Origin of the sequence: Halomonas sp. 3H (genome assembly GCF_024206005.1) — a bacterium.
Classification (GTDB): Bacteria; Pseudomonadota; Gammaproteobacteria; order Pseudomonadales; family Halomonadaceae; genus Halomonas; species Halomonas campaniensis.
Window position 1 is genome coordinate 1,571,160 of record NZ_CP100360.1, and the last position, 56,885, is coordinate 1,628,044.

49 protein-coding genes (2 of these 49 cut by a window edge) are annotated in these 56,885 nt (G+C 67.4%); 27 read left to right on the forward strand and 22 right to left on the reverse strand.

Going from position 1 to position 56,885, the window contains the following annotated elements; genetic code table 11:
* On the forward strand, nt 1-321 hold the end of the coding sequence (locus NFC98_RS07365; protein ID WP_254277440.1) for a TAXI family TRAP transporter solute-binding subunit. Its footprint begins 657 nt before the window's first position; 321 of the gene's 978 nt are visible here — the last part of the coding sequence; its start codon lies off the left edge, out of view; it ends in the stop codon at nt 319-321.
* Between the two features lie 91 nt (nt 322-412).
* The gene (locus NFC98_RS07370; protein WP_254277441.1) at nt 413-2,182 is read left to right on the forward strand and encodes a TRAP transporter fused permease subunit; all 1,770 of its coding nucleotides are present in this window, start codon (nt 413-415) and stop codon (nt 2,180-2,182) included.
* 24 nt (nt 2,183-2,206) lie between these two features.
* On the opposite strand, the gene NFC98_RS07375 is transcribed toward NFC98_RS07370, so the two are convergent.
* From NFC98_RS07375 to NFC98_RS07390, 4 genes are all read right to left on the reverse strand, one after another.
* Nucleotides 2,207-2,752 (reverse strand): hypothetical protein, encoded by a 546-nt coding sequence (locus NFC98_RS07375; RefSeq protein WP_254277442.1) that lies wholly within the window; start codon nt 2,750-2,752, stop codon nt 2,207-2,209.
* A 66-nt stretch (nt 2,753-2,818) separates the two neighbouring features.
* Complete coding sequence (locus NFC98_RS07380) at nt 2,819-4,027, reverse strand: efflux RND transporter periplasmic adaptor subunit (RefSeq protein WP_254277443.1); 1,209 nt, start codon at nt 4,025-4,027, stop codon at nt 2,819-2,821.
* A 559-nt stretch (nt 4,028-4,586) separates the two neighbouring features.
* Nucleotides 4,587-6,950: an ABC transporter permease gene (locus NFC98_RS07385; RefSeq protein ID WP_254277444.1), complete on the reverse strand. Its 2,364-nt coding sequence runs from the start codon at nt 6,948-6,950 to the stop codon at nt 4,587-4,589.
* A gap of 18 nt (nt 6,951-6,968) precedes the next feature.
* Nucleotides 6,969-7,700 (reverse strand): ABC transporter ATP-binding protein, encoded by a 732-nt coding sequence (locus NFC98_RS07390; RefSeq protein ID WP_254277445.1) that lies wholly within the window; start codon nt 7,698-7,700, stop codon nt 6,969-6,971.
* Between the two features lie 214 nt (nt 7,701-7,914).
* On the opposite strand from NFC98_RS07390, the gene gyrA reads away from it, so the two are divergent.
* The 7 genes from gyrA (at nt 7,915) to NFC98_RS07425 (ending at nt 19,775) form a co-directional block, all read left to right on the forward strand.
* Nucleotides 7,915-10,632 carry a DNA gyrase subunit A gene (gene gyrA, locus NFC98_RS07395; protein WP_254277446.1) on the forward strand — a complete coding sequence of 906 codons (2,718 nt, stop codon included), beginning with the start codon at nt 7,915-7,917 and terminating at the stop codon, nt 10,630-10,632.
* Between the two features lie 15 nt (nt 10,633-10,647).
* Nucleotides 10,648-11,751 (forward strand): 3-phosphoserine/phosphohydroxythreonine transaminase, encoded by a 1,104-nt coding sequence (gene serC, locus NFC98_RS07400; protein ID WP_254277447.1) that lies wholly within the window; start codon nt 10,648-10,650, stop codon nt 11,749-11,751.
* Between the two features lie 1,161 nt (nt 11,752-12,912).
* Entirely contained in the window at nt 12,913-14,004 is a 1,092-nt protein-coding gene (pheA, locus tag NFC98_RS07405) for a prephenate dehydratase (RefSeq protein ID WP_254277448.1), read from the forward strand.
* A gap of 15 nt (nt 14,005-14,019) precedes the next feature.
* The gene (locus NFC98_RS07410) at nt 14,020-16,356 is read left to right on the forward strand and encodes a bifunctional prephenate dehydrogenase/3-phosphoshikimate 1-carboxyvinyltransferase (protein ID WP_254277449.1); all 2,337 of its coding nucleotides are present in this window, start codon (nt 14,020-14,022) and stop codon (nt 16,354-16,356) included.
* On the forward strand, nt 16,353-17,051 hold the full coding sequence (gene cmk / locus NFC98_RS07415; protein ID WP_254277450.1) for a (d)CMP kinase: 699 nt from the start codon (nt 16,353-16,355) through the stop codon (nt 17,049-17,051). The genes NFC98_RS07410 and cmk overlap by 4 nt, the downstream gene beginning before the upstream one ends.
* Nucleotides 17,052-17,233: 182 nt before the next feature.
* Nucleotides 17,234-18,910 carry a 30S ribosomal protein S1 gene (rpsA, locus tag NFC98_RS07420; protein ID WP_183334073.1) on the forward strand — a complete coding sequence of 559 codons (1,677 nt, stop codon included), beginning with the start codon at nt 17,234-17,236 and terminating at the stop codon, nt 18,908-18,910.
* A 487-nt stretch (nt 18,911-19,397) separates the two neighbouring features.
* Entirely contained in the window at nt 19,398-19,775 is a 378-nt protein-coding gene (locus NFC98_RS07425) for a histone-like nucleoid-structuring protein, MvaT/MvaU family (RefSeq protein WP_254277451.1), read from the forward strand.
* 131 nt (nt 19,776-19,906) lie between these two features.
* Here the strand turns inward: NFC98_RS07425 and NFC98_RS07430 are convergent, their stop codons facing one another.
* On the reverse strand, nt 19,907-20,734 hold the full coding sequence (locus tag NFC98_RS07430; protein WP_254277452.1) for a helix-turn-helix transcriptional regulator: 828 nt from the start codon (nt 20,732-20,734) through the stop codon (nt 19,907-19,909).
* Nucleotides 20,735-21,118: 384 nt separating this feature from the next.
* Between NFC98_RS07430 and NFC98_RS07435 the strand changes: the two genes are divergently transcribed.
* Complete coding sequence (locus NFC98_RS07435) at nt 21,119-21,388, forward strand: hypothetical protein (RefSeq protein ID WP_254277453.1); 270 nt, start codon at nt 21,119-21,121, stop codon at nt 21,386-21,388.
* 6 nt (nt 21,389-21,394) lie between these two features.
* Here the strand turns inward: NFC98_RS07435 and NFC98_RS07440 are convergent, their stop codons facing one another.
* From NFC98_RS07440 to queC, 3 genes are read right to left on the reverse strand one after another with little or no spacing between them, the layout of a single operon-like run.
* Complete coding sequence (locus tag NFC98_RS07440) at nt 21,395-21,691, reverse strand: YkgJ family cysteine cluster protein (protein ID WP_254277454.1); 297 nt, start codon at nt 21,689-21,691, stop codon at nt 21,395-21,397.
* Nucleotides 21,688-22,533, reverse strand: coding sequence for a 6-carboxytetrahydropterin synthase (locus NFC98_RS07445; RefSeq protein WP_254277455.1), 846 nt, complete (start codon nt 22,531-22,533; stop codon nt 21,688-21,690). Before NFC98_RS07445 ends, NFC98_RS07440 begins: the two co-directional genes overlap by 4 nt.
* Complete coding sequence (gene queC / locus NFC98_RS07450; protein WP_254277456.1) at nt 22,530-23,231, reverse strand: 7-cyano-7-deazaguanine synthase QueC; 702 nt, start codon at nt 23,229-23,231, stop codon at nt 22,530-22,532. Before queC ends, NFC98_RS07445 begins: the two co-directional genes overlap by 4 nt.
* A 1,657-nt stretch (nt 23,232-24,888) precedes the next feature.
* On the opposite strand from queC, the gene yegQ reads away from it, so the two are divergent.
* The 3 genes from yegQ to NFC98_RS07465 all read left to right on the forward strand — a co-directional run bounded on the left by yegQ (nt 24,889) and on the right by NFC98_RS07465 (nt 27,934).
* Nucleotides 24,889-26,325 carry a tRNA 5-hydroxyuridine modification protein YegQ gene (gene yegQ / locus NFC98_RS07455; protein ID WP_254277457.1) on the forward strand — a complete coding sequence of 479 codons (1,437 nt, stop codon included), beginning with the start codon at nt 24,889-24,891 and terminating at the stop codon, nt 26,323-26,325.
* Between the two features lie 78 nt (nt 26,326-26,403).
* Complete coding sequence (locus NFC98_RS07460) at nt 26,404-27,003, forward strand: anti-virulence regulator CigR family protein (RefSeq protein ID WP_254277458.1); 600 nt, start codon at nt 26,404-26,406, stop codon at nt 27,001-27,003.
* 496 nt (nt 27,004-27,499) lie between these two features.
* Nucleotides 27,500-27,934, forward strand: a complete 435-nt coding sequence (locus NFC98_RS07465; RefSeq protein ID WP_254277805.1) for a transposase — start codon at nt 27,500-27,502, stop codon at nt 27,932-27,934.
* A 732-nt stretch (nt 27,935-28,666) separates the two neighbouring features.
* Here NFC98_RS07465 and NFC98_RS07470 read toward each other — a convergent pair.
* The 3 genes from NFC98_RS07470 to coaE form a co-directional block, all read right to left on the reverse strand.
* Nucleotides 28,667-29,554 carry a DNA replication terminus site-binding protein gene (locus tag NFC98_RS07470; RefSeq protein WP_254277459.1) on the reverse strand — a complete coding sequence of 296 codons (888 nt, stop codon included), beginning with the start codon at nt 29,552-29,554 and terminating at the stop codon, nt 28,667-28,669.
* Nucleotides 29,555-29,561: 7 nt separating this feature from the next.
* On the reverse strand, nt 29,562-29,792 hold the full coding sequence (yacG, locus tag NFC98_RS07475; protein WP_183334371.1) for a DNA gyrase inhibitor YacG: 231 nt from the start codon (nt 29,790-29,792) through the stop codon (nt 29,562-29,564).
* An 88-nt stretch (nt 29,793-29,880) separates the two neighbouring features.
* Nucleotides 29,881-30,492, reverse strand: a complete 612-nt coding sequence (gene coaE, locus NFC98_RS07480; protein ID WP_254277460.1) for a dephospho-CoA kinase — start codon at nt 30,490-30,492, stop codon at nt 29,881-29,883.
* A gap of 109 nt (nt 30,493-30,601) precedes the next feature.
* Here coaE and NFC98_RS07485 point away from each other — a divergent pair, with 109 nt between their 5' ends.
* Complete coding sequence (locus NFC98_RS07485) at nt 30,602-30,946, forward strand: four helix bundle protein (RefSeq protein ID WP_254277461.1); 345 nt, start codon at nt 30,602-30,604, stop codon at nt 30,944-30,946.
* 72 nt (nt 30,947-31,018) lie between these two features.
* Here NFC98_RS07485 and NFC98_RS07490 read toward each other — a convergent pair whose 3' ends face one another.
* The 3 genes from NFC98_RS07490 to pilB form a co-directional block, all read right to left on the reverse strand.
* Complete coding sequence (locus tag NFC98_RS07490) at nt 31,019-31,867, reverse strand: A24 family peptidase (RefSeq protein WP_254277806.1); 849 nt, start codon at nt 31,865-31,867, stop codon at nt 31,019-31,021.
* A gap of 283 nt (nt 31,868-32,150) precedes the next feature.
* Entirely contained in the window at nt 32,151-33,386 is a 1,236-nt protein-coding gene (locus tag NFC98_RS07495; RefSeq protein WP_254277462.1) for a type II secretion system F family protein, read from the reverse strand.
* 140 nt (nt 33,387-33,526) lie between these two features.
* The gene (pilB, locus tag NFC98_RS07500) at nt 33,527-35,308 is read right to left on the reverse strand and encodes a type IV-A pilus assembly ATPase PilB (RefSeq protein WP_254277807.1); all 1,782 of its coding nucleotides are present in this window, start codon (nt 35,306-35,308) and stop codon (nt 33,527-33,529) included.
* A 444-nt stretch (nt 35,309-35,752) separates the two neighbouring features.
* Here pilB and NFC98_RS07510 point away from each other — a divergent pair, with 444 nt between their 5' ends.
* From NFC98_RS07510 to NFC98_RS07520, 3 genes are all read left to right on the forward strand, one after another.
* Nucleotides 35,753-36,268 carry a pilin gene (locus NFC98_RS07510; RefSeq protein WP_367948961.1) on the forward strand — a complete coding sequence of 172 codons (516 nt, stop codon included), beginning with the start codon at nt 35,753-35,755 and terminating at the stop codon, nt 36,266-36,268.
* 246 nt (nt 36,269-36,514) lie between these two features.
* A complete protein-coding gene (gene mscL / locus NFC98_RS07515; RefSeq protein ID WP_254277463.1) occupies nt 36,515-36,946 on the forward strand; it encodes a large conductance mechanosensitive channel protein MscL in 432 nt (143 codons plus the stop codon).
* 92 nt (nt 36,947-37,038) lie between these two features.
* Nucleotides 37,039-37,584 (forward strand): YqhA family protein, encoded by a 546-nt coding sequence (locus tag NFC98_RS07520; RefSeq protein ID WP_254277464.1) that lies wholly within the window; start codon nt 37,039-37,041, stop codon nt 37,582-37,584.
* Between the two features lie 215 nt (nt 37,585-37,799).
* On the opposite strand, the gene NFC98_RS07525 is transcribed toward NFC98_RS07520, so the two are convergent.
* From NFC98_RS07525 to NFC98_RS07535, 3 genes are all read right to left on the reverse strand, one after another.
* A complete protein-coding gene (locus NFC98_RS07525) occupies nt 37,800-39,329 on the reverse strand; it encodes an IS66 family transposase (protein WP_254275407.1) in 1,530 nt (509 codons plus the stop codon).
* An 80-nt stretch (nt 39,330-39,409) separates the two neighbouring features.
* The gene (gene tnpB / locus NFC98_RS07530) at nt 39,410-39,745 is read right to left on the reverse strand and encodes an IS66 family insertion sequence element accessory protein TnpB (RefSeq protein WP_254275406.1); all 336 of its coding nucleotides are present in this window, start codon (nt 39,743-39,745) and stop codon (nt 39,410-39,412) included.
* Nucleotides 39,742-40,110, reverse strand: coding sequence for a transposase (locus tag NFC98_RS07535; protein ID WP_254275405.1), 369 nt, complete (start codon nt 40,108-40,110; stop codon nt 39,742-39,744). Before NFC98_RS07535 ends, tnpB begins: the two co-directional genes overlap by 4 nt.
* 100 nt (nt 40,111-40,210) lie before the next feature.
* Between NFC98_RS07535 and NFC98_RS07540 the strand changes: the two genes are divergently transcribed.
* Nucleotides 40,211-41,641 (forward strand): MBL fold metallo-hydrolase RNA specificity domain-containing protein, encoded by a 1,431-nt coding sequence (locus NFC98_RS07540; protein WP_254277465.1) that lies wholly within the window; start codon nt 40,211-40,213, stop codon nt 41,639-41,641.
* A 727-nt stretch (nt 41,642-42,368) separates the two neighbouring features.
* On the opposite strand, the gene NFC98_RS07545 is transcribed toward NFC98_RS07540, so the two are convergent.
* The 5 genes from NFC98_RS07545 to NFC98_RS07565 form a co-directional block, all read right to left on the reverse strand.
* Nucleotides 42,369-42,581 carry a hypothetical protein gene (locus NFC98_RS07545; RefSeq protein WP_254277466.1) on the reverse strand — a complete coding sequence of 71 codons (213 nt, stop codon included), beginning with the start codon at nt 42,579-42,581 and terminating at the stop codon, nt 42,369-42,371.
* A gap of 135 nt (nt 42,582-42,716) precedes the next feature.
* Complete coding sequence (locus NFC98_RS07550) at nt 42,717-44,768, reverse strand: YjbH domain-containing protein (protein WP_254277467.1); 2,052 nt, start codon at nt 44,766-44,768, stop codon at nt 42,717-42,719.
* Nucleotides 44,769-44,902: 134 nt separating this feature from the next.
* On the reverse strand, nt 44,903-45,709 hold the full coding sequence (locus tag NFC98_RS07555; RefSeq protein ID WP_254277468.1) for a capsule biosynthesis GfcC family protein: 807 nt from the start codon (nt 45,707-45,709) through the stop codon (nt 44,903-44,905).
* Entirely contained in the window at nt 45,700-46,416 is a 717-nt protein-coding gene (locus tag NFC98_RS07560; protein WP_254277469.1) for a YjbF family lipoprotein, read from the reverse strand. The genes NFC98_RS07555 and NFC98_RS07560 overlap by 10 nt, the downstream gene beginning before the upstream one ends.
* A 13-nt stretch (nt 46,417-46,429) precedes the next feature.
* A complete protein-coding gene (locus tag NFC98_RS07565) occupies nt 46,430-46,846 on the reverse strand; it encodes a hypothetical protein (protein ID WP_254277470.1) in 417 nt (138 codons plus the stop codon).
* A gap of 431 nt (nt 46,847-47,277) precedes the next feature.
* Between NFC98_RS07565 and NFC98_RS07570 the strand changes: the two genes are divergently transcribed.
* The 9 genes from NFC98_RS07570 to pseG all read left to right on the forward strand — a co-directional run.
* Nucleotides 47,278-48,393: a polysaccharide export protein gene (locus NFC98_RS07570; RefSeq protein ID WP_254277471.1), complete on the forward strand. Its 1,116-nt coding sequence runs from the start codon at nt 47,278-47,280 to the stop codon at nt 48,391-48,393.
* A complete protein-coding gene (locus tag NFC98_RS07575) occupies nt 48,393-48,830 on the forward strand; it encodes a low molecular weight protein-tyrosine-phosphatase (RefSeq protein ID WP_254277472.1) in 438 nt (145 codons plus the stop codon). Before NFC98_RS07570 ends, NFC98_RS07575 begins: the two co-directional genes overlap by 1 nt.
* Before the next feature lie 194 nt (nt 48,831-49,024).
* Nucleotides 49,025-49,366 carry a four helix bundle protein gene (locus NFC98_RS07580; RefSeq protein WP_254277473.1) on the forward strand — a complete coding sequence of 114 codons (342 nt, stop codon included), beginning with the start codon at nt 49,025-49,027 and terminating at the stop codon, nt 49,364-49,366.
* 218 nt (nt 49,367-49,584) lie between these two features.
* Complete coding sequence (locus tag NFC98_RS07585; RefSeq protein WP_367948962.1) at nt 49,585-51,762, forward strand: polysaccharide biosynthesis tyrosine autokinase; 2,178 nt, start codon at nt 49,585-49,587, stop codon at nt 51,760-51,762.
* A 716-nt stretch (nt 51,763-52,478) separates the two neighbouring features.
* A complete protein-coding gene (locus tag NFC98_RS07590; RefSeq protein ID WP_254277475.1) occupies nt 52,479-53,771 on the forward strand; it encodes a lipopolysaccharide biosynthesis protein in 1,293 nt (430 codons plus the stop codon).
* Nucleotides 53,772-53,774: 3 nt separating this feature from the next.
* Nucleotides 53,775-54,773, forward strand: coding sequence for a UDP-N-acetylglucosamine 4,6-dehydratase (inverting) (pseB, locus tag NFC98_RS07595; protein WP_254277476.1), 999 nt, complete (start codon nt 53,775-53,777; stop codon nt 54,771-54,773).
* On the forward strand, nt 54,773-55,936 hold the full coding sequence (gene pseC, locus NFC98_RS07600; RefSeq protein WP_254277477.1) for a UDP-4-amino-4,6-dideoxy-N-acetyl-beta-L-altrosamine transaminase: 1,164 nt from the start codon (nt 54,773-54,775) through the stop codon (nt 55,934-55,936). Before pseB ends, pseC begins: the two co-directional genes overlap by 1 nt.
* A complete protein-coding gene (gene pseF, locus NFC98_RS07605; protein ID WP_254277478.1) occupies nt 55,933-56,664 on the forward strand; it encodes a pseudaminic acid cytidylyltransferase in 732 nt (243 codons plus the stop codon). Before pseC ends, pseF begins: the two co-directional genes overlap by 4 nt.
* Nucleotides 56,661-56,885: the 5' end (the start) of a UDP-2,4-diacetamido-2,4,6-trideoxy-beta-L-altropyranose hydrolase gene (gene pseG / locus NFC98_RS07610; RefSeq protein WP_254277479.1), read on the forward strand. The gene runs 1,446 nt beyond the window's last position; the window shows 225 of its 1,671 coding nt (coding positions 1-225); its start codon is at nt 56,661-56,663; its stop codon lies off the right edge, out of view. The genes pseF and pseG overlap by 4 nt, the downstream gene beginning before the upstream one ends.

Genomic DNA, 56,885 nt, shown 5'->3' on the forward strand with positions numbered 1-56,885 from the left:
GTCAGCCTGACCGACGAGCAGATCGAGCAGACAGGTGCCGCCCGCCAGACCATTCCGGCCGGGACCTATTCCGGCGTCGATCAGGACGTCGAGACCACCTCGCTGCCGGTCATCGCCTACACCACCACCGGCATGGATGACGACACCGCCTATACCCTGACCCGGACCTTCTGGGAGCGCCGCGAGGCGATGGCCGAGGAGACGCCCTGGTGGGGCGGCATCACCCACGACATGATCGGCAACATCGCCGGTACCCTGCACCCGGGTGCCGTGCGCTACTACGACGAGGCAGGCATCGAGATCCCCGATCACCTGCGCTGAGCCCGTCGCTGCCCCCGGCCGGGTCTCGCGCCCGGCCGGGTGATGGATCCCGGGCCGGCCAGGGGCCGGCCGCGTCGTCAAGGCACTCTCCATGCTGCAACCCGTTTCCCGCCTGCACCCGGTCTGGGTGGTGCTGGGCGCCGTCACCGTCATCTTCCATATCGGGCTGATCTTCTACGGGCTGACGCCGGCCCTGGTCAGCCGGCCCATCCACATGGCGCTGGCCCTGCCATGGATCCTGATCCTCGCCGCCCGCACCCCCTTCGAGCGCGCCAGCGGCTGGTTGCTGACGCTGCTGGGCGTGGCCGCCTGCGGCTATATCGCCCTCAACGAGTCGGTGCTGGCCAACCAGTACGGCTTCATCTACGGCCACCTGCAGATGGGGATCGGCGTCTTCCTGATCTTCCTGGCCCTGGAGGCGGCACGCCGGGCGATCGGCTGGCCGCTGCCGCTGGTGGCGCTGCTGGCACTGGCCTATGCGGTGTTCGGCGAGCATATCCCCGGGCAGTTCGGCCACCCCGGGCTGCCCATGCAGAGCTTCGTGGGTACCCTGACCATTGCCGAGGGCGGGCTCTGGGGCAAGCTGACCGGCGTCAGCGTCGGGGTAGTGGCGATCTTCGTGATCTTCGGTGCCATGCTCAATGCCGGCGAGGCGGGCCGAGGCTTCATGAACATGGCCAGCGCCTGTGCCGGTCGCCTGACCGGGGGGGCGGCCAAGGTGTCGGTGATCTCCTCGGCGCTGATGGGCTCGATCTCGGGGTCGGCCTCGGCCAACGTGGCCTCCACCGGCGCGATCACCATCCCGACCATGACACGGCTGGGCTACCCCCGGTCGCTGGCCGGTGGCGTGGAGGCGGTGGCCTCGTCGGGCGGACAGATCATGCCGCCGCTGATGGGCGCGGGGGCCTTCGTGATGGTCGAGCTCACCGGCACGCCCTATACCCAGATCATGGCAGCGGCACTGCTGCCGGCGATCCTCTATTTCGTGACCGTGTGGGTGGGGATCAACGCCTATGCCACCCGGCATGATCTGCGCCCCATGGCGGCAAGCGAGCAGCCCGCCGCCAGAGAGGTGCTGATCACCTCGCTGTTCTTTGCCGTGCCCTTCGTGATCCTGCTCGAACGGATCTTCCTCGGCGGCTATACGCCCCAGTACGCGGCCAGCATCGCAGTCTTCGCCGGCATGCTGCTGCTGTTCTTCGACGTGACGCTCACCTTTTCGCTGCGCGGCTTCGCCTCGCGCCTGGCCGAGGCGGTGGTCACGGCAGGGCGGCAGGTGGCGGTGATCGGGGCGATCATCATCTGCGCCTCGCTGGTGATCGGCGTGCTGTCGCTAACCGGCCTCGGGGTCAAGATCACCTCCGGTATCCTCTCGCTCTCCAACGAGATGCTGTGGCCGGCCCTGCTGCTCACCGCGCTGGCCTGCCTGGTGCTGGGCATGGAGGTGCCGACCACCGCCGCCTACGTGATCTGCGTCTCGGTGGCTGGCCCGGCCCTCACGGCCCTGGGGCTGGAGCCGCTGCTGGCCCACCTCTTCGTGTTCTGGTTCGCGCTGCTCTCGACCATCACGCCGCCGGTCTGCGGCGGGGTCTTCATCGCCGCGGGCATGGTCGGCGAGAACTGGTTGAAGGTGGCGATGAAGGCCATGGCGCTGGGCATCGGCCTCTACATCATCCCGCTGGCCATGGTGGCCAACCCCGACGTGATCCGGCTCGGCCACGACCCGGTCTGGGCGGTGTTCGATGCCGTGAAGATCGCGGTCGGTCTCACCGCCATCTCCTTCGGGGTGATCGCCCGTCGGGCCACCTGGCTGCGCGGGCTGCTGGTGGTCGTCGGCGCCCTGGTCATCTTCGCCCTCTGAGCCGCTGACCCGCGGCCTGGCGGCTCAGTAGACCCGGGGGTCGGTGGCCGGCAGCGGGGTAGGGCCAAACACCGCCCAGACATCCAGGGCGGGACCCAGGTCCTCCACCAGCCGCAGCCGGCCCGGGTGCGCGTCCAGCACCTCGAGGGCGCAGATGCCGGCCTCGAACTGGCCGGCCAGCAGGCCTTCCGCCACGGTGACGATGGAGGGCTGCTCGATCAGTTCGTCATAGCCGGAGAGGTCGGTGTAGTGGCGGGTGGCCGGCTGCAGGCCCAGGGTACGAGGGTGGGTCACCTCGGCCCGCGCCAGGACCGCCAGCGGCTTGCTGCCGGCAATGAAGGCGTCCACCGGGAACAGCCGGTGCATGTAGCGGCCGACGCACTCCCCGTGGGTGGGGTGGGCCGTGCACTGCAGGACGCGGTCCACGTCGCCGGCCAGCAGCGCCGCGAAGGCCTCCTCGAAGGTCGGCAGCAGCCGAATCTCGCCCCCGCCGGGGGCGTTGGCCTGCAGGTAGCGACCCGCCACCAGTTCGTGGTTGCTGCCCGCCGGGCCCAGGGTTGCGATGCGCATGGGGTGAGACTCCAGATGAGGGGGTCAACAGCATAACCCCCTTGTCGCTGACTGGCCCATGGCGAGTCACTCCTCCACCCGCACCCTCACGCCGTCGTCCACCCGCTCGCCGGGGTGGGTGATCACTGGGTCGCCCGCCGCCAGGCCGCCGAGCAGCTGGGTGGTCAACCCGCTGCGGCGGCCCGGCGTCACCGGCACCTGCCGGGCGCGGCCGTCGTCGATGGTGAAGACCGCCCAGTCGCCGTCGGCGCGGAACAGCGCGCTGGTGGGTAGCTGCAGCACCTCGTCGTCCTCCCAGACCCGGAACTCGGCGTCGACCCGGAAGCCGCTGCCCAGGCCCAGGGCGGCGGGGTCGGTGTCCTCGGCGAAGTCGATGATCACCGGTACCCGCTGCTCGTCGACCCCCAGCGCCGAGACGCGGGTGTAGCCGGCGGGCTCGATGCGGCGCACCTGGCCCGCCAGCGGCTCGCCGCCCCAGCCGGTGATGTGGACCGCCATGCCGGGCCGCACCCGTACCGCGTCCATGGAGAGCAGGTCTACCTGGATCTCCAGGTCGGCCAGGCTGCCCAGCTCCAGGATCGGCTCGCCGGCCGCCACGCTGCCCTCGCAGCAGCGATAGCGGGTCAGCACCGTGCCGGCGATGGGCGCGCGCACCTCCAGCTCGGGGTGCTCGATGTCGCCGCGCTGGCCGCTGGCTACCGCCAGCACCGCCCGGGCGCTCTCCACCTCAAAGCGGGCGGCCTCCACGCTGGAGGTGGCGGCGCTTTCGATGGCGCGCTGGCGGTCGCGCTGGCTCTGGCGCTGCTCCAGGTCGGCGGTGGAGACCAGGTTGCGCTGGTGCAGCTGGCGGTAGCGGTCGTACTCGGCGTCGGCGAAGCGCCGCTCGGCCCGGGCCGTCTCCAGGTTGGCCCGGGCCGCGCGCAGCCTCGCCTCGGCGGCCTGCAGGGCGTCCTCGGCCTGCTGGCGGGAGCGCGGGTCCAGGGCCGGGGCGGGGCTCGGCTCCAGGCGGAACAGCGTCTGGCCCTGCTCGACCTCGTCGCCGACCTCCAGCATTACCCGCTGCAGGTAGCCGGCGATGGGCACCGAGACGTTCCAGGTGTCGCGCAGGCGCGTGCGGCCTTCCTCGATGACCGACTCGACGAAGGGGCCGGCGGTGACCCGGGCCACGCTGACCGGCACCGGCGCCGGGCGCAGCGCCCAGGCCAGCAGGGCGAGCAGCGCCAGGGCCAGCAGGCCCCACAGCAGGCGTCGACTCCAGGGGTGGCGTGATGTCATGGGTGAATCTCCTTAGTGCCCAGTAGGGTCACCTTTCCGTCCCTCCGGCGATCTGTTGTAGGAGCTTTGCTTGCAAAGCGATAGTCGACATCGTCGGGGCGCCTGCCGGCGCCAATCGCGCTGCGAGCAGCGCTCCTACAGCCGCGACGCCGGACCGAGCGCTCCTACAAGCGCCGGGTAACGAATATCTGTAGGAGCTTTGCTTGCAAAGCGATAGCGACATCGTCGGGGCGCTTGCCGGCGCCAATCGCGCTGCGAGCAGCGCTCCTACAGCCGCGACGCCGGACCGAGCGCTCCTACAAGAGCCGGGTAATGAATATCTGTAGGAGCTTTGCTTGCAAAGCGATAGTCGACATCGTCGGGGCGCCGGCAGGCGCCTGCCGGCGCCAATCGCGCTGCGAGCAGCGCTCCTACAGCCGCGACGCCGGACCGAGCGCTCTTACAAGCGCCGGGTAACGAATATCTGTAGGAGCTTTGCTTGCAAAGCGATAGCCGACATTGCCGGCGCCAATCGCGCTGCAAGCAGCGCTCCTACAGCCGGTACGCCGGCTCGGCGTTCCTACTCCACCGCCTTCAAGACACGGATCTTGTCCAGGCGCCCGAGGCGGCGCACCACCAGCAGCCCCACCAGCAGCGAGGCGGCCAGCACCCCGCCGGCGGCGATGCCGAAGGCCTGGGGCGTCAGCACCAGCGGGATACGGAACAGGTCGCTGCTGAAGGCCTGGTTGAGCAGCCGCGCGAAGCCGATGCCGATGGCCCAGCCCAGCGGGATCGCCGCCAGGGTGAGCAGGGCGATCTCGCCGAGCAGGATGCGCGCCACCTCGGCGCGGGTGTAGCCCAGCACCTGCAGGGTGGCGAGCTCCCGGGCGCGCTCGGCGAAGGCGATCCGCGCATTGTTGTAGACCACCCCGAAGCTGATCGAGGAGGCGATGGCCACGAACACCAGGGCGAACACCAATATCGTCTCGTCCATGTAGTCGCGGATCCCGCGCTCGGCCTCGCGGAGCAGCCCGATCGAGGCGACCCCGGGCATCTCCCAGAGGGCCGCGTTGAGCGCCTCGGTGCGGTCGGGGTCGACCAGCAGCCAGGCCCCGCTGATCGCCGTGCCCTCGCGCATCAGCGCGTTGAGCCGCTCGCGGGTCAGGTAGGCGCCCACGCCCAGCGGCTCGTCCACCAGGGCGGTAAGCGGCAGCGTGACCCGGCGACGCTGGCCCTCCATGATCGCCACCTCCAGGGTGTCGCCCAGCCGCGCGCCCAGTTCGTCCGCCAGGTGGCGGGTGAGCATCACTCCCTCCTCAGGCAGGCGCTGCGGGCGCCCCGCGCCGTCCAGCACCTGGCGCAGCGCCGGCTCGGGCTCCATGCCCAGCAGGCTGGTGCGGTAGTGCCGGTGGCCGTGGACCAGGGTGACCGGCACGCGCCGCCAGGTCTCCACGGCCAGCACGCCGGGCTGGTGGCGCAGCTCCCCGGCGGCGCGCGCCGGCGTCGCCTCGGTGAAGGTCAGCTCCACGTCCATGCGCAGCACCTGGCGATACTGCTGGTCGATCATGGCATCCACGGCGTCGAGCTGGTAGGCGCCCATCATCAGCAGCCCGGCGGAGAGCGCGATGCCCGCCACCGAGAAGCCGGCCTTGGCCGGATGGCGGCTCAGGTGGCGCAGGATGATGCGCCCCTCGTGGCCGAACAGGGCGCCGGGCAGCAGGCGCTCCAGCCAGCTGCGCCGGAAGCGCGCCGGGGCCGGCGGGCGCATCGCCTCGGCGGGCGGGCGGCGGACGGCCTGCCACACGGCGTGCCAGGTGCCGACCAGGGCGGCCAGCAGCGCCACCGCCAGCGACAGGGCCAGCGCCCAGGCGGGCACCCGGAAGACCAGCGCCGGGAAGCGGAAGTACTCGCGGTAGAGGCCGGCCAGGCCGCCGGCGGCCCAGGCGCCCAGCGCCACCCCCAACGCCCAGCCGGACAGCACGATGGCACCGGCCATCAGGCCGTAGTGGCGGGCCAGCTCGCCGTCGGTATAGCCGAAGGCCTTGAGCACGGCGAGCGGCTCGCGCTGGGTCTGGATGATGCGCCCCATGACCACGTTGAGCAGGAAGGCCGAGACCGCCAGGAAGATGGTTGGCAGCACGGTGGCCTGGATGCGCTGCTGGTTGAGCTCCTCCTCGATGAAGCGGTGGGACTGCTGGTCGTGGCGGGTAGTGGCGCCGGTGCCGCCGTAGCGGGCCAGGGCCAGGTCCAGGGCATCGATCACCCGTTTCTCGTCGGCCCCCGCCTGCAGGGTGAGCGAGAGGTGATTGAAGGCGCCGCGCATGCCGTAGGCGCTGGCCAGGGCGCGCTCGTTCATCCAGATTACCGCGTAGCGGCGGTAGTCCGGCATCAGGTCGGTGGGCGCGGCCTGGTAGAGGAACTCGGGGCTCAGGGCGACGCCGGCCAGGCGCAGCGTGGTATAGCGGCCGTCGATGATCGCCTCCAGGGCGTCGCCGGGCGCCAGGTCGTGGGCCTCGGCGAAGGCGTCACTGACCACCACCTGGTCGTCCCGGCCGGGCTCGGGGAGACCCCCCGCCACCAGGTGCAGGCGGTTGAGGGTCGGCTGACGCCCGTCGGGGATCGACAGCATCATGCCGCGGATCGGGTCGGCGTAGCCGGGCAGCGCCAGGCGCACCGCGGCGCGGACCTGCGGCTCGACGAGGTTGACCCCCTCGATGGCCTGCAGCTGGTCGATCACGCCCAGGGGCGCACGCTTGACGTCGGCGAACACCTCGGCGAAGTGATGGCTGGCGTAGAAGCGATCCCGGGAGCCGGAGAGCGCCTCCAGGGTGGTCACCGCCAGGATCAGCGTCATCACGCCGCTGGCGATCACCACCGCGATGGCCAGCCCCTGGCCCTTGAGGCGCCAGAGGTCGCGGACGAGCTTGCGGTCGAGGGTCAGCATCGGGTCGCGTCCATGGCGTCACCAGCGCAGTTCATGGGCGGGGCGGCGCCGCGGGTTGACGTGGATCTCGTCGACCCGGCCGTCGCGCAGGACGATCACCCGGTCGGCCATCTCGCCGATCACCTCGTTGTGGGTGATGATCGCCACCGTGGTGCCGGTCTCGCGGTTGACCCGCTCCAGCACCTCCAGCACGCGGATGCCGGTGCGGAAGTCCAGGGCGCCGGTGGGCTCGTCGCAGAGCAGCACGTCGGGCTGCTTGGCCACCGCCCGGGCGATGGCCACCCGCTGCTGCTCGCCGCCGGAGAGCTGGGAGGGGAAGTGGTCCAGGCGCGCCTCGAGGCCGACCAGGGCCAGCGCCGCCTCGGGCGGCATGGGATCGCGGCTGATCTCGGTGACGATCGCCACGTTCTCCCGGGCGGTCAGGCTCGATATCAGGTTGTAGAACTGGAAGACGAAGCCCACGTGGTGGCGCCGGAAGCGGGTCAGCTCGCGCTGGCTGGCGTGGCTCAGGTCGTGATCGCGCCTCTCGGCGTCGACATAGTGCACCTCGCCCTCGGTGGGGCTGTCGAGCCCGCCGAGGATGTTGAGCAGCGTGGACTTGCCGGAGCCCGACGCCCCCAGCATCACCAGCAGCTCGCCGCGATGCAGCGCCAGGTCGACCCCCTGCAGCGCCGGGATGGTGACGTCGCCCATGCGGTAGAGCCGGGTCAGCCCGCGGGCGGCGAAGACCACCTCCTTGCCGTTCTCCATCTGCGGGCATCCCCTTCATCGCCGGTGCCCACAGTCTAGCCGTTCCCGGCCGCGACAGGGCGATGGCCGGCGGCGTCGATGCGCCAGGTCATTGCGCCTTTCGGGTGTCTGCCTTTGGCTCGCCCGGGGTGGTATGATGGCAGGCTGTTATGGCGCCCTCGGCGACCCCGGGGTGAGCGGCCAACCTGTTGCAGTGCAAAGGATTCGACGACCCATGGGTGACATCGCCAGAGAGATTCTGCCAGTCAACATCGAGGACGAGCTCAAGCAGTCGTACCTCGATTACGCGATGAGCGTGATCATCGGCCGAGCGCTGCCGGACGTGCGTGACGGTCTCAAGCCGGTTCACCGGCGCGTGCTGTTCGCCATGCACGAGCTGGGCAACGACTGGAACAAGCCCTACAAGAAGTCCGCCCGCGTGGTGGGCGATGTCATCGGTAAGTATCACCCCCACGGTGACAGCGCCGTCTACGACACCATCGTGCGCATGGCCCAGGACTTCTCCATGCGCCATGTGTTGGTGGATGGTCAGGGCAACTTCGGCTCCATCGACGGCGACAGCGCCGCCGCCATGCGTTACACCGAGGTGCGCATGGCCCGGCTGGCCCACGAGCTGCTCGCCGACCTGGAGAAGGACACCGTCGACTGGGTCGACAACTACGACGGCACCGAGCGCATCCCCGAGGTGCTGCCCACCAAGGTCCCCAACCTGCTGATCAACGGCTCGTCGGGGATCGCCGTCGGCATGGCGACCAACATCCCGCCCCACAACATGGGCGAGATCATCGACGCCTGCCTGGCGCTGATCGACGACTACACCCTCACCGTCGACGACCTGATGGAGCACGTGCCCGGCCCGGACTTCCCCACCGCCGGCATCATCAACGGCCGAGCCGGCATCCTCGAGGCCTACCGCACCGGCCGCGGGCGCATCTACGTGCGTGCCTGCCACACCATCGAGCATGACGACAAGTCCGGCCGCGACCACATCATCGTTACCGAGCTGCCCTACCAGGTGAACAAGGCGCGGCTGATCGAGAAGATCGCCGAGCTGGTCAAGGACAAGAAGATCGAGGGCATCGCCGAGCTGCGCGACGAGTCCGACAAGGACGGCCTGCGGGTGGTGATCGAGGTCAAGCGCGGCGAGTCCGGCGAGGTGGTGGTCAACAACCTCTTCGCCCAGACCCAGCTGCAGAGCGTCTTCGGCATCAACATGGTGGCCATCGAGGATGGCCAGCCGAAGATCATGAACCTCAAGGAGATCCTCGAGGCCTTCATCCGCCACCGCCGCGAGGTGGTCACCCGTCGTACCCTCTTCGAGCTGAAGAAGGCCCGCGAGCGCGGCCATATCCTCGAAGGCCTCACCGTCGCCATCTCCAACATCGACGAGGTGATCGAGCTGATCAAGGCCTCGCCGAACGCCGCCGAGGCCAAGGAGAAGCTGCTGGCCCGCACCTGGCCGCCGGGCCAGGTCACCGGCATGCTGGAGCGCGCCGGTGCCACCTCCTGCAAGCCCGAGGAACTGGAGGAGGGCTTCGGCCTCGACAACGTGGGCGCCTCCTACCGGCTTTCGCCGGCCCAGGCCCAGGCGATCCTCGAGCTGCGCCTGCACCGCCTGACGGGCCTTGAGACCGAGAAGCTCCTCGACGAGTACCTCGGCATCCTCGAGAAGATCGCCGAGCTGATGGCGATCCTGGCCTCCAGCGAGCGCCTGCTGGAGGTGATCCGCGAGGAGCTCACCGCCGTCCGCGACCAGTTCGGCGACCCGCGCCGCACCGAGATCCAGGCCAGCCACCTGGACCTGCGCCTCGAGGACCTGATCGCCGAGGAGGACATGGTGGTCACCGTGTCCCGCTCCGGCTACGCCAAGACCCAGCCGCTCTCCGACTACCAGGCCCAGCGCCGCGGCGGTCGCGGCAAGTCGGCCACGGCCATGAAGGACGAGGACGTCATCGAGCACCTGCTGGTGGCCTCGACCCACGATACCGTGCTGCTGTTCTCCAATCGCGGCAAGGTCTACTGGCTCAAGGTCTACGAGATGCCCAACGCCAGCCGCGGCTCCCGGGGCAAGCCGCTGGTCAACATGCTGCCGCTGGAGGAGGGCGAGGCGATCAACGCCATCCTGCCGGTGCGCGACTACGACCCCGAGCACTACATCTTCTTCGCCACCGCCAAGGGCACGGTGAAGCGCACCAGCCTGGAGCAGTTCTCGCGGCCGCGCAGCGTGGGCCTGATCGCCATCGACCTCGAGGAGGACGACCGCCTGGTGGGCGCCGCCATCACCTCGGGCAGCGATCACGTGATGCTGCTCTCCTCCAACGGCAAGGCGATCCGCTTCGAGGAGGGCAACGTACGCGCCATGGGCCGCACCGCCCGCGGCGTGCGCGGCATGCGCTTGCTGGACGGCGCCGAGGTGATCAGCCTGATCATCCCCCAGAGCCAGCTGATCGACGCCGAGGCCGACGTTGAAAATGGGGCGGAGAGCGAGGCCGAGGCCGAGGAGGGCGTCACGGTCGAGAACGGCAATGGCGGCCAGATCTACATCCTCACCGCCTCCGAGAACGGCTACGGCAAGCGCAGCCGGCTGGAGGAGTTCCCGCTGCGCGGCCGCGGCGGCCAGGGCGTCATCGCCATGCAGACCAGCGAGCGCAACGGGTCGCTGGTCGCCGCCATGCAGGTCTACTCCGCCGACGAGATGATGCTGATCACCGACCGCGGCACCCTGGTGCGGACCCGCGTGGAGGAGGTCTCCATCACCTCGCGCAACACCCAGGGCGTGATGCTGATCCGTCTGGGCAACGACGAGAAGCTGGTCAAGACCGTGCGCATCGACGAGCCGGGCGACGCTTCGCCGGAAGAGGTGTCGGAAGCTGATGCCGAGCTCGACGCGGACGAGGGAAATGACGCCGCCGGGCCGGATGCCGAGGATTAAGGGAATACAACGCCGATGACACGCCACTACAACTTCTGCGCCGGACCGGCTGCGCTGCCCACCACCGTGCTGGAGCGGGCCCGCGATGAGCTGCTGGACTATCAGGGCCGCGGCCTCTCGGTGATGGAGATGAGCCACCGCGCCCCCGAGTATGTCGCCATCGCCGAGAAGGCCGAGGCCGACCTGCGCGAGCTGCTGGCCATCCCGGCCAACTACCAGGTGCTCTTCACCCAGGGCGGGGCCACCCAGCAGTTCGCCGCGGTGCCCTACAACCTGCTGGGCGCCGGTGGCCGGGCCAACTTCCTGACCACCGGGATCTGGGGCAAGAAGGCCCTGGCCGAGGCCCGCCACCTGTTCGGCGATGCCCACGTGGCCGCCTCCAGCGAGGCCAACGGCCACCACGCGGTGCCGCGCCAGGAGGACATCGTGCTCTCCGACGATGCCGCCTACCTGCACTACACCGCCAACGAGACCATCGGCGGCCTGGAGTTCGACTACATCCCCGAGGTGCGCCGCCTGGACGGCTCCGAGGCGCCGCTGGTCTGCGACATGTCCTCCAGCATCCTCTCCGGGCCGCTGGACGTGTCGAGGTTCGGCGTCATCTACGCCGGCGCCCAGAAGAACATCGGTCCTGCGGGCCTGGTGGTGGTGATCGTGCGCGACGACCTGCTCGACCGCGCCCGCGCCGACATGCCCTCGCTGTTCGGCTACCAGGCCCTGGCGGAGGCCGGCTCCATGATCAACACCCCGGCGACCTACAGCTGGTACCTGGCCGGCCTGGTGTTCGAGTGGCTCAAGGATGACGTCGGCGGCCTGGCCGCCATGGACGCCATCAACGCCCGCAAGGCGCGCAAGCTCTATGCCGCCATCGACGAGAGCGCCCTCTACTCGAACCCCATCGACCTGCGCAACCGCTCGCGGATGAACGTGCCCTTCGTGCTGGCGGACGAGCGCCTGGACAAGCCGTTCCTGGCCGAGGCCGAGGCGGCGGGGCTGTTGAACCTCAAGGGGCACCGCAGCGTCGGCGGTATGCGCGCGAGCCTCTACAACGCCGTGCCGGAAGCCGCCGTGGATGCGCTGATCGCCTTCATGGCCGATTTCGAGAAGCGAAAGGCGTAGGCAGGGCAGGCTGGTGCTGGTGAGAGCCAGGCATTTCTGTGGATTTCCACCTGGACAGGCGACAACTGGTGGGAGCCAGACATACCGGTGGATTCCACCGAGGCAGGCGATAACTGGTGGGAGCCCGATTTATCGGGCGATGCGGTGTTCCGGCGATTGGCTTAGTTAGCGACGGATGGTTTTGCCAACGAGGCAGGCGAGGACTGGTAGGAGCCCGATTTATCGGGCGATTGATGGAGTTGGCAGCGGATGGTTTCGGTTACCAATGGTGCCAACACCGCCGGGCGGCTTCGCCGCCAATCGCCCGGGGGATCCGGGCTCCCACCAGAACCCGAACCACCTGTGGCCTGCTTCTGGCCACCGGATAGGCGACAACTGGTAGGAGCCCGATTTATCGGTGGTCCGACATTTCGGCGATTGATGGAGTTGGCAGCGGATGGTTTCGGTTACCAATGGTGCCAACACCGCCGGGCGGCTTCGCCGCCAATCGCCCGGGGGACCCGGGCTCCCACCAGAACCCGAGCCACCTGTGGCCTGCTTCAGGCCACCGGATAGGCGACAACTGGTAGGAGCCCGATTTATCGGGCGATTGATGGAGTTGGCAGCGGATGGTTTCGGTTACCAATGGTACCAACACCGCCGGGCGGCTTCGCCGCCAATCGCCCGGGGGATCCGGGCTCCCACCAGAACCCGAACCACCTGTGGCCTGCTTCTGGCCACCGGATAGGCGACAACTGGTAGGAGCCCGATTTATCGGGCGATTGAGGGAGTTGGCAGCGGATGGTTTTGGTTACCAATGGTACCAACACCGCCGGGCGGATTCGCCGCCAATCGCCCGGGGGACCCGGGCTCCCACCAGAACCCGAACCACCTGTGGCCTGCTTCTGGCCACCGGATAGGCGACAACTGGTAGGAGCCCGATTTATCGGGCGATTGATGGAGATGGCAGCGGATGGTTTTGGTTACCAATGGTACCAACACCGCCGGGCGGCTTCGCCGCCAATCGCCCGGGGGACCCGGGCTCCCACCAGAACCCGAGCCACCTGTGGCCTGCTTCAGGCCACCGAGACAGGCTGCTACCGGTTGAAGCTCCATGTGTCGGTGATATGACATGTCGTCGACAGGATTTTCAGGATTCATCATGAACCTCAGGGGACAAGCATGAGTGATACCCCCATCGATCTGGACGCGCTCCGGCAGCGCATCGACGCGCTGGACAGCGACATCCTGCGCCTGATCAACGAGCGGGCGGCTGCCGCGCAGCAGGTGGCTCAGGTCAAGACCGCCGAGGACCCCAAGGCGGTCTTCTACCGTCCCGAGCGCGAGGCCCAGGTGCTGCGTCGGATCATGGCGCTGAACAAGGGCCCGCTGGACAGCGAGGAGGTCGCCCGGCTGTTCCGCGAGATCATGTCCGCCTGCCTGGCGCTGGAGCAGCCCATCAAGGTCGCCTACCTGGGGCCGGAGGGCACCTTCACCCAGCAGGCCGCCATCAAGCACTTCGGCGAGAGCGCCATCAGCCTGCCCATGGCGGCCATCGACGAGGTGTTCCGCGAGGTGGAGGCGGGTGCCGTCAACTACGGCGTGGTGCCGGTAGAGAACTCTACCGAGGGGGTGATCAACCACACCCTGGACTCCTTCATGGACTCCGGCCTGCGCATCTGCGGCGAGGTGGTGCTGCGCATCCACCACCACCTGCTGGTGGCCGAGACCACCCGCCAGGACAAGGTCTCGCGCATCTACTCCCACCCGCAGTCCTTCGCCCAGTGTCGCAAGTGGCTCGACGCCCATTTCCCCCACGCCGAGCGGGTGCCGGTGTCGTCCAACGCCGAGGCGGCGCGCCTGGTCAAGACCGAGTGGCACAGCGCCGCCATCGCCGGCGACATGGCCGCCAAGCTCTACGCCCTGACCCGCCTGGCCGAGAAGATCGAGGATCGCCCGGACAACTCCACGCGCTTCCTGATCATCGGCCACCAGGACGTGCCCATGTCCGGCGAGGACAAGACCTCCATCGTGGTGGCCATGCGCAACCAGCCCGGCGCCCTGCATGACCTGCTGGAGCCCTTCCATCGCCACCAGATCGACATGACGCGCCTGGAGACCCGGCCGTCGCGCAGTGGCGTGTGGAACTACGTCTTCTTCATCGACTTCAAGGGGCACCGCGACGAGCCCCGCGTGGCCGCGGTGCTGGAGGAGGTGCGCCTGCGCGCCGCCGAGGTGAAGGTGCTGGGCTCCTACCCGATCGGCGTGCTCTGAGACATGGTGTCAACGGTGCAACCATCGGTCGATGAAGACCGCATCCTGATCGTCGGCCTGGGGCTGATCGGCGGCTCCCTGGCTGCGGTGCTGCGTTCCGCCGGCTTCGGGACGGCTCAAGAGGGCGCCGCCGGCTTTCGGGGCGCCGCCGGCGGTTCCGGGCCGGCCAAGGAGATCGTAGCCTGCGACCCCAACCCTGACGAGATCGCCCGCGGCATCGAGATGGGGCTGATCGACGGCGGCGACACCCGCCTCGAGGCGGTCATCGACGGCGCCACCCTGGTGGTGTTGGCGGTGCCGGTGCTGGCCATGGAGTCGGTGATGACGGCGCTTGCCGGGGTGATCCACCGTGCCGCTCCCGGGGTGGTGATCACCGACGTGGGCAGCACCAAGGCGGCCATCCGTGACGTGGCCCGCCGGGCCTTCGGACGGGTGCCGCCCCACCTGGTGCTCGGCCACCCCATCGCCGGCTCCGAGAAGAGCGGCGTGGCGGCGGCCAACCCCGCGCTCTACGCCAATCACAAGGTGATCCTCACCCCGGAGCCCGACACCGACCCGGTGGCGCTCGCCCGGGTGCGCGCGCTCTGGGCGGCCTGCGGCGCCGAGGTGCTGGAGATGGACGTGGTGCGCCACGACCAGGTGCTGGCACGCACCAGCCACCTGCCGCACCTGCTGGCCTTCTCGCTGGTGGACACCCTGGCCCGCCAGGACGAGCGGCTGGAGATCTTCCGCTACGCCGCCGGCGGCTTTCGCGACTTCACCCGCATCGCCGGCAGCGACCCGGTGATGTGGCGCGACATCTTCATCGCCAACCGCGACGCCGTGCTGGCCTCCCTCGACGACTTCGAGGCCGGCGTGGGCCGGCTGCGGCGCGCCGTGGAGCGCGGCGACGGCGATGCCATGCTGGCCATCTTCGACCGGGCCAGCCATGCGCGACTCTACTTCGAATCCCTGCTGAACCAGACCAGCTATCAGGCGGAATACCAGATGCAACAACACGGCAAGCTGCGCTACCGGGTCACGCCCGGCGGCGGTGTGACCGGGCGCATCCGCGTGCCCGGCGACAAGTCCATCTCCCATCGCTCCATCATGCTCGGCGCCCTGGCCGAGGGGGTCACCGAGGTGAAGGGCTTCCTGGAAGGGGAGGACAGCCTGGCGACCCTGCAGGCCTTCCGCGAGATGGGCGTGGCCATCGAGGGGCCCCACCAGGGCCGCGTCACCGTCCACGGCGTCGGCATGCACGGCCTCAAGGCGCCCTCCGGGCCGCTCTACGTGGGCAATGCCGGCACCGCCATGCGCCTGTTCGCCGGGCTGCTGGCCGGCCAGGCCTTCGACACCGAGCTCACCGGCGACGCCTCCCTGACCAAGCGTCCCATGGGGCGGGTGGCTGATCCGCTGCGCCTGATGGGCGCCGAGATCGACACCGCCGAGGGCGGCCGGCCGCCGCTGCGCATCCACGGCAGGCGCGCGCTTACGGGCATCACCTACGACATGCCCATGGCCAGCGCCCAGGTGAAGTCCTGCCTGCTGCTCGCCGGGCTCTACGCCGAGGGCGAGACCCGGGTGCGTGAGCCGGCGCCGACCCGCGACCATACCGAGCGCATGCTGGCGGGCTTCGGCTATGAGGTGCATCGCGAAGGCGACACCTGCTGGCTCTCCGGTGGCGGCAAGCTCACCGCCGCGCCCATCGACGTGCCCTCGGACATCTCGTCCGCCACCTTCTTCCTGGTGGCCGCGGCAATCACTCCGGGTTCGGACCTGGTGCTGGAGCACGTCGGCATCAATCCGACCCGCATCGGCGTGATCAACATCCTCACGCTGATGGGTGCCGACCTGCGGCTCACCAACGAGCATGAGGTGGGCGGCGAGCCGGTGGCCGACCTGCACATCCGCTACGCGCCGCTGAAGGGCATCGACATCCCGGTGGAGCAGGTGCCCCTGGCCATCGACGAGTTCCCGGCGCTGTTCATCGCCGCCGCCAATGCCGAGGGCGTGACCCGGCTTCGCGGGGCCGAGGAGCTTCGCGTCAAGGAGTCCGACCGCCTGCAGGCCATGGCCGACGGCCTGACGACACTCGGCGTCGAACACACCCTGCTGCCGGACGGCATCGATATCGTCGGCGGCAGCCCGGAGGGCGCAAACTCTTCGTCTCCAAACTATGGCGGCGGGCGCATCGACAGCCTGGGCGACCACCGCATCGCCATGTCGTTCGCCATCGCCGCACTGCGCGCCGGCGGCGAGATCGTCATCGATGACTGCGCCAACGTCGCCACCTCCTTCCCCGGCTTCATCGACCTGGCGCGCAAGGTCGGCCTGACGCTCGACGAGGAGCGGGTCGAGGAGGGTGCATGAGCGAGGCAGTGAACAACGCCCCGGTGCTGACCCTCGACGGCCCCGGCGGCGCCGGCAAGGGCACCATCAGCCGCCTGGTCGCCGAGCGGCTGGGCTGGCACCTGCTGGACAGCGGTGCCCTCTATCGCCTGACGGCCCTGGCCGCCGGCAAGCACGGCGTGGCGCTGGACGACGAGGTGGGCCTGGCCCGCGTCGCGGCGACCCTCGACGTGGTGTTCGTGGCCGAGAATGAGGCCACCACGGTGCTGCTGGAGGGCGATGACGCCACCACCGCCATCCGCACCGAGCAGGTGGGCGATGCCGCCTCACGGGTGGCGGCGCTGCCGGCGGTGCGCCAGGCGCTGCTCCAGCGTCAGCGCGACTTCCGCAAGGCTCCCGGCCTGGTGGCCGACGGCCGCGACATGGGCACGGTGGTGTTCACCGACGCCCCGCTGAAGATCTTCCTCACCGCGAGCGCCGAGGAACGGGCGCGGCGGCGCCACCTTCAGTTGCGGGAGGCCGGGGTGGATGCTAGTCTATCGAGTCTTCTAAAGGAGATTCAGGCGCGTGATGCCCGCGACATGCAGCGCAGCGTGGCACCGCTCAAGCCGGCCGATGACGCCATAACGCTTGATACCACGCGCCTGACGATACCGGAAGTGGTGGATCGGCTGACGGAGCTTCTGACCGAACGGGGTCTGGCCTCCGCCACCTGACACTCCCTTGCGGGGCCTCCGGCAGTATGTGATGACGTGGTTCGGCACCTTGAATTTCTGCGAGCCGAGCCAGGTCGAACCAGCGCCAACATCTCCGGGGGATGGTAAATAAGGCCCGCACTCGCTGGTGGTGCGGAGGAAGCGGCCCTGCCGCACTTTAACGTTGATCACGTAGGAACATCATGAGCGAAAGCTTTGCTGAACTGTTTGAACAGTCTCTCCAGGACATCAACATGGAGCCGGGCGCCATCGTCCAGGCTACCGTCGTCGACATCGAGGGTGACTGGGTCACCGTCAATGCCGGCCTGAAGTCCGAAGGTCAGATCCCCTCGTCGCAGTTCCGCGACGACAACGGCGAGCTGACCATCGCCATCGGCGACGAGGTCCACGTCGCTCTGGAAGCCGTCGAGGACGGTTTCGGCGAGACCCGCCTGTCCCGCGAGAAGGCCAAGCGTGCCGAAGCGTGGAAGGTGCTGGAAGCGGCCTTCGAGAAGGACGAGATCGTCAAGGGCGTGATCAACGGCAAGGTCAAGGGCGGCTTCACCGTCGACGTCGACTCCATCCGTGCCTTCCTCCCGGGTTCCCTGGTCGACGTGCGTCCGGTTCGCGACACCGCGCACCTCGAGAACAAGGAACTCGACTTCAAGGTCATCAAGCTCGACCCGAAGCGCAACAACGTGGTCGTCTCCCGCCGTGCCGTCCTCGAAGCCGAGAACAGCGCCGAGCGTGAGGCCCTGCTCGCCACCCTGCAGGAAGGCCAGCAGATCATCGGTATCGTCAAGAACCTGACCGACTACGGCGCCTTCGTCGACCTGGGCGGCGTCGACGGCCTGCTGCACATCACCGACATGGCCTGGAAGCGCATCAAGCATCCGAGCGAGATCGTGGCCGTGGGCGACGAGATCACCGTCAAGGTGCTCAAGTTCGACCGCGAGCGCAACCGTGTCTCCCTGGGCCTGAAGCAGCTGGGCGAGGATCCCTGGGTCAACATCAAGGATCGCTACCCGGAAGGCACCAAGGTGCATGCCGTCGTCACCAACCTCACCGACTACGGCTGCTTCGCCGAGCTGGAAGAGGGTGTCGAGGGCCTGGTCCACGTCTCCGAGATGGATTGGACCAACAAGAACATCCACCCCTCCAAGGTGGTTCAGGTCGGCGACGACGTGGACGTCATGGTGCTGGACATCGACGAGGAGCGTCGTCGTATCTCCCTGGGCATCAAGCAGTGCACCGCCAACCCGTGGGAAACCTTCAGCGCCCAGTACAACAAGGGCGACCGCGTGTCCGGTACCATCAAGTCGATCACCGACTTCGGTATCTTCATCGGTCTGGAAGGCGGTATCGACGGCCTGGTGCACCTGTCCGACATCTCCTGGACCGACACCGGCGAGGACGCCGTGCGTGGCTTCAAGAAGGGCGATGAGGCCGAGGCCGTGATCCTCTCCATCGATCCGGAGCGCGAGCGCATCTCCCTGGGTATCAAGCAGCTGGATACCGATCCGGTCGCCGAGTACCTGGCCGTCAACGACAAGGGCACCATCGTCACCGGCCGCGTGGTCGAGGTCGATGCCAAGCAGGCCCAGGTCGAGCTGGCCACCGATGTCGTCGCCGTGCTGAAGGCGTCCGAGATCAGCGCCGACCGCGTCGAGGACGCCCGCAACGTCCTGAACGAAGGTGACAGCGTCGAGGCCCGCATCATCGGCGTCGATCGCAAGAACCGCCAGATCGCCCTGTCCATCAAGGCCAAGGACCAGGACGAGACCCGTCAGAACCTCAAGAAGCTGCGTGAAGAAGCGCCCGAGAGCGGTGGCCCGACCACCATCGGCGACCTCATCAAGCAGCAGATGGGTCAGGACTGATCGGGAAGCCATTTCCCGACGGACCACGGACCGCCGCCCCTCGGGGCGGCGGTCTTGTTTTTGGGGGCGGTGTTTTGTTCCAGTTTCGTAGGAGCGCTCGGTCCGGCGTTCCGGCTTGCAGCGCGATTCATGGCGCGGTTGATCGCTTTGCAAGCAAAGCTCCTACAAGGGCAGACAGGTGACCGGGTTTCGTTGGTGCGATGGTGGCTCGGTCGATCGCTTTGCAAGCAAAGTTTTGTTCCGGTTTGGTAGGAGCGCTGCTTGCAGCGCGATTGGCCCCCAATAACTGCTGGCAATCGCTCTGCAACAAAACCCGCTGCAATAACGCCTTCGATATTAAATAAAAACTCAGCCTCCCAATAAAAACCCCTCCTCCACTTGCCAACGATTAATGCCTTGGCCACACTGTTGCGAACAATGTCATAAACAGCGCATAATGCACGTCCCGTTGTGATTTCCAACTTGCCATCCATAAGGAAGAGAATCGATGTCCCTGCTCAGCGAATACATGCAGATGGAACAGCAGCTCAAGGATCTCCAGGCCAATCTCGACAAGCTGCAGAACGACAAGCGTCTGCAGTCTGAACTCGAGTTCAAGGCCAAGCTCGAGTCGCTGATGAAGGAGTTCGACAAGAGCGCCGCGGATGTTATCTCGCTGCTCGATCCGAAGCCCGCCGCGTCCGCCCCGAAGGCCGCTTCTGCCGCCGCCGGTGGCCGCCGCAAGCGCAAGCTGAAGATCTACAAGAACCCCAACACCGGTGAAGTCGTGGAGACTCGCGGTGGCAACCAGAAGACCCTCAAGTCGTGGAAGGAAGAGTACGGCAACGACACCGTCGAGTCCTGGCTGGTGCGCGTCGAGGAGTGATCGACGCGGGCGTCTGACGTTCAGACGATCTGCTGTAAAGAGCGGCGGCGCCCATCGGGCGCCGCCGCACTGTTAATGGGGTTAGGTAGGTTATTTGGGGCCTTGTTAGTTATTCGGGGTAAGGCAACCCGTCAGGCATCGGGCGCGTCAGGCGGAGGCAGCAGCGGAAGCTGCAGTTCCAGGCCTTCCGGGCGGTGCAGCAGGCGCAGCGCCTCGCCGCTGTAGTGCTCCCCGAGGGACGGCAGCACCTCGCCGAGCACCGTTTCCAGGGTCGTGTCGAGCGCGTCGACGTCCTCCATCCCCACGCAGGCGCAGCGCTCCACCGGCAGCGTGACCAGGCGCAGGGAGGGCGGCATGGCCATGGCATCGGCCTGGCATGGCTCCACCAGCACGCCGATGTCCAGGCGCGGCACCCGGCTCACGCGGGAAGCGTCGTGGAGCAGGGCGATGGCCGTGGTGTCGTCGCCGATGGGATTCGGCAGGCCCTCATCGCCGTCAAGCTGCGCCGGCCAGGTCTCCGGCGCGGCCATGGCCTCATGGGGCTCGTAGCGGCGGGTGACCAGCGCCGTGCGCCGGGGCAGGCGTTCGACGCGCACGGCGAGGTCGGGAGGGGTGGTGCCACGACGCCGGCGCCGGCCGGGTCGGTGGCTCTGGCGGTAGTCGCGGGGCGTCTGGCGAAAGCGGCGCTGGAAGGCGCGGCTGAAGGCGGAGTGGTTGCGGTAGCCGCACTGCTCGGCCACCGCGCGGATGCCCAGGGGCGTGTAGGCGAGCAGCCGGGCGGCCTTCTCCAGTCGCAGCGACTCCCGGTAGGCGCTCGGCGACATGCCGAAGCACTGGCGGAAGCGGCGCCGGATCTGGGAGCTGGAGTAGCCGAGTCGATCGGCCAGGTCCTCGAGGGTCCGGTCGCTCTCCAGGCTCTCCTGCAGCCAGATCTCCGCGCGCATCATCTCGTTGAACATCGACCGACCCCTTCCCTGCGTCATCCGTGCGAGCCGGGGCGAGACGCCGGGTTCCCTGTTCCCCGACGCGCCTGGCGGCTCGCTGTTGTTACTCCTGGGTAACAACGGTTATCCGTTCTCACTCTTTATGCGCGTCTTGAGGGTGCAAAGGCAAGTTTGGAATACATCAATGCGCGAACGGGCATAATAAGAGCCGCCGGCCCCGGCACCAGGCGGGTCGTGCCGGGGCGAAACCCTTCGCCGAAGGCGGTAATGGCGGTATACTCGGCGTCTCGAATATCCCGCATCCCGGCCCCTGCGTCGGCCGTTCTCCGAGGAGTGACCGCCTCGGCCGACCCTCTGAACTTCTGGTAGCGAATGAAACAGCAGACCCCGCGAAAACCGATGGATGAGCGCGAGAAGTTGCGCAAGTTCCGCGAACTCGACGATGCCTTTGCCGAGGCACTTCGTGAACTCGAGGACCCCGACAGCCAGCTCGAGATTCCCACCGGGCCCCCGGTGCGTCCCCTGGAAGAGCAGGAAGAAGATGACGAGGCGGCGCGTCAGCGGCGCTTCGAGGAGCGCCTCCGGGCGCTGATGACCGAGTACCACCAGCCCGCCGACAGCGTCCAGCACCTGCTGGAGACGCTGCGCGAGATGGGCCGCATCGCCTAGGTATTATCAGCCGGTGGCCAGCTCCAGCGCCGCGATACGTTCCAGCGCCTGCTGGCGGTTCTCCCCGCACAGCTCCGCATCGAAGGTAAAGCGCTCGCAGAGGGCGGGGCGGCGCGGGTCGCCGAACAGCCGGCAGAGGTTGTGCTCGTCCAGCTGCACGCAGCGCACCCCGGCGGGCTTGCCGTTTGGCATGCCGGGAATCGGCGAGTGGATCGAGGGGGCGATGCAGCAGGCGCCGCAGCCCGGCCGGCAGCCCGCGTTCCCGTCGACCTCCCCGGCAGGCGATCCCTTCCCGGCCGTCATGGCGTGGCCTGGGCGATGGCGCCCTTGTCGATCCCCTCGAACGCCTGCACCCGGGTGGCGCGCCCCGTCTCCCGGGCGATCTGCCGGGCCAGCCAGTCGGCGATCCCCGCTACCGTGGTGGGCGTGGGCAGCACGGCGCAGCGCTCCCGGGGCAGGCGCAGGAAGAACTGCCCCTGCTCCGCGCGGTAGCGGGTGGTCAGCAGCTGCTTCCAGGCCGGCTCGTCGTCGGCGATGATGTCGGCCTCGTCGACCAGGTAGCGATCCGCCAGCCAGTCGGCCCACTGCCGCTCCAGCCCCGGCACGCGATGCCCCAGCTGCCAGATATGCAGCCGCGAGCGGTGGCCATGGGCGATGCGCTGGCAGTTGCCGGCGTGGCGCCTCAGCCCGTGGCTGTAGGTGTAGGCGGCCCCGTCGATCTCCTCCTCCCGCAGGCGCAGGCGAATGTCGCTGACCCGCGGCGGCGGCCGGCGCATCAGCTCCGCCGCCAGGTGGTCGGCCAGGCGCTCGGCGCGGATCTCCCGCCAGGGCAGCAGGGTCAGCGCCTGGCGCGGCGCGCGCAGCTCCATGGCCCAGGGCAGGGTGGTACGCACGCAGAGCCCCTCGCGGCAGTCGTGAAGCTCCAGCCCCGGCGCGCGGGTGGGCACCAGCAGGGTGTGGTCGGCGCCGGCCTCCAGGCGCTGCTTGATCCACGGCGCCACCTCGCCGAAGTCGAACGGCATGCCGTCCTCGCCGAGCTCCCCGTCGAGCTCCACGTCCAGGTGCCAGCTGGCGCCGACCAGGCCGCGGGTCGGGCACCACCAGGAGGCCTCGAGCTGGGTCAGGCGGTGGAGGAAAAGCGTCATCGAATGCCCCCTTCGGCGTAGGCCATGGGGTCGACGGTGCCGTTGGCGGCGAAGGCCGCCAGCCGCTCGCGGCAGCTGCCGCAGCGCCCGCAGGCCAGCTCGCCTCCCTCATAGCAGGTCCAGGTGTCGGCGTAGTCGAGCCCCATGGCCAGGCCGTCGGCGAGGATCTCCGCCTTGCTGGCCCGCAGGTAGGGGGCGTGGATCGCCACCGCCTCGAAGTTGGCGATGCCGGCCACGGCGTTCATCGCCTCGACGAACGCCGGACGGCAGTCGGGGTAGAGCACGTGGTCGCCGCCGTGGGCGCCGTAGTCGACCCGGTCGGCGCCGATGTTCACGGCCTTGGCGATGGCCAGCGACAGCAGGATCATGTTGCGATTGGGCACCACGGTGGCGGCGAGGTTGTCCTCGGCGTAGTCGCCCTCGGGCAGCTCACGGCTGGCATCGGTCAGCGCGGAGTTGTCGATCAGCCCGTGGATGGCGCGGATGTCCACCACCTGGTGGGGCACGCCCAGCCCGCGGCAGACGCGTGCCGCCACCTCCAGCTCCCTGGCGTGGCGCTGGCCATAGTCGAAGGAGAGGGCGTGGACATCGAGCCCCTCGCGCAGGGCACGATGCAGCACGGTGTAGGAGTCCATGCCGCCGGAGTAGATCACCACGGTGGCGCGGCCGGCCGGCGCGGGGGAAGCAGAAAGGGTCATGGGTCAACTCTGGTCGGAGAGTTTGTCGGGCCGGTGGCGCGGCACTCCGGGGTCCGGTCCGGAAGTGCCGCATTTTACGGGACAAGAGGATGGAGTGCTAATGTGCCGGGCGATGGCGGTGTTGGCACTGTTGTGTTCCTGTTCAGCCCTTGGCAACTCATCTATCGCCGAAATGTCGGACCACCGATAAATCGGGCTCCCACCGGTAGGGGCTTGTCTCACTGGCCTGGAAGGGTAGGCAACCTGTCGGAGGCTGGTGGGAGCCCGGCTCTGCCGGGCGATTGAGGTGTTGCCAGCCTTTCAGAATGGCTCCAGCCTTGAGGGCTTTTGCTATCGCCGGAACACTGCATCGCCCGATAAATCGGGCTCCCACAGTATTAGCAAGACTCGGTGGTCTGGGAGAGCCACAGGTGGTTCGGCTTCTGGTGGGAGCCCGGCTCGGCCGGGCGATTGAGGTGTTGCCAGCCTTTCAGAATGGCTCCTGCCTTGAAGGCTTGTGCTATCGCCGGAACACTGCATCGCCCGATAAATCGGGCTCCCACCAGTATTAGCAAGACTCGGTGGTCTGAGAGAGCCACAGGTGGTTCGGATTCTGGTGGGAGCCCGGCTCTGCCGGGCGATTGGGGTGTTGCCAGCCTTTCAGAATGGCTCCGGCCTCGAAGGCTTTTGCAATCGCCGGAGCACTGCATCGCCCGATAAATCGGGCTCCCACCAGTATTAGCAAGACTCGGGGGTCTGGGAGGGCCACAGGTGGTTCGGCTTCTGGTGGGAGCCCGGCTCTGCCGGGCGTTTCAGAATGGCTCCGGCCTTGAAGGCTTGTGCTATCGCCGGAACACTGCATCGCCCGATAAATCGGGCTCCTACCAGTTGTCGCCTATCCAGTGGCCTGAAGCAGGCCACAGGTGGCTCGGGTTCTGGTGGGAGCCCGGGTCCCCCGGGCGATTGAGGAGTTGCCAGCCTTTCAGAATGGCTCCGGCCTTGAAGGCTTGTGCTATCGCCGGAACACCGCATCGCCCGATAAATCGGGCTCCCACCAGTATTAGCAAGACTCGGTGGTCTGGGAGGGCCACAGGTGGTTCGGATTCTGGTGGGAGCCCGGCTCTGCCGGGCGATTGAGGTGTTGCCAGCCTTTCAGAATGGCTCCAGCCTTGAAGGCTTGTGCTATCGCCGGAACACCGCATCGCCCGATAAATCGGGCTCCCACCAGTATTAGCAAGACTCGGTGGTCTGGGAGGGCCACAGGTGGTTCGGCTTCTGGTGGGAGCCCGGCTCTGCCGGGCGATTGAGGTGTTGCCAGCCTTTCAGAATGGCTCCGGCCTTGAAGGCTTGTGCTATCGCCGGAGCACTGCATCGCCCGATAAATCGGGCTCCCACCAGTAGGGGCCTGTCTCACTGGCCTGGAAGTGTAGGCAACCTGTCGGAGGCTGGTGGGAGCCCGGCTCTGCCGGGCGATTGGGGTGTTGCCAGCCTTTCAGAATGGCTCCGGCCTTGAAGGCTTGTGCTATCGCCGGAACACTGCATCGCCCGATAAATCGGGCTCCCACACGCTCGGCGCTCGGCGCTCGGCGCTCGGCGCTCGGCGCTCGGCGCTGCTATAATGTGCGCCCCTCATTCCCCGCGCCCTCTGGCGCCATCGTCCTGACAACGGTGACCTCCTATGCAAGCCCCCGAACTGCTCTCCCCCGCGGGAACGTTCAAGAACATGCGCTACGCCTTCGCCTACGGGGCGGATGCGGTCTATGCCGGCCAGCCGCGCTACTCGCTTCGCGTGCGCAACAACGACTTCAAGATCGACAACCTGCACAAGGGCATCGCCTACGCCCACGAGCGGGGCAAGCAGTTCTACGTGGCGTCGAACATCGCGCCCCACAACAGCAAGCTCAAGACCTACCTGCGCGACATGGAGCCGGTGATCGAGGCCGGGCCCGACGCGCTGATCATGTCCGACCCGGGCCTGATCATGATGATCCGCGAGCGCTGGCCGGACCAGGTGATCCACCTCTCGGTGCAGTCCAACGTGGTCAACTGGGCCGCGGCGCGGTTCTGGCAGCAGCAGGGCATCAGCCGCATCATCCTCTCTCGGGAGCTGTCGCTGGAGGAGATCGCCGAGATCCGCGCCCAGTGCCCGGACCTGGAGATCGAGACCTTCGTCCACGGCGCGCTCTGCATCGCCTACTCCGGGCGCTGCCTGCTCTCCGGCTACTTCAACCACCGCGACCCCAACCAGGGCACCTGCACCAACGCCTGCCGCTGGAAGTACAACACCGTGGCCGCCGCCCATGACGAGACCGGCGACCTGGTGCCGGCCAACTCCGCCCGTGCCCATGCCGGCAGCGGCATCTGGACGCCCGAGAGCGGCGGGCAGCCGGGTGGCCTGATCGCCTCCGGCGGCGGCAGCGCATCGGTAGCCATGGAGAGCACCGCCACCGCCGGCGGGGTGGAGGGCCAGGACGAGCTCTCCGCGCTGATCGAGGACCGCACCCGCCCCGGCGAGCTGATGCCGGTGTTCGAGGACGAGCACGGCACCTACATCATGAACTCCAAGGACCTGCGCGCCGTGCAGCACGTGCCGCGTCTCACCGAGATGGGCGTCACCTCGCTGAAGATCGAGGGGCGCACCAAGTCCCACTACTACGTGGCGCGCACCGCCCAGGTCTACCGCCGCGCCATCGACGACGCCGTGGCCGGCCGGCCCTTCGACATGCGTCTGATGGACGAGCTCGACAACCTGGCCAACCGCGGCTACACAGAGGGCTTCTACCGCCGCCATGTCCACGACGAGTACCAGAACTACGAGCAGGGCAACTCGGTGGGGGTGCACCAGCAGTTCGTCGGCGAGGTGATCGGTTACGACCCGGACCGCGGCGTGCTGGAGGTGGACGTCAAGAACCGCTTCGAGGTCGGTGACGGCATGGAGCTGATGCTGCCCGGCGGCAACCGCCGCTTCGTGCTCGAGCATATCGAGAACAAGCGCGGCGAGTCCGTCGGCGCTGCCCCGGGCTCCGGCCATGTGGTGCGCATTCCGGTGCCCGGCGAGGCCATCGCGCCCGAGCGCATCGAGTTCGCCCTGCTGATGCGGGACCTGTCGCGGTAGGCCGACAAGGTTTCCACACCGCCTGCACCATTGGGGACTAGGCTGATAGGCATCACCCCCATGGAACCGGAGGTTCACATGAGCAAGCGAATCGATCTGCGCCTGGCGATGGCTGCCTCCAGCCTGGCGCTGCTGCTGGCTGCCGGCCCCGCCCTGGCCCAGCCCGCCGACAATCCCGGCCGCGGCCAGGGTGCCTCCCAGGGCCAGGGGCAGGGCGAGCGCAAGGTGCCGCCGGGCCAGCAGAAGCAGGCTCAGGAGGAGCGCCAGCAGGGGCAGCAGGCCCAGCCCGGCCGTGGTGCCGACCGCGGCCGGGAGGAGGCCCGCGAACCCGAGACCTGGCGCGAGCGGGACCGGGAGAGCTGGCGCGAGCGCGAGCGTCGCGACGACGGCTATCGCAACGGCCCGCGCATCGACGAGCGGGAGCTGCGGCGGATCTTCGGCGAGCGCCGCGACTGGGTCCGCGAGGACGACCGGGCCGGCCTGCCGCCGGGCATCCGCATGAACCTGGAGCGCGGCAAGCCGCTGCCCCCGGGCATCGCCAAGCGCTTCGACGACCGCACGCTGCGCGACCTGCCGCGCTACGACGGCTACGAGTGGCGCCGCGTCGGCCCCGACGCCGTGCTGGTCGATATCGCCAACGACATCGTCTACGAGGTGCTCAGGGACGTGCTCTACTGAGGCCGTGCGGAGCCGGGTAAAGGCCCGGCTCCGCTGGCGGTTCGTCGCTTCGGTGATGGCGGTGTTGGAAATCCTCGAACGGGCTGCAGTGTTGCCGTCGCCGCTATTCGCCCGATAAATCGGGCTCCCACCAGTAGCCAGATACCTCAGGGGTAGCCATCATCGAAGGCATCGGACCCTCCAGCAATCGGGCTCCCACCAGTAAGGGCCTGCCTCGGCGGTCTGGAAAAAATGCCGATGGTGCGGAATCTGGTGGGAGCCCGGCTCCGCCGGGCGATGGCGGTGTTGGCAGCCTGCATGAAGAGCGCTGACCTTACCGCTGGTACCCATCGCCGAAATGTCGGACCACCGATAAATCGGGCTCCCACCAGTGAAATTCCACCGGGAGCGGCATGTCTCGGTGGCCCGGAAAAGTTGCCGATGGAGAGGCTCTGGCCCATGACGCCAGGCGACTCTCGACCTACCCTGAGGGCCAGGAGTCCTGGGTGCCTTGCCGATGAACCCGCCACGCAGCCATGCCCTGCGCAAGGGGCGACAGTCGCTTCCTGGCCACTGCTATCTGGTGACCATCGTCACCCGGAACAGGTTTCCCTGGTTTCGCGACCCGGCGATAGCCCGCATTGCCTGTCGCAACCTCTACGCCGATGTGGTGAGCCGGCACGGCGAGACCCTGGCCTATGTCGTCATGCCCGACCATCTGCACTGGCTGCTGCAACTGGAGGACGATCTGCAGGATGCGGTCAGGGTCTACAAGGCCAGGGTTTCCCTGATGGCGGGAGAGAAACTCTGGCAGCGGGGCTTTCATGATCACGGCATTCGCCGGGAAGAGGATTTGCGCCGGGTGGCCCGCTATCTGGTGGCCAACCCGTTGAGAGCCGGCCTGGTGGATGATATCCGGGACTATCCCTACTGGAATGCCGTCTGGCTTTGAACGATGAAGCGTGAGGTAGCGGCACGCCTGTGTTGTTCCCGGCCTTGCGGAGACTGGGGGGAGCCCGGCTCCGCCGGGCGATTGGCGGTGTTGGAAGGCTATCTTGTTACCGCCGAGCCAGGTTGTTTCTGCTATCGCCGGAACACTGCATCGCCCGATAAATCGGGCTCCCACCAGTAGCCAGATACCTCAGTGGTAGCCATCATCGAAGGTATCGGACCCTCCAGCAATCGAGCTCCCACCAGTAAGGGCCTATCTCAGTGGTCTGGAAAAAATGCCGATGGTGCGGAATCTGGTGGGAGCCCGGCTCCGCCGGGCGATGGCGGTGTTGGCAGCCTGCATGAAGAGCGCTGACCTTACCGCTGGTACCCATCGCCCGATAAATCGGGCTCCCACCAGTAGCCAGATACCTCAGGGGTAGCCATCATCGAAGGCATCGGACCATCCAGCAATCGAGCTCCCACCAGTAGGGGCCTATCTCAGTGGTCTGGAAAAATGCCGATGGTGCGGAGACTGGTGGGAGCCCGGCTCCGCCGGGCGATGGGGGTGTTGGAAGGCTATCTTGTTACCGCCGAGCCAGGCTGTTTCTGCTATCGCCGGAACACTGCATCGCCCGATAAATCGGGCTCCCACCAGTGGCCAGATACCTCAGTGGTAGCCATCATCGAAGGTATCGGACCCTCCAGCAATCTAGCTTCCACCAGTAGAGGTCTGCCTCGGTGGTGACTTGCCTCACCGATACCGATACACCCGCAGGCTGGGCAGGAAGGGCTCGTCCTCGAGCTTCTCGTCGCGGCGGCGGGCGCGGGTGCGGGCGTCCGGCGGCGTGGGCGGCGGCAGGTTGTGGTCCGGCAGGCGGCCGTCGGGGGCGGGCACGAACAGCGGCAGCGCCACGTTCATGGCGCGGCGGGTGCGGCCGTCCTCCAGGGGCTCGCGATAGAAGAGGTTGGCACGCATCAGCGGCGCCTGGCGCTGTACCTGGGCGAGCGGTTCGCCGTCGGGGATGCCGGCCAGCCGCCGCAGCTGGATCCGCACATGGGCGGCATCGCTGTCGAGCTTCAGCAGTTTCTGCTCCGCCTCGCGCACCGTCAGCCGCTTGATGGAGCGCCCGCTGGTGTACCAGGCCAGGCGCACGCGGGCCACTGGCGCCTCGGCGACCGGGATGTGCCGCCAGCACTGCTTGAGGTGAAGCCGCGCCAGGCCCTGCCCGCGCAGGTGGTCGTGGAGCTCGGGGTGGCGGAAGGGCAGCACCGCCTTGGCTTCGGGGATCAGCGTTGGGGCGTCCTCGCGGATCCGGGCCAGCAGGGCGCCCAGCGCCGCCTTGGCGGCATTGGCCTCGGCAACGGCCTCCATCAGCGGTTCATTGGCGGCCACCAGGCCGATGTGGGCGCGGGTCGCCCGGCCGTCCTGGCCGTCCTGGTACCAGACGTCCAGCAGGGCGTGGCGCAGCCACTCGGCCGCCCGCTCGGCGCCGACCGGCTCCGGCTCGCCGAAGATCCAGCAGGCGGCAGGGTCCTGCCGGAAGGTCGTGGCCACCGCCTCACCGCGCTCCACCAGGGTGTCGAACGCGGCTTCCAGCTCGGCCAGCAGGCGGTATTCGGGGCGGGGCGGGTGGCTCAACGCGGGGTCACTCCGGTTCCTGGAAGCCACGCTCGGCGCGCAGGATCATCTCGTCGATCTCGGTCTCGTCCATGGCCGGCTCGCCGGCGATGCGGCGGGAGCCGTCGGCCCAGGCGCCCAGGTCGATCAGGCGGCAGCGCTCGCTGCAGAAGGGGCGGTAGGGGTTGTCCTCGCGCCACACGACCTTCTTGCGGCACTGGGGGCAGGCGACTTCCAGGGGGCGGTCGGATTGGCTCATGGGGCTCCTTGGAGGCGTTGTCGTTCGCGGGGAAGGGCCCATGGTAACCGGCCGCGGGCCGGAAGGGTAATGGCCCGGCGCCGCGGGCTCAGGCCGGCGAGTGGCCGGCCAGGGCACGGTACTGCCGATCCAGCTCGGTGACCCGCTGGCGCATCTCGGCCTCGCTGCTGTCGTTGTCCAGCACGTCATCGGCGCGGGCCAGCCGCTCGGCGCGGGGCATCTGGGCGGCGACGATGGCGCGGGCCTGGGCCTCATCGACGTCGTCCCGGGCGGCGGTGCGCGCGATCTGCACCGCCTCGGGCACGTCGATCACCAGGGTGCGGTCGACCAGCTCGCTCTGGCCGGACTCGAACAGCAGCGGCGAGACCAGCAGCCCGTAGGGCGAATCATCCGCCGCGATCCGCGCCAGGTGCTCCCGCAGCCGCTCGCGGATGCGCGGGTGGGTCACCGACTCCAGCCAGCGCCGCTCGGCCGGCTCGGCGAAGACGATCTCGCGCAGCGCCCGGCGGTTCAGGGTGCCGTCGGCGTTGAGCACCCGCGTGCCGAAGCGCTCGGCAATCTCGGCCAGCGCCGGCTCGCCCGGCTCGACCACCTCCCGCGCCACGTCGTCGGCATCCACCCAGGGCACGCCCAGCGCCGCGAAGGCCCGCGCCACGGTGGACTTGCCCGAGGCGATGCCGCCGGTCAAGCCGATGATCATGAGGCCCTCCGGGTGAGCGCCCGGCGCCTAGCGCCCAGCGCCCAGAGAGGCAGTGTCGATGAAGTGGGGCTATCCTGTGATTCCATACAGTTTTTTCGGGTTCCATGTCATGAAATTCGAAGACTTGCTGGTGTGGAAACGCGCCTCACGCCTGTGTGCTGAGATATACAAGGCCTTCGCCGACTCGCGCGACTATGGATTCAAGGACCAGATCACCCGGTCGGCCTTGTCGATTGCCAGTAATATCGCCGAGGGGTACGAGCGGGACCTGGATCGAGATCGCGTGCGCTTTCTCAGCTATGCAAAGGCCTCTTGCGCAGAGCTGAGGACCCAAGTCTACATTGGTCTCGAGATCGGCTATATCCCTCACCCTGACGGCAAGCGGTGGATTGCGGAAACCCGCGAGCTCTCCAGGATGCTCTATGCCTTGATGCGGACGATGCGCCCCGCATGATGCCTGGCGCTCGGCGCTCGGCGCTCGGCGCTCGGCGCTCGGCGCTCGGCGCTCGGCGCTCGGCGCTCGGGGTCAAAGCACAAAGAAGCTTCCATACACCGCCATCAGCGGCTCGCCGCCCAGCAGCGCGATCCAGCCGGCCAGCGCCAGGTAGGGGCCGAAGGGCATCGGCGCGCCGCGCAGCCGCGGCACCGCCAGCTGCACCAGGATGCCGATGATGGCGCCCACCCCGGCGGAGAGGATCAGCAGCAGCGGCAGGGCCTGCCAGCCCATCCAGGCGCCGAGTGCCGCGAGCAGCTTGAAGTCGCCATAGCCCATGCCCTCCTTGCCGGTGATCAGCTTGAAGGCCCAGTAGAAGCTCCACAGCGCGAGATAGCCCGCCATGGCGCCGATCACCGCGCTGGGCAGCATCAGCGGCTGGAACAGCAGCTGGTAGGCGAGCCCCGCCCAGAGCAGCGGCAGGGTGAGCAGGTCCGGCAAGAGCTGGGTGCGCAGGTCGATCACCGCCATGGCCAGCAGCGCAAGGCAGGCCCCCAGTACGAACAGGCCCTGCCAGGTGGCGCCGAACAGCGCCACCACGGCGAGTGTCAGCGCGCCGCCGGCCAGCTCCACCAGCGGGTACTGGGGGCTGATGCGCGCCTCGCAGTGGGCGCAGCGCCCGCGGCGCTTCAGCCAGCCGACCACCGGCAGGTTGTCGTGCCAGGCGATGGGGGTCTCGCAGCTCGGGCACATTGAGCGCGGGGTGGCCAGGTTGAAGGTGGGGTGCTCCTCGGCGGGCAGCTCCAGCGCGTCGCGGGCCTCGGCCCGCCAGCCCTGCATCAGCATCACCGGCAGGCGCACGATCACCACGTTGAGGAAGCTGCCCAGGCACAGGCCGACGAAGGCGGCCAGGGGCCAGAGCAGGGAAGGGGGTAGGTCCAGCAAGATTGAATCCTTAATAAATCAGGTGTGGGCCCTTCGGGCAGCTACAAGCTACAAGGAGCAAGCTACAAGGAAACCCCTTGTAGCCTGCCGGGAAGGGGAGGTCATCCTGCCTTGCAGCTTGCAGCTTGCAGCTTGCAGCTTGCAGCTTGCAGCTTGCAGCTTGCAGCTTGCAGCTTGCAGCTTGCAGCTTGCAGCTTGCAGCTTGCAGCTTGCAGCTTGCAGCTTGCAGCTTGCAGCTTGCAGCTTGCAGCTTGCAGCTTGCAGCTTGCAGCTTGCAGCGCTAGATCACGCTACCCAGCTCGAAGATCGGCAGGTACATGGAGATCACCAGGCCGCCGACCAGCACGCCGAGCACCACGATGATGAAGGGCTCCAGCAGCGAGGTGAGGGTGTCGACCATGTTGTCGACCTCCTCCTCGTAGTAGTCGGCCACGCGGTTGAGCATGGCGTCGAGCGACCCCGCCTCCTCGCCGATGCCGACCATCTGGATGGCCAGGGCCGGGAACTGCTCGGTCATGCGCATGGCGAAGGCGAGCTGCTGGCCGGTGGCCACGTCCTCGCGGACCTGGGCCACGGCGCGCTCGTAGACCTTGTTGCCGGTGGCGCCCGCGGCGGTGTCCAGCGCCTCCACCAGCGGCACGCCGGCGCCGAAGGTGGTCGCGAGCGTACGCGAATAGCGCGCCACGGCGGACTTGTCGAGGATCTCGCCGATCACCGGCACCTTCAGCGACCAGGCGTGCATGCGGTAGGCGAAGGCCTCGGACTTCTTCATGCCGGTGCGGATGAAGAAGATGAAGGCGGCGAAGCCCAGCACCCCCCACCACCAGTAGGCCTGGAAGAACTCGGACAGCGCGATGGTCATCCGCGTCATGGCCGGCAGCTCGGCGCCGAAGCCGTGGAAGAGGCTCTCGAACTGCGGCACCACCTTGATCAGCAGCAGGGCGGTGACGCCGATGCCGACGGCGATGACCGCCGCCGGGTACCAGAGCGCCTTCTTGACGCGCCCCTTGAGCATCTCCACCTTCTCCTTGTAGGTGGCGACCCGGTCGAGCATGCGGTCCAGAGAGCCGGACTGCTCGCCGGCCTCCACCAGGTTGGAGAACAGCCGGTCGAAGTGCTGGGGGTGGCGCTTGAGGGCATCGGAGAAGGTGGCGCCAGCCGCCACGTCGTTCATCAGCTCCTGCACCAGGGCACTCATGGCGGGCTTCTTGAGGCTCTCGGCCACCACCTGGAAGGCCTGCAGCACCGGCACGCCGGCGCGGATCATGGTGGCCATCTGGCGGGCGAAGAGCATGATGTCCTTGGGCTTGATCGAGCCCATGCCGCCGCCGAAGCCGCCCTTGCGCTTGACGTTCTTGACGATGATGTTCTGGCCCTGGAGGATCCGTTCGACCTCCATCTTCTGGGCGGCGATGATCTCACCCCCCACCCGGCGCCCGCCCGGGCCCTTGCCGCTCCAGTTCCAGCGGTAGAGCTTGGTCTTCTGGTGGGGGCGCAGTTTCCGTGCTGTGGCCATGGTGGACTCCCTGTTCCCTGCGTATTTATTGAGCTACAAGCTACAAGGACCAAGTTGCAAGGAAAACCATTGCCTCTTGCGGTGCTGGTGGCACTTTCCTGCCTTGCAGCTTGCAGCTTGCAGCTTGCAGCTTGCAGCTTTCAGTCCTTCGTCACCCGGTTGATCTCCGCCAGGCTGGTCACCCCCTGCATGGCCTTGAGCAGGCCGCTGCGGCGCAGGTCCGGGTGGCCCTCCCTTCTCGCCAGCTCGTCGAAGTCCATGGAGTTGCCCTGCTTCATGATCAGGTTGCTCATCGCCTCCGAGATCGGCACCACCTCGTAGATGCCCACCCGGCCCTTGAAGCCCTTGGTGCACTGGCGGCAGCCCACCGGCTCGAAGATGGTGGCGTTGGCGATCTCCTCCTCGGAAAAGCCCTGCTGCAGCAGCACCTCGTGGGGGATGTCCGCCGGCTGCTTGCAGTGCTTGCAGAGCTTGCGCGCCAGGCGCTGGGCGATGATCAGGCTCACCGAACTGGCGATATTGAACGGCGCCACGCCCATGTTGGCGAGGCGCGTCAGCGTCTCCGCCGCGGAGTTGGTGTGCACGGTGGAGAGCACCAGGTGGCCGGTCTGGGAGGCCTTCACGGCGATCTCGGCGGTCTCCAGGTCGCGGATCTCGCCGACCATCACGACGTCCGGGTCCTGGCGCAGGAAGGCGCGCAGGGCGCTGGCGAAGTCCAGGCCGATCTTGGGCAGCACGTTCACCTGGTTGACCCCGGGCACCTTGATCTCCACCGGGTCCTCGGCGGTGCAGATGTTGCGCTCCACCTGGTTGAGGATGTTGATGCCGGTGTAGAGGGTCACCGTCTTGCCGCTGCCGGTGGGGCCGGTGACGAGGATCATGCCCTGGGGCTGGTCGAGCACCGTCTCGTACATCGCCTTCTGTTCCGGCGTGAAGCCGAGCTGCTCGATGCCTAGCTGCGCCGAGGTGGGGTCGAGGATCCGCAGCACCACCTTCTCGCCGTAGACGGTGGGCAGCGAGTTGACGCGGAAGTCGATGGAGCGGGTCCGGGAGAGCTTGAGCTTGATGGCGCCGTCCTGGGGCAGGCGCCGCTCGGAGATATCCAGCCGCGACATCACCTTGAGGCGCGCCGAGATGCGCGAGCGCATGGCGAAGGGCGGGTGAGCCACGTCGTGGAGGATGCCGTCGATGCGAAAGCGCACCCGGTAGCTGGTCTCGTAGGGCTCGAAGTGGATGTCCGAGGCGCCGCGGTGGATGGCGTCGAGCAGGATCTTGTTGACGAACTTGATGATCGGCGCGTCTTCGCTGGCGGCGTTCTGCTCGGCCTGGACGTCCACCTCGCCGTCGCTGCCCTCGTCGCCGTAACCCAGCTCGCCGATGGCGTCGTCCACCCCCTTGAGCTCGTCGAGCATGCTCTTCTCGCTGCGGGCGAGGTAGCTCTCCAGCACCGGGCCGAGCTGGTCCACCGGTGCCAGTACCCCCTCCGGGGTCAGGCCGGTGGCAAACTGCAGCTCGTCGAGCTGGGCGAGCGTCGAGGGGTAGGGCACCGCCACGGTGAGCCGATGGCCGTGCTGCACCAGCGGCAGGATCTTGAGCCGGCGCAGGATCTTCTCGGGGAAGGCCTCCGCCTTGGGCAGCGTCTCGGGGCGGATGGCGTCCAGGTCGATGATCGGCAGGCCGTACTCCCAGGCCGAGGAGAGCGTGGCCGGCCGGGCCGCCACCAGGCCGGAGTCGATCACGTGCTCCAGCAGCGAGACCTCGGCCTCCTTGGCCTCCAGCTCGGCGCGGGCCGCCGCCGCCTCGGAGAGCCGCCCGTCCTGCACCAGCCGGCGGGCCAGGCCGCGCAGGCCGCTGGCACTACCCGGGCGCGTGCTCTCCAGCGGGGTGTCCAGGTGCGGCGGCGGGGTACGGTAGTCGTTCATGGCGTCTCGCGGGTGTCGGTCAGGCGTCAGGCGGATGAGGGTCAGCATGGGCCACGCCAGCAAGCCCCGGGGCTGGCGCGAATCACCCTCCCATTCTAGCCCCACCCGGCCGCCCCCGCCCAGCGCCGTACCACGCGGATTCAACCTTTTGGGGGGCGATGTTGAGCCTCGCCGGGTGAGTTTTGCCGATTTGGGGCAATCCGGCCTTGCAAGGTTGCGAAGCGTAACTTAATGTAAGCATAGGGTCGCGCCGGGCAGGGCGAGACCCATGAAGAAAAGTTATCGGTAGGCGAACGGTCCGAAGCCACTGGTGGGAGCCCGATTTATCGGGCGATTCTGCCGAGTTGCCAAGGTCATTAGGTCTATCACCACAACCCGCACGGGCGGCAAGAAGAAGGCATATGCCAGACGCGCCACGGCGGACGCATCAAAAGGGGCAGGACCATGAAAAAGCAAGGGTTGAACAAGTACGTCAAGCACGGCCAGGGTGGTTTTACCCTGATCGAACTGATGATTGTGGTAGCAATCATCGGGATTCTGGCTGCTATTGCAATTCCGCGTTACCAAGACTATGTGGCGCGAAGTCAATTTGCCGAAGCTCATTCACTTCTCGGTGGGTCTAGGGTTGCCGTTCAGGAAAGTATCGATGCTGGAAGGCAGATCGACGCTGCACTAGCCAATCTTGGACTCCAGCTTCAAGGTAAGCATGGTGGTATTTTAACAGCTGATGTTGATGCATATGACCCGGGGACCGCTACTACTGATTTCGAAATTCAATATCAGTTTGGGCATGTTGCGATCACGGGCGAAACAGTTGAATATAGCCCGCGTTTAAATTCATCAGGAACCACAGGCGCGATCGTAACTTACACTTACGATGCTGACAATGGTCTTTGGAGCTGTGAGACTGATGCAGATACCTCTGTAGCAACTAATTGTGATGAAGCTACCACCCCATAACCGATTTAGCACGTAGCTTGAAGTAACACCAGTGGTCGGCAGCGATGCCGGCCACTGGTGTTTTTGTATCCGCCTGCTGCCCCTTGCCCCTTGGCTAATCGAACCAATCTCTCTTCATATTCCCCGCTTCCCGGTACCGTGCCAGCGCCTCTGGCGACACATCCGAACTACACTTTATCTTGCCGGCATCGCTGCCGGCGGCACCGGTGCAAGATGGCCCCGACATGACCCCGAGGAGGGCGAGCGATGTTCAAGGAGTTCAAGGAATTTGCCGTGCGCGGCAACGTGGTGGACATGGCGGTGGGCATCATCATCGGCGGGGCCTTCGGGACCATCGTCTCGAGCCTGGTCAATGACGTGCTGATGCCGCCGATCGGCCTGCTGATGGGCGGCGTCGACTTCTCCGACATCTTCCTGGTGCTGAAGGGCGAGGGGCCCTACGCCACCCTGGCCGATGCCACCGCGGCGGGGGCGGTCACCATCAACGTGGGGGTGTTCGTCAACAACGTGATCAGCTTTTTGATCGTGGCGTTCGCGGTGTTCCTGCTGGTGAAGGGCATCAACCGGCTGCGCCGCCAGCAGGCCGCGGCGCCCACGGAGCCCACCGCCCCGCCGGAGGATATCCTGCTGCTGCGCGAGATCCGCGACAGCCTGGCGCGGCGAGACGAGGCGCCCTGAGGGGCGACGCCGCAGGGGCCTGCCGCCGGCGGCCAGGCGGCCCGGGGCATGCTAGGCTTGTCGCTCACGTGCATCGGGATCAGGAGTGGGACATGACGCAGCATCGGGAGCCGGGCACCAATCCCCAGGGGCGCTGGGAGAGGCGCGTGGAACGCTGGCTATGGAACTCCCGCTACCTGGTGATGCTGGCGGTGATTCCCAGCCTGCTCGGCGCGCTGGTGCTGTTCGTGATCGGTACTCTGGACATCCTGACGCTGGCGATCGACGCGGCGGCCTACTACCTGGTGGGTGGGACCGTGGATATCCATGACACCCTGGTGCCCAGCGTGGTGCTGGCCGTGGACATCTACCTGGTGGCCATCGTGCTGCTGATCTTCGGGCTCGGGGTCTACCGGCTGTTCGTCTCGCCCATCGAGCAGGCCGAGGACCATGCCCCCCACCACCCGTTCAACGTCGACTCCTTCGACGAGCTCAAGGACAAGATCGCCCGCGTGGTGATCCTGGCCGTGATCATCGAGTTCTTCCGCGCGGTGGTGGACATCCGCTTCCAGACCCCGCTGGAGGCGATCTACCTGGCCCTTTCGGTGCTGGCCCTGGCCGGGGCGCTCTACCTGATGAGCAAGACCCACCGGGGGTGATACAGCCAATCGGGGAGAGGCCCCATTTTCCGCTTGGCCTGAAGCGAAGCCACGGCACCAGCGATCGAGCGATTCCGGCGGTTGACGCTTTTGCTCCCTCTTCACCCCTTGGTCCCCTGCCTGTTTTGCCGCCTACACTGAGGCTATCCACCGGCAGGGAGGCCAGCGCGATGCCCGACGTACGTAAGCGACCGGGCATCACCGCCGGCGCATGATCAGGCGGATTGTTGCCAGTGATGGGGCAGGAGCTCGTGGAGCTGGCTGGCCTTCTGAGTCGGCAGCCGTTCCAGCACGTCCTTCAGGTAGGCGTAGGGCTCATGGCCATTCAGCTTGGCACACTGGATCAGGCTCATGATGGTGGCGGCACGCTGGCCACTGCGCAGTGATCCAGCGAACAGCCAGTTGGAACGTCCGAGCGCCCAGGGGCGAATCAGGTTCTCGACTTGGTTGTTGTCGATCGGCAACCCGCCGTCGTCGAGGTAGCGCGTCAGCGCCGCCCAACGCTTCAGGCTGTAGTCCAGCGCCTTGGCGGTGGCTGTACCGTTCGGCACTTTCTCTCTGTGAGCCAACATCCAGCGGTGCAGCGCGTCGGCGATGGGCTTTGCTCGTGTCTCCCGCAGCCGTTGGCGCTCTTCAGCGCTCAGTGACTGGGCCTCGCGCTCTACTTGGTAGAGCTGACCGATCAGCTCGATGGCCTGACCGGCGATCTGGCTCTTGTCAGCCACGTGCAGATCGACGAACTTGCGCCGGGCGTGGGCCATGCAGCCGATTTCGGTGACGCCGTTGGCAAAACTCTGCTTGTAGCCACTGTAGTCGTCGCACACCAGCTTGCCCCGCCAGTCGCCGAGGAAGTCGCGGGCATGCTGGCCGCCGCGCCCTTCGCTGAAGTCGTAGACCACCGCCTTCAATCCGGCGTAGGGCGTGGTGGCATAGGCCCAGAGGTAGGCGCGGTGGGTTCTCTTCTTGCCCGGGGCCAACATCGGTACCGGCGTCTCGTCGGCATGCAGCACGGGTTCACTGAGTAGCAGGTCACGCAAGGCATCGATCAGCGGCTGGAGCCGCACGCCGCAGATGCCGACCCATTCAGCCAGGGTGGAGCGCGGAAGCGCCACGCCGGCGCGGGCGAAGATCTGTGCCTGACGATAGAGCGGCAGGTGATCGGCATATTTGGCGATCAGCACCTGGGCCAGCAGGCCGGCGGTGGGGATGCCCTTGTCGATGATCTGCGCCGGCATCGGCGCCTGGGTCAGCGTCTCGCACTGGTCGCAGACCCACTTGCCACGGATATGCCGCTCGACGTGGAACACGCCCGGCGTGTAGTCGAGCTTCTCGCTGATCTCTTCGCCGATCCGCCGCAGCTGGCAGCCGCAGGCGCAATGTTCGCTCTTCGGGTCATGGTGGATCTCGGTGCGCGGCAGTTCGGGGGGCAAGGGAGCGCGCTTGGGGGCCTTCTTGGTCGCCGGCGGCGTGGAGGCGAGCTTCAGGTCTTCCAGCTCGGTCTCGATGGCAGCGATGTCGGCATCCACCACCTCCTCCAGCAGGCTGATCTGCAGGACGTTGAGCTGCTCGCTGCGCTTGCCGAAGGCGTGGCGCTTGAGCAATGCCAGTTCATAGGTCAGCTTCTGGTTGACCTGCTCGCTGTGCCGGAGCGCCTTATCTTTTTCTTCCACCTGCGACATCAGCGTTGCCGCCAGGTGGCGGAGCTGATCGGGAGAGAGCTGAGACAGATCGGGCGACGTGGTCATCCGACAAGTATGCCAGCCCGACGCTGACAGCGGGATTAGCGCATCCGCGAATAGCCGGGCCGCCACGTCTGTGCCGCGGATCACACGATGGAGATCACTCCGCCGGCGCCGAGACGCTGCCAGGGCAGGCCTTGAACCAGCGCCGTCACCTGCTCGGGGCAGAGCGCGACGCGATCGCCATGCCAGTTACCGGCCCAGTGGAACTTGCCCTGGTTCAAGCGCCGGGCACATAGCCAGACACCCAGGCCGTCGTGCACCAGCACCTTCATACGGTTGCCGCGACGGTTGGCAAAGAGATAGGCACAGTGCGGACGTGCCGCGCCGAACACCTTGACCACTCGGGCCAGCGCGGTATCCGGGCCGGCACGCATGTCCAGCGGCTCGGTGGCCAGCCAGATCTCGTCGATACGGATCATGCGAGAAGCTCTCGGATCAGAGATCGGCAGGCGTCGGCCTCCGAGGCAGGCCACTCGATGACCAGCGGGCCGTTGGGGTGCGGGATCGTGAGGAGAATATGGTCCGCCACCTGATTCTGGCGAGCGACCGGTAATGAGGTGCTGGACATGGGCACCGGCACAAACGCGGGTGCTTCTGGCGCGGCAGTCCGCTGACGGGCGGTGCGGATCCACTTGTGGACCAGGTTGGCATTAAGGCTGTGCTCCAGGGCAACCCCGGCCACGGAGGCGCCGGGCTGCTGGCAGGCCTCGACGATTCTGGCCTTGAACGCGGCGGTGAAACGACGACGCTTCCGAGGGGCTTCCAGCACGCTTAAGTCAGTCATGGTAGGTGTCCACTTATTAATAGGTGGGCACCTAATGTCGCTGGCCAGAGGGTTCCGCGGAAGGCGTGTTCACCGGCCCGTTACCGACGTACCCCATACGATGCCCCACCCGGTCCCCGAGATTCGCCACCACGGCGGCGCCAGCGGCGTGACCGGCAGCTGTCACCGCTTCCAGCTGGCGCCGGACCGGGCCGTGCTGATCGACTGCGGCCTCTTCCAGGGCCAGGACGCCGAGGCCCTGGAGAGCCTCGAACAGCACCGGGTCACCTTCCCGGTGGAGGACGTGCTGGCGCTGGTGGTCACCCATGTGCATATCGACCATATCGGCCGGCTGCCCTACCTGCTGGCGGCGGGGTGGCGGGGGCCGATCCTCTGTTCTGTGCCTTCGGCCCGGCTGCTGCCGCTGGTGATCGAGGACGCCCTGAAGGTCGGCTTCACCCGCGACCGGGCGCTGATCGAGCGCTTCCTGGCCGAGGTGGAACCCCGCCTGGTGGCGCTTTCGTACCGCACCTGGCACACCCTGGTGGACGACGCCCGCCACCGTCTGCGGGTGCGCCTGCAGCGCGCCGGGCATATCCTGGGCTCCGCCTACGTGGAGCTCGACAGCCTGGACCGCGAGACGGGGGCTACCCACCGCACGCTCTTCTCCGGCGACCTGGGCGCGCCCCATGCGCCGCTGCTGCCGGCGCCCCGGCCGCCGTGGCGCTGCGACACCCTGGTACTGGAGAGCACCTACGGCGACCGCGAGCACGAGGATCGCCGCCACCGCCGCGACCGGCTCAAGGCCGCCATCGACCGGGCCCTGGCCAACGGCGGCACGGTGGTGATTCCCGCCTTCAGCATCGGCCGCACCCAGGAGCTGCTCTACGAGATGGAGACGCTGATCCACCGGGCCGGCAGCGCGCGCTGGCGCGAGCTCGAGATCATCGTCGACTCGCCCCTGGCCGCGCGCTTCACCGCGGTCTACCGCGAGCTCAAGCCCTGGTGGGACGCCGAGGCGCACCGGCGGCTGCGCGGCGGGCGCCACCCGCTGAGCTTCGAGAATCTCACCACCGTGAGCTCCCACGAGGAGCACGAGCGCACCCTGTCGTATCTCGCCGAGAGCGGCCGCCCGGCGGTGGTGATCGCCGCCAGCGGCATGGTCAGCGGCGGCCGGGTGGTCAACTACCTGAAGCGGATGCTGGGGGATGCGCGCCACGGCGTGCTGTTCACCGGCTACCAGGGGGCGGGCACCCCGGGGCGCGACATCCAGCGCTACGGCCCCCGCGGCGGCTGGGTGGAGCTCGACGGCCAGCGCATCGACATCCGCGCCCGGGTGGAGACGGTCTCCGGCTACTCCTCCCACGCCGACCGACGCAACCTGCTCGACTTCGTGCGCCGCATGCGCCACCCGCCTCGCCATGTCCGCCTGGTGCACGGTGACCCGGACGCCCAGCGCGCCCTGCGCGAGACCCTGCTGGCCTGGGCCGATACGGCGGGCCACCCGCTGGAGGTGAGCCTGGGGTGTGAGCAGGAGCAAGCGCCGAGGTGAGATGATTCTGGTAGGAGCCCGGGTCCCCCGGGCGATGGCGGGGCTGCCCATGCCTGAAAGGTACTCGACAGTTCCAACGCCGCTATCGCCCGGCAGAGCCGGGCTCCCACCAGAAGCCGAACCACCTGTGGCCCTCCCAGACCACCGAGTCTTGCTAATACTGGTGGGAGCCCGATTTATCGGGCGATGCAGTGCTCCGGCGATAGCACAAGCCTTCAAGGCCGGAGCCATTCTGAAAGGCTGGCAACACCTCAATCGCCCGGCAGAGCCGGGCTCCCACCAGAAGCCGAACCACCTGTGGCCCTCCCAGACCACCGAGTCTTGCTAATACTGGTGGGAGCCCGATTTATCGGGCGATGCAGTGTTCCGGCGATAGCACAAGCCTTCAAGGCCGGAGCCATTCTGTAAGGCTGGCAACGCCTCAATCGCCCGGCAGAGCCGGGCTCCCAGCAGTAGGGGCAGGTCTCCCGTCGGCATGAGCAGCCAAGGTGAGAGGGTTCTGGTAGGAGTCCGATTTATCGGTGGTGCGACATTTCGGCGATGGCGGGGTTGCCAAGGCCCGAAAAGGTACTCGACAGTTCCAACACCGCTATCGCCCTGCAGAGCCGGGCTCCCAGCAGTAGGGGCAGGTCTCCCACCGGCATGAGCAGCCAAGGGCAGGTCTCCCTTTGACAGGAACAGGCCTGGGTGGCAGGCTTCATCGCCGATATGGCCGGCTCCCGGTGGCTCAGGTCGCCGCGCCCATGTCCGCCGGTACCGCGTGGTGCAGCCTGGCCCGGGCGTGGCACTGCAGGCAGGTGACCTCGGCGAGGTCGTTGGCCTGGGGGGCGATCTCGAAGGCCTGCCACCGGCGCTCGCCGCGGCCGATCTCGATGTTGCCGCAGCGGCAGCTGAGGATGTAGGTGCCGCTGGAATCCCGGTCGAGTGTGACGGATGACATCTGGCTTCCCTCCCTGGAAGTGTTCAGGCCAGGCTAAGCCCGCGGTGGGCGAGGGAACAGCCGCCCGCGGCGACAGGGCGTGTAGGCGTTGGCTGACACAGGCGGCGAGGCCGCCGGGGCAGGGCGCTCGGCGCTTCAGTCCCACGTCCTCGGATAGGCCTCCCAGTAGCCGTCCAGGCGGCGCTCGTGGGTCATCTCGTAGAGCGAGTGGCGGCGGCCCAGCATGGCGCCGCCGTCGCGGGTCAGCGGCTGCCAGGCGATGGCGGCGCGGTCGCGGCTGGAGCGGGTGAAGAAGGCATCCAGCGGCATCGAGAGGTAGAGCCCCTTGTCGAAGCCGCCCTCGCCGAAGTCGTCGCCGGCGTCGGTCCAGGTGCCCCAGGCGCCGATGCGCACGCCGGAGTCGAACTCCCGGGAGAGGTCCAGGGTGCCGCCCACGTCGCCGGCCAGGTAGCGGCCGACGCTCACCTTGGCCAGCACGTCCTCGATGCCGGTCTCCACGTAGGCGGTGAGGTGCCCGGTCCAGGTGTCGTAGTCGCGCAGGCCGAAGCCCTGGTCGAAGTCGCGCTGGCGCACCCAGTTGAGGTCGGCGCCCAGGGCGAACGGCGAGTCGAAGGGGCGGTAGAGCAGCTCGCCGCCGGCGCCGGCGAACATCATCTCCAGCAGGCCGCCGTAGCCCATGGCGAACCAGCTGCCGCCCAGGTGGGCGGTGCGAGTGTACTGCAGGTTCTCGATGCCCACGCTGGACTCGCTCAGGTAGTCGCCGATGAAGGTGCGCACCCGCGGCAAGCGTGACTCGGCGATGTACTCGTAGTTGTCCAGGTTGTCGAGCAGGGTGGCGGTCACCCCGGCGGAGAACCAGCCGTTGGCGTCGGTGCGGTACTCGGCGTTCAGCACCGCCAGCAGGCGGTAGAGGTAGCCATCCGGGCCGCCGAAGTTCTGGTCCAGCCGCGGCCCCAGGCCCCACTCGAGGCGCCGCGGGTCGGCGACATGCAGCGCCTCGCCGCGCTCGCCGGTGCCCGGCTCAAGCCGCGCATGGGCGTAGATGCCGTGGCGGTGGGTCGTCTCCGCCTCGGCGTCGCGCGCCGCCGCCACGAAGGCCGCCCGGTCGTGGACGTCCTCGCGCATCGGCAGGCCGCGCTCCTGCCAGCGGAAGCGGAAGGTCTCCACCTCGGGGTCGGCCTGGGCGTGCAGGATCCGCGCGGCGCGCCCCTCGCTCTGGCTCAGGTGGCGGAAGGTCACCGGCTCCGCGGTGACGCGCAGGTCGCGACCGTCCCGGCGGATGCTGGCCACCCGCATGCCGGCGTTGCTCTCCAGCGCGTCGGCCACCTCGGCCCAGCTCTCGCGGGGCGGGGCCTCGAGGGGCATCGGGGCGGGGTCGTTCTTCACCTGGCGCAGCCCGGCCAGGTCGAGGTTCCAGGCCACTCCGGCCATGGCGGTATTGCCGCGCTGCCAGCCGGCACGCAGCTCCAGGTTGTCGGAGAGCGCCAGGCGGGCGCCCAGGTTCACGCGGCTGTCGCGGTCCTGGTCGTTGTCCTGGGGCTCGTTGGCGTAGTCGTTCCCTTCCACCTCCAGCTGCAGCACCAGCGGGGCCCAGGGCGTCTGCCACTCGACGCCGCCGAACAGCGCCATGGGCCCGCGGAACAGCGCATCCAGGGCGAACTCGCCGCCCTGGTCGCCGCCGGCCCGGCGCGGGCGCTCGTCGAAGCGCTCGGCCAGCCAGCCGAAGGGGGAGTCCACATCGGCCTGGTTGCCCAGATACCCCCAGCCCAGGCCCAGGGTGAAATCGAGATCGTGCCAGCGCTTGCTGGCCGCCAGGTACTCGGCGCCGAACAGGGTGGTGCCGCCCACGTCGCGAAAGCCCAGGGCGAGCTGCGGCCAGTAGCGGGTCTCCCGGAGCAGGCGCACCTTCATGTCGAAGCCCTTGTCGAGGTTGGGGCGCCCGTCGCCGGCTGCCACGAACTCGCGGTTCTCCACCTCCACGTAGCGAAAGCCCCCCTCGAACCACTCGGTGGGCTGGAAGAAGACGTTGTAGCGCCGGTAGGGCGAGGTGCGGCTCCAGCTCACGCTCATGGTGCCTTCCGGCGCCATCCGCGCCGTCGGCGTCTGCATCAGCCCCACGCCGCCGAAGTCGCCCTGGCCGGTACCGAGCTCGCCGGCGAGGCCGTCGGCGCCGGCGGGGGAAGCCACCAGCCAACAACCGCCAGCCACAAGCCACAAGCGGCAAGCGGCAAGGAACCCCTTGCTACCTTGGCGCCTTGATCCCCTGTGGCTTGTCGCTTGTAACGTGTCGCCTGTCGCTTGCCCCTTGTAGCTCCCCGGCATCATCCTTCCTCCCCCATGCCTTGCAGGCGGCACTCATCCCCCGGCAGCCGTGTCGCCAGATACGCCGGCAGCCGCTCGTTGATCAGCTCGCTCTCGATCGTCGTTCCCGGGAAGGGCAGGGCGCCGCGCAGGCCCTGGGGGCCGGGCAGCTGCACCATCACCCGGCTGCCCGGGGCCAGCGGCAGGGTCTCGCGGTTCCAGGCGGCGATGCCCAGCCGGCGGACCTGGCCCAGCGGGTCGATCACCGCGGCGTGGTCGGCGCGCCGGGCCGCGGTGGAGGGCAGCCCGTCCATCAGCGCCGCCAGGTCGAGCCCGGGCCGCCAGGGCCGGCGCTCCACCCCGGCAAGGCTCCACACCTCGACCCAGTCCGGCACGTCACAGCGCCCCCAGTGGGCCAGGCGAGCCAGCGGCGGGTCCTGGCGCAGGTTGGCGCCCAGCCAGGGCAGGTCGAAGCGCCCCGGGGTGCGGGCCATGGTCGGATCGTCCGCCTCCAGCGCCTCGGCCCAGGCGGCCAGGCCCGCGGCCAGCGGGGCATTGCCGGCCACCCGGGCGCTGATCACCAGGGTGGCGAGCTCTTCCACCAGGCGCTCGCGCTGCTGCGGCAGCCGCTCGGCGGTGGCGTGCCGCAGGGCCACGCTGTGGCTCCAGGTGACCGGCTCGGGCTCGGTCTCCAGCACGGCCAGCCACGCCTCGGCCAGCGTGGTGGGCTCGGCGGGTGGCTGGGCGAGCGCCGGGGCGGCGGCGATGGCCAGGCCGGCGAGCCCCGCGGCGAACAGGCGCCCCAGGCGCGTGAACGTTACCACCATGGCCGTGCCACCTCCCATTCGATGCGTGGCCCGCCGGGCCAAGGGGTCTCCGCCACGGCCCACAGCCGGCGCGACTCGGCCTCGCGCCACAGGGTGCCAGTGGTCACCCGGCCGTCGTCCCAGGTCAGGCGCTGGTCGCAGCGCTGCAGCGCCAGGCTCGCCAGCGGCAGCTCGCGGGGCTCGGGCGCCCGGCACGCCAGCCGGCCCCGGGCCGAGCGACGCACCACGGCGCCGTCGGCCTCCTGCCAGCTGCGCTCCAGGCGGAACTCAGCGGGGGTCGCCTCGCGCCAGGGCACGTGGCCCGCTGCCGGGGCGTCGCCTTCCAGGGGGCGATAGCGGGTGTCGAGGAGGTCGCGGGGCAGCCCGGCGGTGGCCTGCAGCCCCTCCCGGTGGAGGGTGATCAGGCCGCCGCTGCCGGTGGGCCACAGGGTGGTGTCGCCCGCCTGGGCGCCCATCACCACCAGGCCGCGGCGGTCGCCGGCATCCAGCGCCAGGCTGGCGAAGGGGATGGCCGCGGCGCGTTCGGCGGCCGGGTCGTCGCCGGGCAGCAGGCCCTGCAGGGCATCGCCGAGCAGCGAGGGTCCGCCGCTGGCGCAGCCGGCCAGCAGCAGGGGCAGGGCAACCAGGGAAGCGGCACGGCGCAGACGTGAAAGAGCCGCCCGGGGGCGGCTCTTGCGCTCGGCCGTCAGTGTGACGTCTGGCGGCATGGGGGGCGTCCGATCAGTTGGTACCGGTGGTGCCGGTCGTGCCGCCGGGGCCACCGGCGCCCCCGTTACCGCCGCCGCCGCCACCGGAGCTGGCGGCCACGCCCACGCCCAGGGCCGCGGCCGCGCCAATGCCGGCCAGTGCGGTGGTGGAAAGCCCGGTGGCGGCGGCGAGGCCCGCCAGGCCGCCGGTGCCTGCGGCACCCCCAGCGGCGGCACCCGCGCCAGCGCCTGCCCCCGCGCCTGCCCCTGCGCCGCCGGAGCCGGCCGCACCGGCTCCCGCCGCGCCGCCTTCAGCGGCACCTGCACCCGCACCGGCACCGGCGCCAGCACCGCCGGAGGCCGCGCCGCCGGATTCGACACCCTGGGCCATGGCCAGGGGAGAGGCCAGCAGGCCGGCGATGGCCGCAATGGCGAAGGTCTGCTTGATCATGGAGTGACTCCTTGTCGATGAGCGACACGGCACCCGATGGTGCCCTGCGGGGGATGGTAATGCCTGCAGGATGACATTGGTAGTGCAGGCGGGGTGAGTTGACCAAGGTTTTCATTTGAGACGACTTCCTTGTAGGAAATCGCAGACAATTGGTGTCGGTTAATGGACGCTTATGGTTCCGCCGCGGGTTAGCATGCTAGACTCCGCCCGCTCAGTTTCCTGGGTTATCCTGCTGTAACATTTAGGGTTTTCAATAACCTGCCATCGGAGCGGGACGCCAGGACGGCGGCCTGCCCGAACAATCCGATTGTCTAGCCCGTCGCTGCGGCGGCGGGCCCATTGCCGGCCTCAGGGATGCGCCTTTGTCACCCTGGGGCGGTAGCGTGTCTCCACGACGCTCGTGCTCCCCCTTACCCGACAGGCATCCTTCTATGCGCCATCTGCCTCCTCTTCGTCTGCTGCTCGTCCTGGCCGGCGCCGCCTGGCTCTCCGGCTGTGCCCTGGCCCCCGGCGGCCACATGGACTATCGCACCGAGACCGCCCCGCTGGATGACCTGGTGGATATCGAGCCGATCACTCCCGGGCTCGTGGCCACCTACCGCAATACCGTCAGCCGCGCCGCGCCGATGCCCGAGGGGCTGCGCGACGACCTGGATGCCTGGACCTACCGCATCGGCCCCGGCGACGTGCTCAGCATCATCGTCTACGACCACCCGGAGTTGACCATCCCCGCCGGGGCCGAGCGCAGCGCCGCCGAGGCCGGCAATCAGGTGCGCAACGACGGCACCATCTTCTACCCCTTCATCGGCCGGGTGCAGGTCGCCGGCAAGACCCTGGACGAGGTGCGCCGGCTGATCACCGAGCAGCTGGCCGCCTTTATCTTCGAGCCCCAGGTGGACGTGGGCATCGCCGACTTCCGCTCCCAGAAGGTGCTGGTCAGCGGTGCGGTGGAGCAGCCCGGCAGCCTGCCGGTGACCAGCGTGCCGCTGACCCTGGCCGACGCCATCGGCCAGGTGGGCGGCGCCCGCGACGACGCCAACTGGCACGAGGTGATCCTGACCCGCGACGGCGAGGAGCAGCGCCTCTCGCTCTATGCCCTGCTGCGCCAGGGCGACCAGACCCAGAACCGCCTGCTGCGAGACGGCGACGTGCTCCACGTGCCCAGCGCCGAGAACCAGGCCGTGGCGGTGATGGGCCAGGTGCGCAGCCCCGGCAACATCGCCCTGGGCAACGAGCGCCTCTCGCTGACCGACGCCCTGGCCCGCGCCGGCGGCGTCGACGAGGGCACCGCCCAGCCCTCCGGCATCTTCGTGATCCGCGGCCAGGAGGAGGGCAGCGACAAGCTCGCCACCGTCTACCAGCTCGATATCCGCAACGCCACCGCCTTTACCCTGGGCAGCCACTTCACGCTGCAGCCCCAGGACGTGGTCTACGTCACCACCGCTCCGTTGGCGCGCTGGAACCGCGTGATCAGCCTGCTGCTGCCGTCGATCCGCCTGCCGGGCTTCGCGGGTGACAGCATCTCCGACGCCCGGGACGCCAACTGATGTTCCAGCGCATCCTGGTGGTCTGCACCGGCAACATCTGCCGCAGCCCGGTGGCCGAGGCGATGTTCCGGCGCGCGCTGCCGCAGCGCGAGATCAGCTCCGCCGGCCTCGGCGCCCTGGTCGGCCACGGTGTCGAACCCACCGCCCGGGCGCTGGCCGAAGCCGACGGGCTCGATGTCTCGAACCACCAGGCCCGCCAGCTCACCGTCGAGATGCTCCAGGCCGCCGACCTGGTGCTCGTGATGAGCGACGGCCAGCGCCGCGCCATCGCCGACCTCGCCCCCGAGGCCCTGGGCAAGACCATGACGCTCGGCAAGTGGCTCGACGGCGGGCAGGGCAAGGAGATCCCCGACCCCTACCGCAAGAGCCGTGAAGCGTTCGAGCATGTGCATAGGCTGTTGCGGGATGCCACCAACGAATGGGCGGCTAGGTTGTAGCGGCTGATAGCAGCAAGCTGCAAGGGGCAAGCTTCAAGCTGCAAGGAAAACCCGAGGGCAGGCCGCGAGGTGGGCGCTCCCTGGGCCAGTTTGCAGGAGGCCGGCTCCGCCGCGCGAACGGAGGCCTCCCTAAGGTGCATTCGGCTCCTGCTTGGCTAATCTCAGGAAACATGTTTTCCGAGGAGATTGGCAGAATGAAATTCGAGGATCTGCAGGTCTGGAAACGTTCAGCTCGGCTATGTGCCGATGTCTACACGCAGTTCAAGGACTGCAGGGATTTCGGTTTCAAGGACCAGATAACCCGATCGGCCCTATCTATCGCCAGCAATATTGCTGAGGGCTACGAGCGTGACAGTGAGAGGGATCGGGTCAGGTTCCTCAGCTATTCGAAGGGCTCCTGCGGGGAGCTCAGAACACAGATCTATATTGGCATGGAAATCGGCTACATCAGCAAGCCCGTCGGTCAGGAGTGGGCACAGGAAACCCGAGAGATTTCCAAGATGCTTCACGGGCTGATGGCCTCATTCCGCCGTTAAACCAAGATCATACGAACAGTCATATCATCAACGATCATGCCGCTGGGTTTCCTTGCAGCTTGCTCCTTGTAGCTTGCAGCTCAGGCTTGCAGCTTGCTCCTTGTAGCTTGCAGCTCAGGCTTGCAGCTTGCTCCTTGTAGCTTGTAGCTGGCCCACCCAGCCCGGAGAATTCACCCTACATGTCTGACTCGCAGAACCTCAGTACGAAGCCAGCGTCGGTGGCAGACGACGAAATCGACCTCGGCCGCCTCTTCGGCCTGCTCCTCGACCACAAGTGGCTGATCATCGCCGTCACCGCGCTGTTCGCCTTCGCCGGGGTGGTCTACGCCCTGCTGGCCACGCCGGTCTACCAGGCCGATGCGCTGGTGCAGGTTGAGCGGCGCTCCTCCATCAGCCCGCTGGGGGATCTCGGCAGCGTGTTCGGCGAGGAGACCGACAGCCGCACCTCCGCCGAGGTGCAGATCCTGCGCTCGCGCATGGTGCTGGGCCAGGTGGTGGACCGGCTCGAGCTGGATACCGTGGTCACGCCGGCCCCGCTGCCGCTGCTGGGCGATGCCCTGCGCCGCCGTGGCATCGAGCGCCCCGGCTTCATGGAGGGGCGCGCCGCGGTATGGGGCGGCGAGCACCTGGCGCTGGGCCGCTTCGAGGTGGCCGACTCGCTGCGCGGCGAGCCGCTGACCCTGGAGGCCCTGGGCGAGGGTCGCTACCGTCTGCTGCTCGAGGGTCGCGAGCTGGGCGAGGGGCAGGTCGGCCAGCTGGCGCAGTTCCGCGAGGGGGAGGTCGAGCTGCGCGTGGCGGAGCTCACCGCCGCCCCGGGGGCCGAATTCACCCTGACCAAGCGCAGCCGCGCCGCCGCCATCCGCAGCCTGGCGGGCCGCTTCAACGTCAGCGAAGTGGGGGGAGGGCGCAACACCAGCACCGGCATGCTCAACCTGACCCTCACCGGTACCGACAACCGCGAGATCAAGCACGCCCTGGATACCGTGGCCGAGGTGTTCCTGCTGCAGAACGTGGAGCGCCAGTCCGCGGAGGCCGAGCAGAGCCTGGAGTTCCTCCAGGAGCAGGCGCCGGAGCTGCGCGCCCAGCTCTCCGCCGCCGAGGATCGCCTCAACGACTACCGCGTCGACATGGACAGCGTGGACCTCTCCAGCGAGTCACGCGCCGCCATCGAGCAGTTCATCGAGATCGAACGCCAGCTCAACGAGCTGGAGTTCCAGGAGGCCGAGCTGGCCCAGCGCTTTACCCGCGACCACCCCAGCTACCAGGCGCTGTCGCGCCAGAAGCGCTACCTGCAGGACGAGCGCGCCGAGCTCAACCAGCGGGTCAACCAGCTGCCCGCGGCCCAGCAGGAGGTGGTTCGCCTGACCCGCGACGTGGAGGTCACCCAGGCGATCTATGTCAACGTGCTCAACAAGGTGCAGGAGCTGCAGGTCGCCAAGGCCGGCACCGTGGGCAACGTGCGCATCATCGACGACGCCCTGGTGGGCCCGGGCCCCATCGAGCCCAAGAAGCCGCTGATCGTGGTGCTGGCCACCCTGCTCGGCGGCATGCTCAGCGTCGGTGTGGTGCTGGTGCGCGGCCTGCTGCGCCGCGGCGTGGAGTCGCCGGAGCAGATCGAGGAGACCGGCCTGCCGGTCTACGCCACCGTGCCGCTCTCCGATGCCCAGCAGAAGCTGATCAAGCGCATCAAGCACAAGCGCGACCGCAAGGGGCAGGAGGTCGCCACCGCCGTGCTGGCCGAGCGGGCGCCGGCGGACACCTCCATCGAGGCGCTGCGCAGCCTGCGCACCAGCCTGCACTTCGCGATGATGGAAGCCGGTGACAACCGCCTGGTGATCACCGGCCCCAGCCCCGGCATCGGCAAGAGCTTCATCGCCGTGAACCTGGCCGCGGTGTGCGCCCAGGCCGGCCAGAAGGTGCTGGTGGTGGATGCCGACATGCGCAAGGGCCACGTGCACTACGCCTTCGGTGGCAAGAGCGAGGGCGGGCTCTCCGAACTGCTCTCCGGCAAGGCCGGGCTTCACGAGGTGATCCGACCGGGCAACCAGGAAGGGCTGAGCTACATGTCCCGCGGCAGCGTACCGCCCAACCCCGCGGAGCTGCTCACCCACCAGCGCTTCAGCGACTTCCTGGCCCAGGTCAGCGAGCAGTACGACCTGGTGATCCTCGACACCCCGCCGGTGCTCGCCGTCACCGACGCCGCCGTGGTCGCCAAGCAGTGCGCCACCACCCTGATGGTGGTGCGCTTCCAGCTCAACCCGGTGAAGGAAATCCAGATCGCCACCCGCCGCCTGGAAAATGCCGGCGTGTCGCCCAAGGGCGCGATCCTCAACGCCATGGAACGCAAGGCCGCCACCTACTACGGCTACGGCTACTACAACTACTCGTATAAATAAGGGCTATTTGTAGGAGGCCGGCTCCGCCGGGCGAATGGAGGCCGAAGGACTCCTTGCTGAGTCTAGAAATTATCATTGCGCCGGGTCAGACTCCCGGCGGTATGCAAGGCAGCAGCGCCTGATGCCCCGGGGGTCAGACTCCCGGCGGGGAGCAATACAAGCGGAAAAGTAAGCCAGCACGTGCATCGAGATATGTCAGGGGTCTGACCCCAAGGGGCAGGCCACCAACGCCTGACCCAAGAGGCCACCAGCGCTGGGCCGCCCCATCCCTTGCGGTGTGCACCATGCCCGACCCTCGCCGGGTCAGACTCCCGACGGCGTGAAAGGCAGCAGCGAATGACGCCAACACCGGCATCCCAACACGGTAGGGGTCTGACCCAAGAGGTTGCGCCAACGCCCGAAAATGCTGTGCGAAATAGCGGCAACCTCCCCTTATCGCTAATGTCATTAAAAATCAATAGGTTATGGAAAGCGCCCAAAACGTGAAATCGCATTTCCGGCATTTTTGCCTAGGGATTCGTGAATCGCTATTTTCGGCAAAAATTCCGATTCGGGCCCTCAAGCGACCGGCGGGGCAGGGCAGAAAAACGGCAAAATTTCCGACCCATCGGCAAAAATGCCGGCAAATTCACGAAGTGTCGTTTTTGGCAAAAGTGCCGGTTTTCGAGCGTGATTCCTGTAAAAGTATTTTTCATTCAACTTTGAAGTGCTTGTAAATGACTGACTCCGCCATTGCGCGTGGGAAAAAGAAAAGCCTTGCATCAGGCGCGATAGTTTACTTGGCTTCAAATATCCTGAATGCGTCCATTCCTTTCCTTCTGCTGCCGGTTCTGACACGTCATCTTGAACCATCTGAATATGGTCAAGTGGCCATGTTTCAGTTGTTAATATCTGCGCTTACTGCTTTTGTCGGGTTGAATGCGGTTGGGGCGGCAAATAGAAAATACTTCGATGAAGATGCGCGGAAGGAGATGCCTAGCTATATAGGAGCGTGCTTCCAGATATTAGCTGTCAGCTTCCTGCTAGTATCAGTGTTTCTGCTGATTTTTCAAGGCTGGCTAGCAGGAGCGCTAGGGCTCTCGCCCATCTGGATCCTTCTGGCTGCGGTTTCATCAGGCGCTAGCTTTGTTGTAAGAATGCGGCTTGGTCAATGGCAGGTTAGAAAGCAGGCTTTAAAATATGGTGCATTGCAGATTTTATTAAGTCTTTTCAATGGCACCTTATCATTAGTGTTGGTTTTAGCCTTGTCTTATGGGCCGGAAGGACCTATGGCTGGACAGACAGTTGCTTCGATCATTGTTGGAGGCATAGCTCTTCTTTTGTTAATTAAAGATGGCTTGGTGCATTTTTCACTGCGGCTTGATCAGGTCAAGGACGCGTTGAGCTTTGGTGTTCCCCTAATTCCTCATATAGGTGGCGCCTTTCTCCTTTCCACCGTAGACCGATTTTTTATTAACAAGCACTTGGGCCTTGATTCTGCCGGCGTCTATATGGTGGCTGTGCAGATAACCATGGCAATGTCGATTTGTTTTGATGCATTTAACAAGGCGTATGTGCCATGGCTGTTTGAAAGGCTTAGGGCGAACGACTCGGCAACCAAGCGCCGCATTGTGAAGTGGACTTATGCTTACTTTGTGATCGTGCTGATGATGGCTGGTATGGCTTTTCTCGCTGGACCGTATGCCATCACGCTTATCGCAGGTGAAAAATATGCGGCTGCGGGAGCCATTATTGGGATATTGGCCTTGGGGCAGGCATTCCAAGGCATGTACCTGATGGTGACTAACTATATTTTCTTTTCTAAGAAAACCGCCAGGCTGTCTATGGTCACAATCTTTTCCGGGGTGCTGAACGTAGGGCTGCTGCTGCTGCTGATTCCCATTCTAGGCCTGCAAGGGGCTGCGATTGCGTTCGTGCTTGCTATGGCGATTCGTTTCGTCAGCACCTGGTGGCTTGCAAGCATTAGTCATCCGATGCCTTGGTTTAATTTTAGAAATAAGGAAGTTTGATACATGTTCGACAATGCATCCATCTTGGTCACCGGCGGCACCGGCTCCTTTGGCCACACTTTCATCCCCATGCTGCTGGAGCGCTACAACCCCAAGCGTGTGATCATCTTCTCTCGCGACGAGATGAAGCAGTGGGAGATGGCCAAGAAGTTTGAGGGCGATTCACGCGTGCGCTTCTTCATCGGTGACGTGCGCGACCGCGAGCGGGTCTATCGGGCCCTGGATGGCGTCGACTACGTGGTGCATGCGGCGGCCACCAAGATCGTGCCCACCGCCGAGTACAACCCCTTCGAGTGCGTCAAGACCAACGTGATGGGCGCCATGAACCTGATCGATGCCTGCATCGACAAGGGCGTGAAGAAGGTGGTGGCGCTCTCCACCGACAAGGCCAGCAGCCCCATCAACCTGTATGGCGCCACCAAGCTTACCTCCGACAAGCTGTTCGTGGCCGGCAACTCCTACGCCGGCGGGCACGACACCCGCTTCGCCGTGGTGCGCTACGGCAATGTCATGGGCTCCCGCGGTTCGGTGATTCCCTTCTTCACGTCGATCCGCGACAAGGGCGTGCTGCCCATCACCGACGAACGCATGACCCGCTTCATGATCAGCCTTGAGGAGGGCGTGGAGCTGGTCTGGCACGCCTTCGAGGACATGGAGGGCGGCGAGATCTATGTCAAGAAGATTCCCTCCATGAAGGTCACCGACCTGGCTCGAGTCATCGCCCCGGAGGCCCGGCAGGAAGTGGTGGGCATTCGCCCCGGCGAGAAGCTGCACGAGCAGATGATCGGCGCCGAAGACGCCTACTACACCTACGAGTACCCCGAGCACTACAAGATCCTGCCGGCCATCAACAGCTGGGACAAGGACGCCAACCGCATCAAGGATGGCAAGAAGGTGCCGGAAGGCTTCGTCTACGCCAGCGACAACAACGGTGAGTGGATGTCTGATTCTGAGCTCAAGGCCTGGATCGACGCCAACTGGGAAAAGATCGGAGCCATCTGATGATTCCCTACGGTCGCCAGGATATTCAGCAGGCCGATATCGATGCCGTGCTTGAGGTGCTGCAGTCGGACTTCCTGACCCAGGGCCCGATGGTTCCACGCTTCGAGGAGGCGGTGGCGGCCAAGGTAGGCGCGCGCCATGCGCTGGCGGTCAACAGCGCCACCTCGGCGCTGCATATCGCCTGCCTGGCGTTAGGCCTGGAGGAGGGCGACTGGCTGTGGACCACGCCGATCACCTTCGTCGCCTCCGCCAACTGCGGCCGCTACTGCGGCGCCCAGGTCGACTTCGTGGATATCGACCCGCGCACCTACAACCTCTGCCCGCAAGCACTGGCGGCCAAGCTCGAGCGCGCCGAGGCGGAAGGGCGCCTGCCCAAGGTGGTGGTGGCGGTGCACCTCTGCGGCCAACCCTGCGACATGCAGGCGATCCACGACCTTGGCCAGCGCTACGGCTTCCGGATCATCGAGGACGCGTCTCACGCCATTGGCGGCAAGTACCAGGGCGACTACATCGGCAGCGGCCGCTACAGCGATATCACCGTGTTCAGCTTCCACCCGGTAAAGATCATCACCACCGCCGAAGGCGGCATGGCCCTGACCAACGTCGAGGATCTTGCCCAGCGAATGGACCTGCTGCGCAGCCACGGGGTGACCCGGGATCCGGCGCTGATGACCCATGAGGCCGATGGCCCCTGGTACTACCAGCAGATCGACCTCGGCTACAACTACCGCATGACCGAGCTGCAGGCGGCTTTGGGGCTCTCCCAGCTGGAGCGCCTGGACGACTACGTGGCACGGCGCAACGCCCTGGCCGAGCGCTACGATGCCGCCCTGGCCGAGCTGCCCGTGACCACGCCCTGGCAGCATCCGGACAGCGTTTCCGGCCGTCACCTCTACGTCATCCGCCTCCAGTGTGACCGGATCACCCCGACCCACCGCCAGGTGTTCGAGCGCCTGCGCGAGCAGGGCATCGGCGTGAACCTGCACTACATCCCGGTGCACACCCAGCCCTACTACCGGGAGCTGGGTTTCACGTCCGGCGACTTCCCCGCCGCGGACGCCTACTACGCCGAGGCGATCAGCCTGCCGATGTATCCCACCATGACGCACGCCCAGCAGGATGAGGTGGTGAGGGCGGTGGCTAACGCCCTGGAGGTTGCATGACACCGGCGGCAGAAGGGCAGACCATCGCGGTCATTCCCGCCCGGGGCGGCAGCAAGCGGATTCCGCGCAAGAACATTCGCGAGTTTGCCGGCAAGCCGATGATCGCTTGGTCCATCGAGGCGGCGCTGGCAAGCGGCTGCTTCGCCCGGGTGATCGTCTCCACCGACGATGACGAGATCGCCGCCGTGGCCGAGGCGCATGGCGCCGAGGTGCCGTTCCGCCGCCCGGCCGCGCTCTCCGATGATCATACCGGCACCATCCCGGTCATCGCCCATGCCATCGACTGGCTGGGCGAGCAGGGCGAGGCGCCTAATGCGGTCTGCTGCCTCTACGCCACGGCGCCGTTCGTGCAGGCAGAGGACCTGCAGGACGGGCTTCGTGCCCTGCAGGGAAGCGATGACGTCGACTACACCTTCTCGGTGACCAGCTACGCCTTTCCCATTCAGCGCGCTCTGCGCCTGACCCCGGAAGGGCGCGTGGCCATGTTCCAGCCCGAGTACTTCCATACCCGCTCTCAGGATCTCGAAGAGGCCTGGCACGATGCCGGGCAGTTCTACTGGGGCCACGCTACCGCCTGGCGGAAGGGCTCTCCGATCTTCAGCGATCGCGCCGTGCCGGTGCCGCTGCCGCGCCACCGCGTCCAGGATATCGATACGCCGGAAGACTGGCAGCGGGCCGAATGGCTGTTCAAGGCCTGGCAGGCCCAGCAGCAGGGCGACTGGGCATGAACGGAGCGCCGATAGCCCCCCGCCTCCAGGGGCAGGTGGTAGCCTTTCGCGCCGACGCCTCGCTGGAGATCGGCAGCGGCCACGTCATGCGCTGCCTGACCCTCGCGGATGCCCTGCAGGCCCTGGGCGCCCGGTGCCACTTCCTCTGCCGGGAGCACCTTGGGCACCTGTGTGAGGTGATCGAGGCGCGTGGCTTTGCTATCCATCGCCTGCCGCTGGAG

Bases quoted from the DNA above. Each gene is read 5' to 3' on its own strand.
- NFC98_RS07560 (WP_254277469.1), bottom strand. From the start codon at position 46,416: ATGCCGCCAGACGTCACACTGACGGCCGAGCGCAAGAGCCGCCCCCGG.
- pseB (WP_254277476.1), top strand. From the start codon at position 53,775: ATGTTCGACAATGCATCCATCTTGGTCACCGGCGGCACCGGCTCCTTT.
- NFC98_RS07555 (WP_254277468.1), bottom strand. From the start codon at position 45,709: ATGGTGGTAACGTTCACGCGCCTGGGGCGCCTGTTCGCCGCGGGGCTC.
- NFC98_RS07570 (WP_254277471.1), top strand. From the start codon at position 47,278: ATGCGCCATCTGCCTCCTCTTCGTCTGCTGCTCGTCCTGGCCGGCGCC.
- NFC98_RS07390 (WP_254277445.1), bottom strand. From the start codon at position 7,700: ATGGAGAACGGCAAGGAGGTGGTCTTCGCCGCCCGCGGGCTGACCCGG.
- gyrA (WP_254277446.1), top strand. From the start codon at position 7,915: ATGGGTGACATCGCCAGAGAGATTCTGCCAGTCAACATCGAGGACGAG.
- NFC98_RS07580 (WP_254277473.1), top strand. From the start codon at position 49,025: ATGAAATTCGAGGATCTGCAGGTCTGGAAACGTTCAGCTCGGCTATGT.
- NFC98_RS07385 (WP_254277444.1), bottom strand. From the start codon at position 6,950: ATGCTGACCCTCGACCGCAAGCTCGTCCGCGACCTCTGGCGCCTCAAG.
- pilB (WP_254277807.1), bottom strand. From the start codon at position 35,308: ATGAACGACTACCGTACCCCGCCGCCGCACCTGGACACCCCGCTGGAG.
- yacG (WP_183334371.1), bottom strand. From the start codon at position 29,792: ATGAGCCAATCCGACCGCCCCCTGGAAGTCGCCTGCCCCCAGTGCCGC.
- queC (WP_254277456.1), bottom strand. From the start codon at position 23,231: ATGACCCTTTCTGCTTCCCCCGCGCCGGCCGGCCGCGCCACCGTGGTG.
- coaE (WP_254277460.1), bottom strand. From the start codon at position 30,492: ATGATCATCGGCTTGACCGGCGGCATCGCCTCGGGCAAGTCCACCGTG.
- NFC98_RS07485 (WP_254277461.1), top strand. From the start codon at position 30,602: ATGAAATTCGAAGACTTGCTGGTGTGGAAACGCGCCTCACGCCTGTGT.
- pseF (WP_254277478.1), top strand. From the start codon at position 55,933: ATGACACCGGCGGCAGAAGGGCAGACCATCGCGGTCATTCCCGCCCGG.
- NFC98_RS07440 (WP_254277454.1), bottom strand. From the start codon at position 21,691: ATGACGGCCGGGAAGGGATCGCCTGCCGGGGAGGTCGACGGGAACGCG.
- NFC98_RS07425 (WP_254277451.1), top strand. From the start codon at position 19,398: ATGTCCCTGCTCAGCGAATACATGCAGATGGAACAGCAGCTCAAGGAT.
- NFC98_RS07430 (WP_254277452.1), bottom strand. From the start codon at position 20,734: ATGTTCAACGAGATGATGCGCGCGGAGATCTGGCTGCAGGAGAGCCTG.
- NFC98_RS07375 (WP_254277442.1), bottom strand. From the start codon at position 2,752: ATGCGCATCGCAACCCTGGGCCCGGCGGGCAGCAACCACGAACTGGTG.
- yegQ (WP_254277457.1), top strand. From the start codon at position 24,889: ATGCAAGCCCCCGAACTGCTCTCCCCCGCGGGAACGTTCAAGAACATG.
- NFC98_RS07540 (WP_254277465.1), top strand. From the start codon at position 40,211: ATGCCCCACCCGGTCCCCGAGATTCGCCACCACGGCGGCGCCAGCGGC.
- NFC98_RS07510 (WP_367948961.1), top strand. From the start codon at position 35,753: ATGAAAAAGCAAGGGTTGAACAAGTACGTCAAGCACGGCCAGGGTGGT.
- NFC98_RS07435 (WP_254277453.1), top strand. From the start codon at position 21,119: ATGGATGAGCGCGAGAAGTTGCGCAAGTTCCGCGAACTCGACGATGCC.
- mscL (WP_254277463.1), top strand. From the start codon at position 36,515: ATGTTCAAGGAGTTCAAGGAATTTGCCGTGCGCGGCAACGTGGTGGAC.
- NFC98_RS07525 (WP_254275407.1), bottom strand. From the start codon at position 39,329: ATGACCACGTCGCCCGATCTGTCTCAGCTCTCTCCCGATCAGCTCCGC.
- tnpB (WP_254275406.1), bottom strand. From the start codon at position 39,745: ATGATCCGTATCGACGAGATCTGGCTGGCCACCGAGCCGCTGGACATG.
- NFC98_RS07465 (WP_254277805.1), top strand. From the start codon at position 27,500: ATGAACCCGCCACGCAGCCATGCCCTGCGCAAGGGGCGACAGTCGCTT.
- NFC98_RS07495 (WP_254277462.1), bottom strand. From the start codon at position 33,386: ATGGCCACAGCACGGAAACTGCGCCCCCACCAGAAGACCAAGCTCTAC.
- NFC98_RS07370 (WP_254277441.1), top strand. From the start codon at position 413: ATGCTGCAACCCGTTTCCCGCCTGCACCCGGTCTGGGTGGTGCTGGGC.
- NFC98_RS07380 (WP_254277443.1), bottom strand. From the start codon at position 4,027: ATGACATCACGCCACCCCTGGAGTCGACGCCTGCTGTGGGGCCTGCTG.
- NFC98_RS07565 (WP_254277470.1), bottom strand. From the start codon at position 46,846: ATGATCAAGCAGACCTTCGCCATTGCGGCCATCGCCGGCCTGCTGGCC.
- NFC98_RS07535 (WP_254275405.1), bottom strand. From the start codon at position 40,110: ATGACTGACTTAAGCGTGCTGGAAGCCCCTCGGAAGCGTCGTCGTTTC.
- NFC98_RS07545 (WP_254277466.1), bottom strand. From the start codon at position 42,581: ATGTCATCCGTCACACTCGACCGGGATTCCAGCGGCACCTACATCCTC.
- rpsA (WP_183334073.1), top strand. From the start codon at position 17,234: ATGAGCGAAAGCTTTGCTGAACTGTTTGAACAGTCTCTCCAGGACATC.
- NFC98_RS07520 (WP_254277464.1), top strand. From the start codon at position 37,039: ATGACGCAGCATCGGGAGCCGGGCACCAATCCCCAGGGGCGCTGGGAG.
- serC (WP_254277447.1), top strand. From the start codon at position 10,648: ATGACACGCCACTACAACTTCTGCGCCGGACCGGCTGCGCTGCCCACC.
- NFC98_RS07445 (WP_254277455.1), bottom strand. From the start codon at position 22,533: ATGACGCTTTTCCTCCACCGCCTGACCCAGCTCGAGGCCTCCTGGTGG.
- NFC98_RS07460 (WP_254277458.1), top strand. From the start codon at position 26,404: ATGAGCAAGCGAATCGATCTGCGCCTGGCGATGGCTGCCTCCAGCCTG.
- NFC98_RS07590 (WP_254277475.1), top strand. From the start codon at position 52,479: ATGACTGACTCCGCCATTGCGCGTGGGAAAAAGAAAAGCCTTGCATCA.
- cmk (WP_254277450.1), top strand. From the start codon at position 16,353: ATGAGCGAGGCAGTGAACAACGCCCCGGTGCTGACCCTCGACGGCCCC.
- pheA (WP_254277448.1), top strand. From the start codon at position 12,913: ATGAGTGATACCCCCATCGATCTGGACGCGCTCCGGCAGCGCATCGAC.
- NFC98_RS07575 (WP_254277472.1), top strand. From the start codon at position 48,393: ATGTTCCAGCGCATCCTGGTGGTCTGCACCGGCAACATCTGCCGCAGC.
- pseC (WP_254277477.1), top strand. From the start codon at position 54,773: ATGATTCCCTACGGTCGCCAGGATATTCAGCAGGCCGATATCGATGCC.